Raw genomic sequence first — 57,671 nt, 5'->3', positions numbered from 1 at the left:
GCCGCCTGACGGTCTCAGGCACTCCTGAGAACCGGGATAATCGCTCCATGGTTGCAACATCCCGGGGGACGTCCCCCGTACCCCCGGACGTACGTCCGCGGCTGACCGTGCTCTCCGGCCCCTCGGGGGTCGGCAAGAGCACGGTCGTCGCGCATATGCGCAAGGTCCACCCCGAGGTATGGCTCTCGGTGTCGGCCACGACCCGCAAGCCCCGCCCCGGCGAACGCAACGGCGTCCACTACTTCTTCGTGGACAACGAGGAGTTCGACAAGCTCATCGCCAACGGCGAGCTGCTGGAGTGGGCCGAGTTCGCCGGCAACCGCTACGGCACGCCCCGGCGGGCCGTGCAGGAGCGGCTGGAGGCCGGTGAGCCGGTGCTGCTGGAGATCGACCTCCAGGGCGCCCGGCTGGTCCGCCAGTCCATGGCGGACGCCCAGCTGGTCTTCCTCGCGCCGCCGAGCTGGGACGAACTGGTGCGCCGGCTCACCGGCCGGGGCACCGAGGCACCCGAGGTGATCGAGCGACGTCTCGGCGCGGCCAAGGTCGAACTGGCCGCCGAATCCGAGTTCGACACGACGCTCGTCAACACCTCGGTCGAGGACGTGGCACGTGAGCTGCTAACCTTGATGCTGGAGGCTTCCGGCCACCGTGCCGGCGGCCAGTGAACGCACCGACACGGCAGCACCGGCAACAAAGCCCCTGACTGTCAAAGATTTCTTTGATCTTCACCCCCTTCGGAAGGCAGAGAGTGTCCTCTTCCATCACCACGCCCGAGGGCATCATCAACCCGCCGATTGATGAGCTCCTCGAAGCAACCGACTCGAAGTACAGCCTCGTGATCTACGCCGCCAAGCGCGCGCGCCAGATCAACGCGTACTACTCGCAGCTCGGTGAGGGACTCCTCGAGTACGTCGGACCGCTCGTCGACACGCACGTCCACGAGAAGCCGCTCTCGATCGCGCTCCGCGAGATCAACGCGGGCCTGCTCACCTCCGAGGCCATCGAGGGCCCCGCGCAGTAAGCAGGAGAACGCACCTTCACCACAGGCCCGGCGGTCGTGACCGCCGGGCCTGTGGTGTGTCCCGGGGCGACGGACGCGCGCGGGCGGGGGTGAGGCAGCATGGGGGATGTACGGAGCGCGTACGTATCCGAGTACGGGGAGACGCAGTGGACAAGCCGAAGGTCGTCCTGGGGGTCAGCGGCGGCATCGCCGCGTACAAGGCGTGCGAGCTGCTGCGCCGGCTGACCGAGTCGGGACACGACGTACGGGTCGTCCCGACCGAGGCCTCGCTCCACTTCGTGGGCGCCGCCACATGGTCGGCACTCTCCGGCCACCCGGTCTCCACCGAGGTCTGGAACGACGTCCACGAGGTCCCGCACGTGCGGATCGGACAGCACGCCGACCTCGTCGTCATCGCCCCGGCCACCGCCGACATGCTCGCCAAGGCGGCCCATGGCCTCGCCGACGACCTGCTCACCAACACGCTGCTCACCGCCCGCTGTCCGGTCGTCTTCGCGCCCGCCATGCACACCGAGATGTGGGAGCACCCGGCCACCCAGGAGAACGTCGCCACCCTGCGGCGCCGGGGCGCCGTCGTCATCGAGCCCGCCGTCGGGCGCCTCACCGGAGTCGACACCGGCAAGGGCCGGCTGCCGGACCCGGCGGAGATCTTCGAGGTCTGCCGCCGCGTCCTGGCCCGCGGACCCGTCGCCCCCGACCTCACCGGCCGGCACGTGGTGATCAGCGCGGGCGGCACCCGTGAGCCGCTCGACCCGGTCCGCTACCTCGGCAACCGGTCCTCCGGCAAGCAGGGCTACGCGCTCGCCCGCACCGCCGTCGCCCGCGGCGCCCGGGTCACGCTCGTCGAGGCCAACACCGGACTGCCCGATCCGTCCGGCGCCGACATCGTCCGCGTGGGCACCGCGGTGCAGCTGCGCGAGGCCGTACTGAAGGCGGCGGCGGACGCCGACGTCGTGGTGATGGCGGCGGCGGTCGCCGACTTCCGTCCGGCCGAGTACGTGACGGGGAAGATCAAGAAGAAGGACGGCCAGGAACCGGCCCCCCTCACGCTCGTACGCAACCCCGACATCCTCGCCGAGGTGGCGGCCGACCGCGCCGCGCCGGGGCAGATCGTCGTCGGATTCGCCGCCGAGACCGACAACGTCCTCGCCAACGGCCGGGAGAAGCTGCTCCGCAAGGGCTGCGACCTGCTGGTCGTCAACGAGGTGGGGGAGCGCAAGACCTTCGGCTCGGAGGAGAACGAGGCCGTCGTGCTCGCCGCCGACGGGAGCGAGACCCCGGTGCCGTACGGACCCAAGGAAGCGCTTGCCGACACGGTCTGGGACCTCGTGTCGGCGCGTCTTGGGTGAATTTCGCGTGTCGCCGCCCCAGGGGTCCGACCCCTTGCAATACGGGCACGGACGGTGCCCGGGGCGGCCCTTGGGGGACTTCCGGGCACCGGTGCCGCATGTCACAGATCCGCCAAAGGGCGAGACACGTTGTCCGACAGCCGGAGCCGACCGATAAACTGGTCCAGGTTCGTACCGGGCGCAGCTCCCGGGCCGTCCGCCAAATGATCAGCCAGCAGCCGCTGCAACCCCAGGGAGCGATGTGTCCCGCCGTCTCTTCACCTCGGAGTCCGTCACCGAGGGTCACCCCGACAAGATCGCTGACCAGATCAGCGACACCATTCTCGATGCACTCCTCCGTGAGGACCCGACGTCGCGTGTCGCCGTCGAGACCTTGATCACCACAGGTCTGGTGCATGTCGCGGGTGAGGTCACGACCAAGGCCTACGCCCCGATCGCACAGCTCGTGCGCGACAAGATCCTCGAGATCGGCTACGACTCCTCCAAGAAGGGCTTCGACGGCGCCTCCTGTGGCGTATCGGTGTCCATCGGCGCGCAGTCCCCCGACATCGCGCAGGGCGTCGACACCGCGTACGAGAAGCGCGTCGAAGGCGACGAGGACGAACTCGACAAGCAGGGCGCCGGCGACCAGGGCCTCATGTTCGGCTACGCCTGCGACGAGACGCCCGAACTGATGCCGCTGCCGATCCACCTCGCGCACCGGCTCTCCCGCCGGCTGTCCGAGGTCCGCAAGAACGGGACGATCCCGTACCTGCGCCCCGACGGCAAGACCCAGGTCACCATCGAGTACGACGGCGACAAGGCCGTCCGTCTCGACACGGTCGTCGTCTCCTCGCAGCACGCGAGCGACATCGACCTCGACTCGCTGCTCGCTCCCGACATCCGCGAGTTCGTCGTCGAGCACGTCCTGAACCAGCTGATCGAGGACGGCATCAAGCTCGACACCGAGGGCTACCGCCTGCTGGTCAACCCGACCGGCCGATTCGAGATCGGCGGCCCGATGGGCGACGCCGGCCTGACCGGCCGCAAGATCATCATCGACACCTACGGCGGCATGGCCCGTCACGGCGGCGGCGCCTTCTCGGGCAAGGACCCGTCGAAGGTCGACCGCTCCGCCGCGTACGCGATGCGCTGGGTCGCCAAGAACGTCGTCGCGGCGGGCCTCGCGGCCCGGTGCGAGGTACAGGTGGCGTACGCGATCGGCAAGGCCGAGCCGGTCGGCCTCTTCGTCGAGACCTTCGGCACCGCCGCGGTCGAGACCGAGAAGATCGAGCACGCCATCGGCGAGGTCTTCGACCTCCGCCCGGCCGCGATCATCCGCGACCTCGACCTGCTGCGCCCGATCTACGCCCAGACCGCCGCGTACGGCCACTTCGGCCGGGAACTCCCCGACTTCACCTGGGAGCGCACCGACCGCGTGGACGCGCTGCGCAAGGCCGCGGGCCTGTAGGTCCGTACGTACGCCGGAGCCCGGACGCCTTCACGGTGTCCGGGCTCCGGCGCGTTCCGTGTCCCGGGAGGAGGCACCCGGGACGAGTGGCCGACGGCCTCGGCTGTCAGTCGTGTCTGGTAGGAATTTGGCTGTGAGCAGCGACGACAAGCGGTCCGACGAGCCCGACGCCGGGGCACCGGAGCAGCTTGCGCTGATCCGGGAGACCGTGCGCCGGGCCGATGTGCCGCGCGCCAAACCGCGGACCTGGCGCGGGGCCGCGCTCGCCAAGGAGCTTCCCGTCGCGCGCGTCCTGGTCAACAAGGGGGCGCTCCACCTCGACCAGTACTTCGACTACGCCGTGCCCGAGGAACTCGACGCCGAGGCGCAGCCCGGTGTGCGGGTGCGGGTGCGATTCGGGGCCGGGGGGCGCAACGTCCGGGGAGGGCGCCGCGAGGGCGGCGGGCTCATCGACGGGTTCCTGATCGAGCGGCTGGCCGAGTCCGACTACAGCGGGGCGCTGGCCGCGCTGGCCTCCGTCGTCTCACCCGAACCGGTCCTCGGCCCGGACCTGCTCCGGCTCGCGCGGGCCGTCGCCGACCGCTACGCGGGCAGCCTCGCGGACGTCCTCCAGCTCGCGGTGCCGCCGAGGAACGCCCGGGCCGAGGCCAAGCCGTCGCCGGAGCCCCTGCCCCCGCCGCCACCACCGGCGCCCGGCACCTGGCAGCGGTACGCGCAGGGTCCCGCCTTCCTGTCCGCGCTGGCCGACGGGGGAGCGCCCAGGGCCGTGTGGACCGCGCTCCCGGGACCGCACTGGCCGCAGGAGATCGCCGCCGCCGTCGCCGCGACCCTCGCCTCGGGCCGCGGCGCCCTGGTCGTCGTCCCCGACGGGCGGACCGCGGGCCGCGTCGACGCGGCTCTGACCGGACTGCTGGGCGAGGGCCGCCACGCCACGCTGACGGCCGGTTCGGGGCCCGAAAGGCGCTACCGGGAGTGGCTCGCGGTGAGCCGCGGATCCGTTCGGGCGGTCGTCGGGACCCGGGCCGCGATGTTCGCCCCCGTCGCCGATCTCGGCCTGGTCGCGATCTGGGACGACGGGGACTCCAGCCACAGCGATGACAACGCCCCGTTCCCGCACGTCCGCGAGGTCCTGGAGCTGCGGGCCGCGCACGGCCGGTGCGCCTTTCTGCTCGGCGGCACGAGCTGCACCGTGGAGGCCGCGCAACTGGTCGAGACCGGCTGGGCGCTGCCGCTGCGCGCGGACCGGGAACAGCTGCGGACGGCGGCGCCGCTGGTCCGCACCGTCGGCGACGGCGAACTCGCACGGGACGGCGCGGCCCGGGCCGCCCGGCTGCCGAGCCTCGCCTGGCAGACCGTGCGCGACGGACTGCGCACGGGACCGGTGCTGGTCCAGGTGCCGCGCCGCGGCTACGCCCCCCGGCTGGCCTGCGAGCGCTGCCGGGAGCCTGCTCGGTGCCGGCACTGCGCCGGGCCGCTGGAGGCGCCCGACCAGGAGGATCTGAACTGCGCCTGGTGCGGGCGGGCCGAGACGTCCTGGCACTGCGTCGCCTGCGGTGCCCGCAGGCTGCGGGCACAGATCGTCGGCGCCCGCCGGACGGCGGAGGAGCTCGGCCGGGCCTTTCCCGCCGTGCCGGTGCGGACCTCCGGCCGTGACCACATCCTGGACTCGGTGCCCGATCAGCCCGCGCTGGTCGTGAGCACCCCGGGAGCCGAGCCGGTCGCCGAGGGCGGATACGCCGCGGCGCTGCTGCTGGACGGCTGGGCGATGGTCGGCCGCCCCGACCTGCGGGCCGGCGAGGAGGCCCTGCGCCGCTGGACGGCCGCTGCCGCGCTGGTCCGGGGGCAGCCGGAGGGCGGCACCGTGGTCATCGTCGCCGAGCCGACGCTGCGGCCCGTGCAGGCCCTGGTCCGGTGGGACCCGGTCGGACACGCCCGGCGCGAACTCGCCGAACGGGCCGAGCTGGGTTTCCCCCCGGTGTCCCGGATGGCGTCGGTGACGGGCACGGCGGAGGCGCTCGCCGCCTTCCTCGCCGCCGCGGAGCTGCCGGCGGACGCCCAGGTGCTCGGTCCCGTGCCGGTCCCGGGCGGTCAGCCCGGACGGCCCCGCAGGCCCTCCGACGCGCCCGTCGGCGAGGCCTGGGAGCGCGCCCTGATCAGGGTGCCGCCGGGCAGTGGCGCGGCGCTGGCGGCCGCGCTGAAGGCGGCGCAGGCGGCGCGGCTGTCCCGGGGCGGCGGCGGGGGAGCGGTGCGGATTCGGGTGGACCCGCCTGATATCGGCTGACGGTGGGATGAGGCGGGGTTCCGTCCTCAATCGCCGGACGGGCTTGTTGGGTGCGGGTGCCCCGCGGGGCGGCGCGGCCCGCCCGGTGGGTGGGGTCCGGTGCCCCTCCGGGGCGTCTCCTCAGACGACGAACGTTTCCAGTCCCACGCAGCGGACCCCGGTATCCGTTCGTCGTCCTGCGGGGACTCCCCTGCACGGCCCCGGACCGGCCGCCTTGCGTCTGCGACAGTCGCAGGGCCGGCGTGCAGACGCAAGCGATGCCGGGTGGGGGCGTGCAGGGGAGTCCCCGCAGAAAATGGCGTACGACCCGGGTCGTTTGCGTACCGGGGTGCACACGCCATTTTTGAGGAGTCTCCCCGGAGGGACCCCACCCCCACCCACCGCACAGAGGCGCACCCCGCGGCGGGGCCGCACAAACAAGCCCGTCCGGCGATTGAGGACGGAACCCCCGCCCCGGACCCGGGCTCAGCCGTTGCGTGGCCCCGGGAACGCGCCCGGGCGCAGGTCCTCGCGGAGGGGCGGGCGCTCCGCTGACGGCTGCGGCGGCATCGAGCGCGCCGCGGGGACGGAGGGCAGTGCGTGAGTGCCCTCCGCCGCGCCCTCGGCCGGCACCGGCTGGGGAGCGGCGCGTCGCGCACCGTAGCGGCGGTGCACCGCCTGCTTGGTGACTCCGAGCGCGGAGCCCACCGCATCCCAGGAGAACCCCAGCGAACGGTCGAAGTCCACTGCCGCCGTGACCAGGGTCTCGACGCTGTCCCGCAGTTCCTGGGCCAGCCTGACGGTGGGGGCCGGGGCCCTGCCGTAGACGACGAAGCCCGCGGAGGGGCCGGAGCGGCGTGGACGGTAGACATTGCCCAGCTGGGCGGTGAGTGTGCGCAGTGCGTCCACCTGCCGCCGAACCCGCTCGATGTCCCGCACCAGTAGATGCAGGCTGGCCCGCGCTTGGGCGTCGTGGGTTGCGTGGTCGGCCATGAAGAAGCCTCTCGAACCGGCGTTGAAAGGGATCGGGCCGCACCAGGGCGGCTCGCTTCGGTCAATCTCTCTTGACCAACGCCTCACCGGGGGATCTGGTCACGCTCCGGGGGCGCATATGCATATGCGAGGGGCGCGCAACGGTGCGTACGCCCCCCAGCGCCCACCCGGCTTCCGGGCCCATAGACTTGTGCGTTGCTCGTCACCGTAGATGTTCCGGCCTGAGAGGCAGTCAGCCACCCATGAAGCTCGTCTTCGCAGGCACCCCCGAGGTAGCCGTACCCGCACTGGACGCCCTGATCGCCTCCGGTCGCCATGAGGTGGCCGCCGTCGTGACCAGGCCCGACGCGCCGGCGGGGCGGGGCCGCCGCATGGTGGCCAGTCCCGTCGCCGAGCGGGCGGAAGAGGCCGGTATCGAGGTGCTCAAGCCGGCCAGGCCGCGGGACGAGGACTTCCTGGCGAGGCTGAGGGAGATCGCGCCGGACTGCTGCCCCGTCGTCGCCTACGGGGCGCTGCTGCCCAAGGCCGCACTCGACATCCCGGCCCGCGGCTGGGTCAACCTCCACTTCTCGCTGCTGCCCGCCTGGCGCGGCGCCGCACCCGTCCAGCACTCCGTCATGGCGGGCGACGAGGTGACGGGGGCCTCCACGTTCCTCATCGAGGAGGGGCTCGACTCCGGACCGGTCTACGGCGTCCTCACCGAGGAGGTGCGGCCCACGGACACCAGCGGCGATCTGCTGACCCGGCTGGCGTTCGCCGGTGCCGGGCTGCTCGCCGCGACGATGGACGGCATCGAGGACGGCACCCTGCACGCCGTGCCGCAGCCCGCCGACGGCATCACCCTCGCACCGAAGATCACCGTCGAGGACGCCCAGGTCCAGTGGTCGGCGCCCGCCCTGCGCGTCGACCGGGTGGTCCGCGGCTGCACCCCGGCCCCCGGCGCGTGGACGCTCTTCCGCGGGGAGCGCCTCAAGCTGATCCAGGCCGTGCCCGTCGTGGACCGGGCCGATCTGGCGCCCGGCGAGCTGTCCGCGGCCAAGAACAACGTGTACGTGGGCACCGGATCGCACGCGGTCGAACTGCTCTGGGTCCAGCCGCAGGGCAAGAAGCCGATGCGTGCCGCGGACTGGGCGCGCGGGGTGCGCATCGTCCCCGGCGAGCTCGTCGGCGTCTGAGGGGCTGCGCGGGGGCGGACCGGGCCGGGCGGCCGGGGACGTGGGCATCTGAGGGCTGCGCGGACGGGCGGACCGGGCCGGGGACGTAGGCTGGGACGGTTCGCCCTCTCACCATCAGCGGAGCACCTTTCACGTGAACGACCAGCCGCGTCGCCGTCCCGCCAAGCCGCACCGCCGTCCGCAGAAGGACCCGGTCCGGTTCCTCGCCTTCGAGGCCCTCAGGGCCGTCGACGAACGCGACGCGTACGCCAACCTCGTCCTGCCCCCGCTGCTGAAGAAGGCCCGGGCCAAGGGAGACTTCGACAGCCGGGACGCGGCGCTGGCGACCGAGCTGGTCTACGGGACGCTGCGCCGCCAGGGCACGTACGACGCGATCGTCGCCGCCTGCATCGACCGGCCGCTCGTCGAGGTCGACCCGCCGGTCCTGGACGTCCTGAACATGGGCGTGCACCAGCTGCTCGGTACCCGCATCCCGACGCACGCGGCGGTCTCCGCCAGTGTGGAGCTGGCCCGGGTGGTGCTCGGCGAAGGACGTGCCAAGTTCGTCAACGCCGTCCTGCGCAAGGTGTCGGCGGACGACCTCGACGGCTGGGTGGAGCGGGTCGCCCCCTCCTACGAGGACGACGCCGAGGACCACCTGGCGATCGTGCACTCGCATCCGCGCTGGGTCGTCTCGGCCCTCTGGGACGCGCTGGGCGGCGGCCGCGCGGGCATCGAGGACCTCCTCGAAGCCGACAACGAGCGGCCCGAGGTCACCCTGGTCGCCCGCCCCGGACGCTCCACGACCGATGAGCTCCTCGACGCACTCGGCGAGGAGAACGGCCTCCCGGGCCGCTGGTCCCCCTATGCCGTGCGGATGGCCGAGGGCGGCGAGCCCGGCGCCCTGACCGCCGTGCAGGACGGCCGGGCCGGCGTACAGGACGAGGGCAGTCAGCTCGTCGCCGCCGCTCTGGCCAACGCCCCGCTGGAGGGCAGCGACACACGCTGGCTCGACGGCTGCGCCGGCCCCGGCGGCAAGGCCGCACTGCTGGCAGCCCTGGCCGCCGGCCGGGGCGCCGCCCTGCTCGCCGCCGAGAAGCAGCCGCACCGGGCCCGCCTCGTCGAGCGCTCGCTGGCCGGCAACCCCGGCCCGTACCAGGTGATCACCGCCGACGGCACCCGGCCGCCGTGGCTGCCCGACACCTTCGACCGGATCCTGATGGACGTCCCGTGCTCGGGCCTCGGCGCGCTGCGCCGCCGCCCGGAGGCCCGCTGGCGCCGTCGCAAGGAGGATCTGGAGAGCTTCGCGCCGCTCCAGCGCGGTCTGCTGCGCGAGGCGCTGAAGGCCGTCAGGATCGGCGGCGTGGTCGGCTACGCGACGTGCTCGCCGCACCTCGCGGAGACCCGGGTGGTCGTCGAGGACGTACTCAAGGGGCGCGGCGGCGCACCCGTCGAGGCCGAGTGGGTGGACGCCCGCCCGCTGATGCCCGGAGTGCCCGCCCTGGGCGACGGACCCGATGTCCAGCTCTGGCCTCATCTGCACGGCACGGACGCGATGTACCTGGCCCTCCTGCGGCGCACCGGCTGATCACCGCGGAGGGGGCAGGCAGGGGGCGAAAAGGCCGGGAATGCGCGAACTGTAATGATCCCGTGAGGCTTTGGAGCGCACCGAAGCGGGGAAGTGCCCCGGAGCATGGCAGGCTTGGCCCCATGGCCCAGATCAACCCCAGTATTCTCTCCGCCGACTTCGCACGTCTCGCCGAGGAGGCGCAGGCCGTCGAAGGTGCCGACTGGCTCCATGTCGATGTCATGGACAACCACTTCGTGCCCAATCTGACGCTCGGCGTTCCGATCGTGGAATCGCTCAGCAGGGCCACCAGCACACCGCTGGACTGCCATCTGATGATCGAGGACGCGGACCGCTGGGCACCCCAGTACGTCGAGGCGGGGGCGGGTTCCGTCACCTTCCACGCGGAGGCTGCCGCGGCCCCCGTCCGGCTCGCGCGGGAGATCCGGGCCAAGGGCGCCCGCGCGTCCATGGCGCTCAAGCCGGCGACGCCCATCGAGCCGTACGAGGACCTGCTCCCCGAGCTCGACATGCTGCTGATCATGACGGTGGAGCCGGGCTTCGGGGGCCAGTCCTTCCTCGACATCATGCTGCCGAAGATCCGCCGCACCCGTGAGCTGATCTCCAGGCACGGACTCGAACTCTGGCTCCAGGTCGACGGCGGCGTCTCCGAGTCCACGATCGAGCGGTGTGCGGAGGCCGGGGCGGACGTCTTCGTCGCGGGTTCGGCCGTGTACGGGGCCAAGGACCCGGCCGATGCCGTCCGGGCCCTGCGCGCCAAGGCCGAGGGGGCCATCGCCTCGGCGGGGTGGGCGTGCGGCCACTGACGCCGATGACGGCGCAGGCACCCCCTCCGGCCCCCGATCGCACGTCGGCCGGGCCAAGTGCAGATGAACGCGGTCCGACGGGACCGATCAAGGGTCGCCGTATCTGACAGGATGAACGGCGTATCGAGAGCGTGAACAGCAGTGAGGAGAACGCGGTGTCTGCAATGTCGGCGGGCCGGTCCGCCCTGCGGATGGGGCCCGCGGAGCTGGTGCAGGCGGCGGCCATGGCCCGCCGCTTCTACCTCGAGGGCAAATCCAAGATCCAGATCGCCGAGGAGTTCGGCGTCAGCCGCTTCAAGGTGGCCCGGGTCCTGGAGACGGCCCTGGAACGTGACCTCGTACGGATCGAGATCCGGGTCCCCGCGGAGCTGGACGCAGAGCGCTCCGACGCGCTCCGCGCCCGCTACGGGCTGCGCCACGCGGTCGTGGTCGAGTCCCCGGCGGAGGAGCAGGACGACGCCGCCGACCCGGAGAACCTGGGCGAGGTCGCGGCCGACCTGCTCGGCGAACTGGTGAACGAGGGCGATGTCCTCGGGCTCGCCTGGGGGCGGTCCACCATCCACATGGCGGCGGCCCTGGACCAGCTGCCGCCGTGCACGGTCGTGCAGCTCACCGGGGTGTACGACGCGGGGACGGCCGAGCGCGGCTCGGTCGAGGCGGTGCGGCGGGCCGCCCAGGTGTCCGGCGGCGAGGCCCACCCCATCTACGCGCCGATGCTGCTGCCGGACCCGGCGACGGCTGCCGCGCTGCGCCACCAGACGGGCATCGCGCGCGCCTTCGAGTACTTCGACAAGGTGACGGTCGCGGCTGTCTCCATCGGTTCCTGGGAGCCCGGGATCTCCACGGTCCACGACATGCTCTCCGACGAGGAACGCGAGCACTACGCCTCGCTCGGCGTCGCCGCCGAGATGTCGGCGCACCTCTTCGACTCGGACGGGCGCCGGGTCGGCCGCGACCTCGGTGAGCGCTGCATCACGGTCGAGGCGGACCGGCTGCGCAGGATCCCCGAGGTGGTGGCGATCGCGGGCGGCCAGCGCAAGGCCGCGGCGATCGGGGCGGTACTGCGGTCCGGTCTCGTCACCAGCCTGGTGACCGACACCGCGGCGGCCGACTACCTGCTGACGGACTCGGCCGCGCCGCGCCGGCCCGCGCTGGAGCGGGCCGACCCCGACGGGGAGTGAGCCCGGAACACAGCGGGAGGGGCGAGCGGTGATGACACCGCCCGCCCCTCCCGCTGTGTTCCGCCGTGTCCGGGGTCAGTCCTGCCCGACGCCCAGCACCGTCGCCTCCAGATACTGCTCCGGCTCCTTGTACTGGCTGACGTCGGCCGGGTTGTAGCGCGGTGTCTGCCGGGACCAGTCGAGGTTCCCGCGCATCCAGCTCCGCATCCCGTCCAGATACGGCTCCAGCATCCAGGCGAGCTGCGGGTGGGCGGCCAGCAGCTCGGCCTCCGCGGTCAGGAAGCGCTCGGTCTCCGTGGCGATCTCCGCGCAGACGTGTTCCAGTGCCTGCCGCTTGCCGAAACCGCGGTGGTGCCGGACGAGGTGCACGAGGTTGTGGATCTCCCCGAGAACCTGTTCCTTCTCGTACGAATACACGTCGTTGGCCCAGCACACGACGTTGCACGAGGCTTCGAGCGCGGTGATGAAGCGCGGGTCGTTGTGGATCGACTCGGGGGCCTCGATACCGGCAACGATCTCTATCAGGTCCATGCAGACGTGTATCGCGCCCGTGTGGCGGCGCTTTTCTATGTACGTCGCCTCGGCCGGGACCACGCCGTCCGCCCGGTTCCCCGCCTCCCAGGTGGTGGCCGTCGTGAGATAGGTGATCAGGTGCCAGGCGAAGCGCCGCCGCCAGTGGGCGGCGGCGGCCGGCGTCGTGCGTTCCCACAGGTCCGTGAGGGCGATCACCGCGGCCGGCAGCCGCTCGTTCGCCAGGGTGCCCGTGCCGGTGCCCTCGACCACGGACTGCATCAGTGCGACGACGTCCCGTACACGCTCAGGGCTCCGGCCCAGGTGTCCGTCGTCCAGCTGGTCGTCGACGAGGAACAGCCAGACGAACCAGTCGGCGACGAGGTCGAGGTTCTTGCTGTCGGCCGTCGGGTAGACCATGCCGACGAAGGCCCCGAAGTCCGCCTGCTCGAAGCGGTCCCTGGCTGAATCCCGGTGCACCAGACCGGTGTTGCGGGTCCAGCTGTCGAGATGCTCCCGTACGTGTCCGACGTGCGGGTTCGTCCGCTGGGGGAACGGGCAGTAGATGTCCGGCAGTTCGCTCTCCACGGGCGGGTCGTGATCCTCTCCGGTCGTACGTGTGGCGGGAGTTGTGGCCGCACCGCCTTGATGCTCCGGGGTGCCTGGTGACCCGCGGGACCTGCGCGTTTGAAGCTACCTGACCCCGAGTCACCAGGTCCAGGGAAGGTGATCACGAATGATTCCGGCACCCCTCGGGTAGGGTCTGTGGGCAAGGCAGGTTCCACTTGCCCGGGACTCCCGATCCTGTTCCTTGGAGGAACATACGAAGGCGGGAGTCGTTTGCTGTGTCTTCGTGGAAACGACCTGCGCCATTTCGTATGAAAAAATGAGTGTTATGCGTTTTCTTGAGCCCGGCACCGGTCGATACACAGAGTCCCCCTCCGTCCCGTACGACCTCACGTACGACGACGTCTTCATGGTTCCGGGCAGGTCGGCGGTCGGATCCCGCCAGGGGGTCGATCTGTCCTCCCCCGACGGAACCGGCACCACCATCCCGCTCGTCGTCGCGAACATGACGGCCATCGCGGGCCGCCGGATGGCCGAAACCATCGCCCGTCGCGGCGGGCTCGTCGTCATCCCCCAGGACATTCCGATCGAGGTCGTCACCGAGGTCATCAGCTGGGTGAAAACGCGCCACCTCGTGCTCGACACCCCCATCGTGCTGGCCCCCGGCCAGACGGTCGCCGACGCGCTGTCCCTGCTGCCCAAGCGGGCCCACGGTGCCGGGGTCGTCGTCGACGGTGACGGGCGCCCCGTCGGCGTCGTCACCGATCACGACCTGACCGGCGTCGACCGCTTCACCCAGCTCTCCGAGGTCATGTCGAAGGACCTCGTGCTGCTGGACGCGGACATCGACCCGCGCGACGCGTTCAACAAGCTCGACGGTGCCAACCGCAAGCTCGCCCCCGCGGTCGACGCGGACGGCCGGCTCGTGGGCATCCTCACCCGTAAGGCCGCACTGCGTGCCACCCTCTACACGCCGGCCACCGACGCGGCGGGCAAGCTGCGGATCGCGGCCGCCGTCGGGATCAACGGCGATGTGGCGGGCAAGGCCAAGCAGCTCCTCGACGCCGGCGCCGACACCCTCGTCGTCGACACCGCGCACGGCCACCAGGAGTCCATGATCAGCGCGGTGCGCGCGGTCAGGGCGCTGGATCCGCAGGTGCCGATCGTCGCCGGCAACATCGTCGCCGCCGAGGGTGTGCGCGACCTCATCGAGGCCGGCGCCGACATCATCAAGGTCGGTGTCGGACCCGGCGCGATGTGCACCACCCGGATGATGACGGGTGTGGGCAGGCCCCAGTTCTCCGCCGTCCTGGAGTGCGCCGCCGAGGCGAAGAAGTACGGCAAGCACGTCTGGGCCGACGGCGGGGTCCGTCACCCGCGCGATGTGGCCATGGCGCTCGCCGCCGGTGCCTCCAACGTGATGATCGGCTCCTGGTTCGCCGGGACGCACGAGTCGCCCGGCGACCTCCAGCAGTCCGCGGACGGGCGCTTCTACAAGGAGTCCTTCGGCATGGCGTCCGCGCGCGCCGTGAAGAACCGTACGTCCGACGAGTCGGCGTACGACCGGGCCCGCAAGGCGCTCTTCGAGGAGGGCATCTCCACCTCGCGGATGTTCCTGGACCCGTCCCGTCCCGGTGTCGAGGACCTGGTCGACTCGATCATCGCGGGTGTCCGTTCCTCCTGCACCTACGCCGGTGCGGGCTCCCTGGCGGAGTTCGCCGAGAAGGCGGTCGTGGGTGTGCAGAGTGCCGCCGGTTACGCGGAGGGCAAGCCGCTGCACGCCAGCTGGGGCTGATCCCGCACCCTCGCACCGACGGTGCCCCTTCCGGCTGTTCGCGCCGGGAGGGGCACCGGTGTTTTCCGGGCATCCGGAGGCCGGGAGATGGCCGGAAATGATGCCTGGGGCAGGCTGAGATCCGTACCAACTCTGTTGAAAGATAAGTAATATGAATCCCACTCAGCTGCCCGCCACTCTGCGGTAAGGGATCTCATGTCCTTCTTCACTGACCTGGCCCATCAGTACATCGACGGAGAGTGGAGGCCGGGCAAGGGTTCCTGGGACATCATCGACTTCAATCCGTTCGACGGGGAGAAGCTCGCCTCGATCACGGTCGCCACGGCCGACGAGGTGGACCAGGCCTACCGGGCGGCCGAGACCGCTCAGCAGGCGTGGGCGGACACCAACCCGTACGCCAGGCGAGCGGTGCTGGAGAAGGCCCTGAGGGTCGTCGAGGAGCGCGAGGACGAGATCGGTGACGCGATCGTCGCCGAGCTCGGCGGCACCCGGCTGAAGGCGGCCTTCGAGCTGCACCTGGCCAAGGAGTTCCTGCGTGAGGCGATCCAGCTCGCGCTTCGGTCCACCGGGCAGATCCTGCCCTCGCCGACGCCGGGCAAGGAGAACCGCGTCTACCGGGTGCCGGTCGGCGTGGTCGGGGTCATCAGCCCCTTCAACTTCCCCTTCCTGCTCTCCCTGAAGTCCGTGGCCCCGGCCCTCGCGCTGGGCAACGCCGTGGTGCTCAAGCCGCACCAGAACACCCCGGTCTGCGGCGGCACGCTGGTGGCCAAGGTGTTCGAGGACGCCGGACTGCCCGCCGGGCTCCTGAACGTCGTCGTCACCGACATCGCGGAGATCGGCGACGCGCTGCTGGAGCACCCCATACCGCAGGTCATCTCCTTCACCGGCTCCGACAAGGTCGGACGGCACGTCGCGACGGTGTGCGCGGCGAACCTCAAGCGCTCGGTGCTCGAACTCGGCGGCAACAGCGCGCTGATCGTGCTCGACGACGCCGACGTGGACTACGCCGTCGACGCGGCCGTGTTCAGCCGGTACGTGCACCAGGGGCAGGTCTGCATGGCCGCCAACCGGATCCTCGTCGACCGTGCGGTGGAGCAGGAGTTCACCGAGAAGTTCGTCGCGAAGGTCGCCTCGCTGCGCGTCGGTGACCCGGCCGACCCGGCGACCCAGATCGGCCCGCTGATCAACTCGACCCAGGCCGAGGCCATCTCCACCCTCGTCGACCAGACCGTCGAGGCCGGCGCGACCGCGCTGCTGCACGGACGGGCCGAAGGAAACGTCGTCAGCCCCTCCGTCCTCACCGGGCTGGCGCCCGATTCCCCCGTGCTGTCCCAGGAGATCTTCGGCCCGGTCGCCCTCCTGGTCCCGTTCGACGGCGAGGACGAGGCGGTCCGGATCGCCAACGACACCCCGTACGGGCTGAGCGGCGCCGTCCACACCGCCAACATCGAGCGCGGGGTCCGGGTCGGGCAGCGCATCCGCACCGGCATGATCCACATCAACGACGGCACCGTCCACGACGAGCCCATCGTCCCCTTCGGCGGCGAGAAGAACTCCGGCCTCGGGCGGCTGAACGGCGACTCGATGCTGGAGGCCTTCACCACACAGAAGTGGATCTCCGTGCAGCACGGGCGCTCGCAGTTCCCGTTCTGACCCGGCACCACCTGCGGTGAGCGCGCCCCGCGGGGCGGGTCATGGTCTACTTCCGGGGGCGGCGATGCCGTCCCCGGAACCAGCCGAGCCCGCCCCGCCAGGGCCTCGACCTCGCAGAGAAGTGACCGTACGACGTGCGACTGAACGACCTCGACGAACGCATCGTCCACGCCCTCGCCGAAGATGCCCGGCGCTCCTATGCCGACATCGGTGCGATCATCGGGCTCTCCGCGCCCGCGGTGAAGCGCCGGGTGGACCGGCTGCGCGCCGAGGGCGCCATCACCGGCTTCACCGTACGAGTGGACCCGGCGGCCCTCGGCTGGCAGACCGAGGGATTCATCGAGATCTACTGCAGCAAGAACACCCCGCCGGAAGCCATCAAGCAGGGGCTCGCCCGGTATCCGGAGATCGCTTCCGCCTCCACGGTGACGGGCGACGCCGATGCGATCGTGCAGGTCTTCGCGGCTGACATGCGCCACTTCGAGCAGGTCCTCGAACGGATCGCGGGCGAGCCGTACATCGAGCGCACCAAGTCGGTGCTCGTGCTCTCACCGCTGCTCCGCCGATACCCCTCGGGCTCGCCGGCGTAGTGACGCCCGGTCACTCCTCGTACTCCGGAATCCACGGCAGCACCTTGAGGTCGCCCGTGCCGGCACGGACCTTCTCGAACGGGGCCGAGCTCAGGCACCTCGGTACCTCCAGGCCCTCGTCGGCGCCCACCCAGCTGTAACCGAGGCGATCGTGCTTGCCGAGGTCGTGGACGGTCACTCCGACGCGCTCGCCCTTGTTGTCCAGATCAGTGGCCGTGATGACGCCGGTCACGACGGCCACCTTGCCCCCGGTCACCAGGCAGTCCACCCGTACCTCGGCGTAGCCCGAGGTACCGTCCGGGAACCGGTGACTGAAGCGGAACGTCCCGAACGCCTTGTCCGGGGCCATGTTGTCCTTTGCCGCGAGATGGGCGTCGAAGGAGAACGAGATGTCGTGCCCGGGGCGGTAGAGCTTCGCGCTTCCGGTCAGAGCGGCGGCTTCCCGGAACAGGTCCTTTCCGCCGGACCCCGGGGTGTGGCCGCCGGAGGCCACCGCCGATCCGGCAGCTCCGGCGGTGAGAATCAACGCCGCTCCGATCGCGGAGAACCTTGCGCGGCGGTGTGTGCTGCGGGTCATGGCCCAGCTCCTCGGTGGCAGTATCGGCACGTCGTCCGTGCCGCCTCCACTGTCGCGTCCACGGGCCGGTGGCCACATCGCTCCGAAGTCGTTCGTCACCTCCGCCGGAAGGCGGGCCGGACATCCGCCCCGAGACCGAAATCACCCTCCTGACCTGTACGGACGAGGGGCACAACGAATCGCCGCGCCAGGGCCCGAGCGCGCAACGGATCGACGGTGCATACGCAACATTCGCGCCTTGTCCCGCCCGATCCGCGCCACGTACGGTCAGTACGTCTCCCACCCCACGCACCGTCCGAGGTCAGCCATGCCGCCGCTGCGCACCGCCCTGCTCCAGAGCTCCGGAACTCCGGGCTCGGTGGCCCGGAACATCGAAGTACTGGAGAGCGCCGCGGCCCGCGCCGCGGCGAGCGGTGCACGACTGCTCGTCTGCCCCGAGATGTTCCTGACCGGGTACGCGGTCGGGGACGACGTGCCCCGCCTGGCCGAAGCCGCCGACGGACCCGCCGCCCGGGCCGTCGCCGAGATCGCCGCACGGCACGGGATCGCCGTCCACTACGGCTACCCGGAGCGTGACGGCGACATCCTGTACAACGCCGCACAGCTCATCGGGCCCGACGGGACCGCGCTCGCCCACTACCGCAAGACCCACCTCTTCGGCGACTTCGAGGAGCGGTGGTTCACGCCAGGGGACCGGCCGGTCGTCCAGGCCGAGCTCGACGGCCTCCGTATCGGCCTCCTGATCTGCTACGACGTCGAGTTCCCGGAGAACGTACGCGCCCACGCGCTCGCCGGAACCGATCTCCTGCTGGTCCCGACCGCGCTGATGCACCCCTTCCCGTTCGTCGCGGAGTCCGTCGTGCCGGTCCGCGCCTTCGAGAACCAGCTCTACATCGCCTACGTCAACCGGACCGGCACCGAAGGCCCCTTCGAGTTCGTCGGAATGAGCGGTCTGGCCGGCCCCGACGGCACGGTCCGCGCCCGCGCCGGACGGGGCGAGGAACTCGTCATCGGCGATGTCGACCCCGGCCTCCTGACCGCCTCCCGGGCGGGCAACCCCTATCTCCGCGACCGCCGCCCCGGTCTGTACGGCTCCCTCGTCTGAGACACGCCGCCCCGCCCTCACCCACCTGTTCCCCGCAAGGAGTCCGTACCCCATGACGTCCACGGTGCCCCCGGCCGTCCCGCACACCGACGCAGCCCCGCCGATCACCATGTTCGGGCCGGACTTCCCCTACGCGTACGACGACTTCCTCGCACACCCCGCGGGACTCGGGCAGATACCGGCGACCGAGCACGGCAGCGAGGTGGCCGTCATCGGCGGCGGGCTCTCCGGCATCGTCACCGCCTTCGAGCTGATGAAGATGGGGCTCAAGCCCGTCGTCTACGAGGCGGACCGCATCGGCGGCCGGCTGCGCACCGTCGAGTTCGACGGCTGTACCACGGACGGCGAACCGCTGACCGCCGAGATGGGCGCGATGCGCTTCCCGCCGTCCTCGACGGCCCTCCAGCACTACATCGACCTGGTCGGCCTGGAGACGAAGCCGTTCCCCAACCCGCTCTCGCCGGTCACCCCCTCGACCGTCGTCGACCTGAAGGGCGAGTCGCACTACGCCCGGACCATCGACGACCTCCCGCAGGTCTACCGCGACGTGATGGACGCCTGGAACGCCTGCCTGGAGGAGGGCGCCGACTTCTCCGACATGAACCGGGCGATGCGCGAGCGCGACGTGCCGCGCATCCGGGAGATCTGGGCCCGGCTCGTCGAGAAGCTCGACAACCAGACCTTCTACGGCTTCCTCTGCGACTCCGAGGCCTTCAAGTCCTTCCGCCACCGCGAGATCTTCGGTCAGGTCGGCTTCGGCACCGGCGGCTGGGACACCGACTTCCCCAACTCCATCCTGGAGATCCTCCGCGTCGTCTACACCGAGGCGGACGACCACCACCGTTCCATCGTCGGCGGCAGCCAGCAGCTCCCGCTGCGCCTGTGGGAACGCGAACCGCAGAAGATCGTCCACTGGCCGCTGGGCACCTCGCTCGCCTCGCTGCACGGCGGCGAGCCGCGCGGCGCCGTGACCCGGCTGCACCGCACGGCCGGCAACCGGATCACGGTCACCGACGCCTCCGGCGACATCCGCACCTTCCGGGCAGCCGTCTTCACCGGCCAGTCCTGGCTGCTGCTCTCCAAGATCGCCTGCGACGACGCGCTCTTCCCGATCGACCACTGGACGGCGATGGAGCGCACCCACTACATGGAGTCGTCCAAGCTGTTCGTCCCCGTCGACCGGCCGTTCTGGCTGGACAAGGACGAGACCACCGGGCGCGACGCCATGTCGATGACGCTGACCGACCGGATGACACGGGGCACGTACCTCCTGGACGACGGCCCGGACCGGCCCGCCAGCATCTGCCTCTCGTACACCTGGTGCGACGACAGCCTGAAGTGGCTGCCGCTGTCCGCGACCGAACGCATGGACGTCATGCTGAAGTCGCTCGGCGAGATCTATCCGAACGTGGACATCCGCAAGCACATCACCGGCAACCCGGTCACGGTGTCCTGGGAGAACGAGCCGTACTTCATGGGCGCGTTCAAGGCCAACCTGCCCGGCCACTACCGCTACCAGCGGCGGCTGTTCACCCACTTCATGCAGGACCGGCTGCCCGCCGACAAGCGGGGCCTGTTCCTGGCGGGCGACGACATCTCCTGGACGGCCGGCTGGGCCGAGGGCGCCGTACAGACCGCGCTGAACGCGGTCTGGGGCGTGATGACCCAGTTCGGCGGTGCCACCGATGCCACCAACCCCGGCCCCGGCGACCTCTTCGACGAGATCGCCCCGGTCGAACTCCCGGAGGACTGAGGCCGGTTACGGCCCCCGGCTACGCGGGCCGGCAGACGCTGCGCTGCCGGCCCAGGCCCGAGATCTCGATCTCCATCACATCGCCCTCGGCCAGGTACGGGAAGCGGCCGGACAGGGCGACGCCCTGCGGCGTACCGGTGTTGATGATGTCACCGGGCTCCAGCACCAGGTACTGCGACAAGTGGTGCACCAGATGCGCCACGCCGAAGATCATGTCCGCGGTGGAGGAGTCCTGCCGGGGCTCGCCGTTGACGAAGCTGCGCAGCCGCAACTGCTGCGGATCGCCCACCTCGTCGGCCGTGACCAGGACCGGGCCCAGCGGGTTGAACGTCGCGCAGCTCTTGCCCTTGGACCACTGGCCGCCCGACTCCTCCAGCTGGAAGGCGCGCTCGGAGACGTCGTTGCTGACCGCGTAGCCCGCGATATGGGCGGCGGCGTCGGCGGGGGAGTCCAGATAGGAGGCGCGGCGGCCGATCACCACGGCCAGCTCCACCTCCCAGTCGGTCTTCTTCGAACCGCGCGGGATGAGGACGTCGTCGTACGGGCCGACCACCGTGTTCGGCGACTTGTAGAAGAGGATCGGCTGCTCCGGCGGTTCGGATCCGGACTCGGCGGCATGGGCCGCGTAGTTCTGCCCGATGCACAGGAGCGCGGACGGCCGGGCCACCGGGGCGCCGACGCGCTGCCCGGTGATGTCGGTCTCGGGGAGCTTCGGCTCGGCCGGGATCAGATGCGGGTTGTCGGCCAGCGCGGCAAGGAAGGCGCCGTCGATGTCGTCCGTGATGCCGGACAGGTCGTAGTGGCGGCCCTCGGGGCAGACGGCGACCGGGCGCTCATGGCCCGGCTCGCCGATGCGCATCAGTCGCATGGCGGTGAGATCTCCTGACGGGTACGGGGGTGGGGGAGGGTCAGTGCAGGCGGGTGAGCGCGTCGGCGGTGACCGCGTGGACCGGGGGACGCCCGGCCAGCAGCCGCAGCACCTCGTTGACGGCGCTGGTGCCCAGCCGCTGCCGGCACTCGACACTGCCCGCCGCCTGGTGCGGGGTGAGCAGCACGTTCGGCAGCGCGCGGAAGGGGTGCCCGGCGGGCAGCGGCTCGTCGTCGAAGACGTCGATCGCCGCGTCGAGCCGGCCCGTGGTCAGTTCGGCGAGGAGCGCGTCCTGGTCGACCAGCCACGACCGGGCGGTGTTCACGAGGCCCGCCCCGTCCGGCATCAGTGCCAACTGGGCCGCACCCAGCATGTGGTGGGTCTCCTCGGTGACCGGGGCGTGCACGGCCACGATCCGGCTGCGGGAGAGCAGCGTCTCCAGCGGTACGGACGTCACGCCGATGGCCCGGGCCTCGGCCTCCGAAAGGAATGGGTCGGTGACGCTCACCCGCGCCCCCATCGCCCGCACCAGCCGGATGTAGGCGCGACCGGTGCGGGAGGCGCCGATCACGCCGATGTCGCTGCCGTGGATCTCGTGGCGCGGCGGGGCCTCGCTCGCCGCCGCCCACTCCAGCCCGCCGCGCAGCGCGTGGTCGAAGCGCTGGATGCGGTGGAGCAGCGACAGCGTGAAGGCGAGCGCCACCTCGGCGACCGGGCGGGCCATCTCGTCGCCGGCCTGGGTGACCAGGATGGAGCGCCGGAACACGTCCTCGGTGACATAGGGCGCGACCGCCGAACCGGTGTGCGCCACCAGCTCCAGACGGTCCGCGTGCGCCAGCAGGCCGGCGTCCACCTTGGGGGCCCGCCATGAGGTGATCAGCGCACGGGCGCCGGGCAGCGCGGCGGCGACCGCCGCCCGGTCGGAGTGGTCGTCGAGCACGATGAGTTCGGCCGCCCGCTCCAGTTCCTGCCACACCTCGGCGGTGAAGAACTGGGCGCGCAGGCCCGGCGGTACGGCGACGACGACCCGTGCGGGGCGGTCGGCGGGTTCAGGAGAGCCAGGCATCGAGGTGCTCCGCAACGAAGGCGTCATCGGTCAGCCAAGGGTAGGCCGCGGCCACCCGGGTGATCTCGTCGGCCTGTCCGGGGGAGAGCGTCTCGGCCGGGTCCAGGCAGCGGATGTTCGCCAGCAGCCCCTGGCGGCGCAGCACTTCGTGGACCCCGGCGATGCAGCCGCGGAAGGCGCCCCGTACGTCGAAGACCGCGCTGTTGGCATCGGTCAGCTCGGAGCGGCGGGCCAGGCAGCGGACCATCGCCGCGTGGTCCCCGGAGCGGGCCCGGCGGACGTCGTCGAGCAGTGTCACCGCGGAGCCCGTCCAGACCGCCCACTGGCCGAGCAGCCCGCCGGCGAACCAGCGCGGGGTGCCGGCGGCCGTCTCGTAGGGGGTGAGCAGATCGCCGATGATGTCGTCGTCGTTGCCGGTGTACAGGGCGACCTCGTCGGCCCGGTCCGCGGCGGCCACCGCCCGTACGACATCGGCGGTGCGGTAGCGGTCGAACGGGGCGATCTTCACGGCGACGGTGTGCGGCAGGTCGGTGAACGCGGACCAGAAGGCGGGGGACAGGTACCGGCCGCCGACGGCCTCCTGGAGGTAGAAGCCGATCACCGGCAGCACTTCGCCGACCGCGCGCGCCCGCTCCAGCAGCCCCTTCTCGTCGGCGCCGGGAACGGCCGGGCTGAGCAGCACCGCGTCGTAGCCGAGCTCGGCGGCCGTCTCGGCCTCGGCGACGGCCTGGGCGGTGTACCCGCAGGCACCGGCGACCTTCACGAACGGCCGGCCGGCCTCGGCGTCGATCGTCTCGGCGGCGAGCTCCAGCACGGGACGGAAGAGGCCCACCTCACGCTCGCGGATCTCGAACTGGGTGGTGTGCACGGCGACCGCGGCGCCGCCCGCGCCCGAGGCGAGGTAGTACCGGGTCAGGGCGCGCTGCCGGCGCTCGTCGAACGTGCCGTCCTCGTGCAGCGCGAGCGGATGGGCGGGGATCGCCGCGCCGCGGGCGAGCAGCTCCAGCGCGGGCGTGGACAGGAGGGAGGGAGTGGACATGGAGTGGATCAGAACCTTCCGTCACGTACCTGGAACTTGGTGGGCTTGCCCGACAGGGGCAGCCCGCGGCGCAGCCAGTCGGCCTGCCATTCGACGAGGGTGCGCAGCGCGACGTCCGGGTAGCCGAACAGGGCGTGGCAGCGGCTCGCGTCGGAGAGCAGCGCGGTGGGCGCCTCCTGGCCGGCGAGGACCGGCTCCTTGCCGAACTCCTCGCCGAACCACTGGGCGATCCGGCGCACCGACGCGGTCTCGGGGCCGGTGAGGTTGAGGGTGAACGCCTCACCGTCGGTGGCGTGCAGCAGCGAACGCAGGGCGACCTCGTTGGCGTACCCCTGCCAGACCACGTTGGCGTGACCGGTCGTCACGTCGACCGGCTCGCCCGCCTGTACGCGGTACGCGATGTCGGCGAGGACGCCGTAGCGCAGGTCCACGGCGTAGTTGAGGCGGATGTTGGCGACCTTGGTGCCACGGGTCAGCGCCGCGTGGGCGAAGATCCGCTCCCGGCCCAGGCATGACATGGCGTACTCGCCGACCGGGCCGACCGGGTCGGTCTCGGTGCAGCCGCCGGAGGAGACGGGCACCAGCGGATAGACGTTGCCGGTGGAGAACGCGGCGATCCGCGCGCCCGCCCAGCGCCGGGCCACCCGGTCCGGCATCGCGGCGTTGACCGCCCAGGCGTGCGAAGGAGCCCCGGCGGAACCGAACTTGGCGCCGACCATGAAGACGACGTTCCCGGCCTCGGGCAGTCCGGCCAGGTCGGCGGCCGGGTCCATCAGGTCGAAGGCGACGGTACGGACCCCGGCCGCCTCCAGCTCCTCGGCGGCGGACTTGTCGGACCAGCGGGAGACCGCGTACACGGTCACGTCCGCGCGGCCCGCGGCGTCCAGCGCCCGGCGCGCCAGCCGGCACAGGCTGGGGCCCATCTTGCCGCCGGCGCCGAGCACCAGCAGATCGCCGTCGAGGCGGCCGAGATCGGCGACGAGCGCGGGGGAGGGGGTGGCGAGCCGCTCTTCGAGTGCGGCCTCATCGGTGAACATGTGTGGCTATCCCTTGATTCCGGACGCGGTGACGCCCTCGGTGAAGTAGCGCTGGCCCACCATGTACGCGGCGAAGATGGGCACGAACGCGATGACGGAGCCGGAGAGCACGACGTTGAGCGGCACGTTCTGCTGCTGGAGCGAGGCGATGCCGACGGTCAGGGTGCGCATGTCGGTGGACTGGCCGATGACCAGCGGCCACAGGAAGTCGTTCCAGTGCCACAGGAAGACGAAGACACCGAGCGTGGCGAGGATCGGCTTCAGCAGCGGCAGCACGATCCGGTAGAAGATCTGCCATTCGCCGCAGCCGTCGAGCCGGGCCGCCTCGAAGAGCTCGTCCGGCAGCCCCTGGATGAACTGCCGCATCAGGAACACCGCCTGGGCGTTGGCCAGCGTCGGGACGATGAGTCCCCAGTACGTGTCGACGCCGCCCATTTTCGCGATCATCGCGAAGGTCGGGATCATCGTGACGTGGTACGGGACCATCACCATCGACAGGAACGACCAGAACATCGTCTCCCGGCCCGGGAAGCGCTTCTTGGCGAAGGCGTACCCGGCCAGCGAGGCGAGCAGCAGCACGCCGACGACCGAGACGACCGAGTAGACCAGGGTGTTCAGCAGCCAGCGCGGCACGTCCTGGGCGCCCATGACGGTGTCGTACGCCTCGCCGGTCAGCGGCCACGGCAGCAGACTTCCGGGGAAGTCGACCGCCGCGGACGGCTTCAGGGAGAGCACGACCATCGCGTAGAACGGGAAGACCGTCACGAGCGCGGCCACCGTCAGCAGCACGCCGCGCGCGATGCGGCCGGTGCGGGTGGGGCGCATGCCGTACGGGACGGTGTCCTGCTCGGAGAGCTTGCGGAGCCTGCGTTCGGCCCGGCGCGCGGCCCGGTCCGGCGGTGCGGAGGGCCGGCCCGCCGGCGGGATCTTCGTCTCCGTGGGTGCTGCGGTCATGGTCACTGGTCCTTCCCGATCACGAGCCGCTGGATCACCGCGACCACCACGGTCAGCACGAAGAGCGCGACCCCGATGGCGGAGGCGTAACCCAGGTCGAAGTACTTGAAGCCCGCGTCGTAGAGCTGGAAGACGAGCGTGTAACTGGCGTTGGCGGGGCCGCCGCCCGTCATCGTGTAGACGGCGTCGAAGACCTGGAACGAGGCCGTCGTCTCGATCACCGCGAGGAAGAACAGGGCGGGCTTGAGCTGCGGAAGCACGATGTACCGGAACCGCTGCCAGGGCCCGGCCCCGTCGGTGAGGGCGGCCTCCTCCAGCTCGCGCGGGATGTCCTGCATCCGGGCGAGCAGGATGAGCATCCCGTACCCGAAGCGGGACCAGACGCCGACGATGGCGAGCGCCGGCAGCACCAGCACGTCGTCGGAGAGCCAGGAGCCCTCGGACATGCCGAACCAGCCCATCAGAGTGGACCAGGGGCCGCCGGTCGAGAAGATCCAGACGAAGACGGTCGCGGCCAGCACCAGTGAGGTGACGACCGGCAGGAAGAACACCGAACGGAAGAACTTGGCGCCGCGGAACGCGCGGCGGGTGATCAGCGCCAGGCACACCGAGGCGGCGAGCGTGCCCGGCACCGCGAGCACGGTGTAGAGGACGGTGACCTTCAGGGCCTGCCAGAACAGTGGATCGGCCCACAGACGGGTGAAGTTGTCGAGCCCGATGAAGCTGCCGCCGCCGGTGAGGGAGTAGTCGGTGAAGCTCATCAGCACACCGGCGACGCCCGGACCGAACCGGAAGGCGAGGAACAGCAGGAAACACGGAAGGACGAAGAGCAGGCCGATCCGGGCCTCGCGGCGCGCCTGCGGCCCGCTGCGACGGCCCCGGCGGGTGGGTTCCGCGACGACTGCCACGGGGATCTCCTTGCGGTACGGGGGAATTGCGGGGGTCGGGGGCGAGGTGCCCCCGTGGGGTCGCGGGGCCGGAGGCCGGCCCCGCGACCGTGGATCAGCGGCCGAGCATCGCCTGCGCCGCCTTCTGCGCGGCGTCCAGTGCGTCCTGCGGGCTCTTCTTGCCGAGCAGTGCCGCCTGGATCTCCGGCGCGAGAATGCCCTGGACCTCTCGGGCCTTGTCCTGCAGCGGGCCGACGTCCATGCTCGGCAGCGTGGCGCCCACGGCGGTCTGGAGCGCGTCGCCGGGGTACAGATCGCCGCCGGACTCACGGGCCGGGAAGTAGCCCGCGGCCTTCTGGAGGCCGGCCGCGTTCTTGGACTCGGCGACGAAGTTCAGCCAGTCCCCGGTGTTCTTCTTGTCGGCGCCCTTGAGCATCGAGAGCGCGCCCACGGTGCCGTAGCCGACCGAGGCGGTCTCCTTCAGCGGTGGCTGGACGACGATGTTCTCCTTGCCCCAGAACGGCTCGACATCCGCCGTGGTGTTCTGCCAGGTGCAGGCGACCTTGCCCTTGGCGGTCGGCGTCTGCTCCAGCTTGGGCGTGGTCGTGACCAGGTCCTTGTCGGTGTAGCCGCCGTCGACCAGCTTCTTCAGGTACGTCAGCGCCTTGACGCCGGCCGCGTCGTTGAAGGTGACGTTCTTGCCGTCCTCGGAGAAGACGTCGCCGCCCGCCTGCCACAGCAGCGGGTAGAACGTCATGTTCAGCGTCTGCTGGGTGTCGCCGCTGTAGCTGGTGGCGTAGTAGCCCTTCTTCTTCAGCTTCGGGGCGAGGGCCTCCAGGTCCGCCCAACTCGTGGGATAGCGCTTCTCGCCGATGGCGGCGAAGACGCGCTTGTCGCAGATGAGGGGGTTGGCGCTGGTCAGGATCGGGGTGGCGAGCGCCTTGCCCTCGACGGTGACGGACTTCAGCGCGAAGTCGGTGTAGTCGGACTTGGCGTCGGCCGGCATGTAGTCGTCGGCCGGGACGATGCTCTTGGCGTACTTCGGGAGCTGGTCAGGGATCAGATAGACCGCGTCCGGGCCCTTGCCCGAGGCGATGGCCGTGGCCAGAGCGGTGTCGCGGTTGGCCCACGGGAAGGTCTCGACCTTCACCGTGACGCCCGCGTGCTCCTTCTCGAACGCCTTGACGAGGCCGTCCCAGTACGCCTTGTTCTTGGCCTCGTCGAAGATGACCGGGTAGGTCCACATGGTGACGGTGTTGCCGTCGTCGCCGCTGCTGGAACAGCCGGCCAGCACACCGGCGGCGAGCGCGGTCGCCATGACGGGGGCGGCCAGGGCGCGGACTCTGGAACGGCGGGTGAGAAGACGGGACATGAGGGGGTCCTCCGAGGACGTGAGGGCGGTTCGGGAAGAAGTCACTGCGCCGGGACCGTCTGGACGGTGCCGGTGTGCCGGGCGCGTTCGGCGGCGAACGCCGCGAGATGGCTGCCGAGCGAGGTGGCGGGGCCGGAGCGGACGGCCCCGGCATCCCCGGTGGCGACGGCGGTGACGAACGCCTCGACGAGCGCGGCGTCCCCGCCGCCGTGCCCGTCGGCCGCGTTCGAACCGGACGCGCCGAGTTCGTGAACGGTGGACTCACCGGTCCGGAAGTCCTGCACGGTGACGCGTTCGCCGTCACCGATGAGCCAGCCGTGCGAACCGAAGATCCGGGTCTGCCGGTGCGTCTGCTCGGTGAACGCCACCATCTGGAAGGTCGCGGTCACCCCGTCCGTCAGCTGCATCGCGAGGACCTGGTGATCGACCACGTCGTTGTCGCTCCGGTACGCGCAGACCCCGTACGGGCCCTCGTGCAGCGCGGCGACGAGACCGGCCTCGTCGGTCGCCTCGGTGACATGGGTGACCGGCCAGACCGCGCCCTTCTCGCGCAGCGTCGGCATGTACAGCTTCAGCGCGCTGTACGGGCAGTCGGACTCGACGGCACAGTCCAGGCAGCGGTCCGCGGATCCGGCCGGGGCGTTCTCGGGCCGGAAGTGCTTGAGCCCGCCGAATCCGGTGACCTGCTCGATCCGGCCGCCCATGACGTACGTGATCCAGTCCAGGTCGTGACAGGACTTGGCGAGCAGCATCGGGGACGAGTCCTTCTCGCTGCGCCACGGACCGCGTACGTAGCTGTGGGCGTAGTGCCACCAGCCGACCGGCTCCAGATGGTCGATCGAGACCAGCTGCCCGAGCACACCGGAGTCCACAACCCCCTTCACCAGGTCGGTGTACGGGGTGTACCGCATGACGTGGCACACCGCGAACAGCACCCCGGCCCGTTCCACCCCCTCGACGATCCGGCGGGTCTCCTCCTCGGTCGGGGCGAGGGGCTTCTCGGCGAGGATCGCGTAACCGGCCTCGGCCAGGGCCAGCACCGGCTCCACATGGAAGCGGTCCTGGGTGGCGACGATCACGGCGTCCGCGATCCGGTTCTCGACGAGCGGCCGCCAGTCGTCGAACTCAAGGGGTGCGCCGGCGGCGGCGCGTGCGGCGGGGCGCGGATCGGCGACGGCGACGAGCTCGGCGCGCTTGGGGTGTGCCTTGATCCACTCGGCGTACGTCAGACCGCGGTTGCCGGCGCCGACGAGCGCGACCCGGACGGGCCGGCCGGTGATCGGGGTATGCGTGGACACGGGTAATCCCTGGTGCTCGATGGGCGGTTGGGCCTGGTGGTCAGAAGCGGAGCGTGGCCGCGGTGTGGGCGACGCGTTCGCTTTCGTCGGGCAGCGCGGTGCGCTCGGTGCCGTCCTCGACGCAGCCGGTGTGCAGCAGATGGCTGTCTCCGCCGAATCCCGCGGGCCGCAGTTCGAGCCGGCCGCCGGAGAACGTGGAGCCGGTGGCCCGGTACCGGTTGATGCCGTCGGTGACCAGCACATGGGCGGTGCCCTCGGGCGCGGTCGAGTCGAGGCCGCTGAGCTGCCAGTCGACGGTGCGCCCGGAGCCGGTGCGGGCCAGCAGGGCGCCGTCCTTGTTGGTGCCGGACAGCCGCGTGCCTTCGACGCGCAGGCGCTGGTTCTTGGCCGAGGTCAGCTTGAGCCCGGTGTCGCGCAGCTCGCCGCCGAGCACGGTGATGTCGGCGTGGGCGAGCGAGACGGGAGCGGTGTCCTTCGATCCGGTCAGGGTGCACTGGTCGAGGACGAGCGGCCCGGTGCCGTTGAACACCGCGCCGTCCACGCCCTTCAGCGTCGAGCGGTGAAGGGTGAGCGGGACGGTGACGCCTGCCTGGGTGATCTCCGCGCCCGCAGCGAACGCGAACGAGGAGTCCGCGATCACATTGGGACGGGCGGAGAGGTCCGAGGCCCGGGAGACGATCAGCGGACCCGTGGCCGTACAGCCCCGCATCTGCACACCGTCCGCGTTGACCCAGAGCATTCCGGAGCCGGACAGGGACTCCTTGCCGATGACCAGGACGTCCTCCAGCGTCAGATCGGTGATCTTGACGCGGGCGACGAACCAGGAGCAGGCGTGCCGCCGTACGGTGATCCGTTTGGCCCTGCCGCCCCACGCCGCGCCGGAGTTGGCGAACGTCATCAGGCCGGAGTTGCCGGTGTAGACGAGGTCGTGCTCGAACTGGCCGTGCGTCACGAACGGGCCCTCGTCGTCACCGTCGCCGTGACAGTTGGTGACGTAGCAGTAGGCGGAGGCCGTGAAGTCGTTGAGGTGACGGGCGTTGGAGGTGTGACAGTCCTCCACGTGTCCGTACAGGCAGTAGATCTGCTGGGTGAGGTAGCCCGCGCCGCCGTAGGTGACGGACTTCGGGTTGGTGAGCGAGCACTGCTCGGTGCGGTAGTACGTGCACCAGCGGCGCATCACCACCGGCCAGAACGTGCCGACCGCCTCGATGCCCGAGACGTCGCAGCGCACCGCGTACTCGTACGCGACCGGGTGCGAGCCGGTCATCTCGTCCTCGCCCCAGCCCTCGAAGACCATGTTGCGCACGTGGGCACGGTCGACGGGCTCGACCCGGGTCCACGTCAGCGTGCGCCCGGCAGCCAGGTCCCAGCCGATCTGGTAGTTGACCCGGATGTGCGCCGCGTCGACGACGTCGGTGACCTGGACCAGGCGCTGGATCTCCTTCTCGTACTTCCCCGCCAGGGCGTTGATCTCCACGGCCCACCACTGGCCGACGGCGAACTTCGACGCGTCGCCGACCTCGAAGAGGTCCGAGAGGTCGGGCATCGCCGCGCTCAGGGTGTGCTTGACGGTGGTGTCGGTGGGGGTGCCGCGGAAGGAGAGGACGGCGCCGAAGGGGTTGTCGTGGGTGTTCTTCTCGATGCCGGTGGTGTGGAGGTGGTGGCCGCCGAAGTCGAGTTCGATGTTGGAGCGGTTGTAGAGGTGGCGTTGGGTGAGGAGGAGGTCGGTGTGGGCTTCGATGCGGTGGACGGTGGGGTCGTTGACCATGGCGTCGAGGGCGTTGTCGGCGGGGGTGTCGGCGTCGAAGTGGCCGAAGGTGCGGAAGTCGAGGGTTCCGGTGTGGAGTTGGTGCCAGCGTCCGGTGTTCGTCGTGCCGTTGGGGGCGATGACGGTGCCGCCGTTGTGTGTGGCGGTGGACTTGTTGTCCCAGCGCAGGGCCATGGTGCCGCCGTCGCCGGGGGTGCGGTAGCCGGCGACGACGGCCTGGGTGCCGTGGGTGAGGGGTTTGGTGTTCAGGGCGCGCAGTGCGGCGACCGTGTCGAGGCGCAGGACGTTGCCGGTGCGGTCGGGTGCGGCCTGTGCGGGGCCGGTGGCCACGGCCGAACCGGCCACGACCAGACCGGCCAGGCCCGAAGCCCGCAGAAGATTCCGGCGGGAGGACGCAGGGGTGCTGTGGTGCGGAACGCTCATGCGGACTTCGCCTTCCGAGAAGTGCGACGAGTGAGGGAGCGTTCCTGCGGTGGACTGCCATGAGGCGGATGGCTGAAAAGGGTTCGGTCCTCGGGTGTTCACGGCGCGGTGGGCAGGCGCCGGAAGCGGACCGGAAGGGGTAAATCGTCGGTGACGGTGGAAAGTCACCTCGGTTGGCAGGGAACCTACGGCGGGTGAAGCCGATCGGTCAAGACCTGAATCCGTCGGAATGCGAGGTGTCGGTGTCCAGGGCATCGGGCTCCGGGTCCTCGACCCAGCCCAGCGAGACACTGATCCGGCGGGCCGCATCGCGGACCTGGCCGCCCAGTTCCTGGTAGCGCCAGGCCGGCAGTCCGAGCTTGAGCCCGGTGATGGAGACGGCCCCGGCACACACCGACCGGTCGTCGAAGACCGGCGCGCCGATGCAGATGATGCCCTCGGCGTCCTCCTCGTCGTCCAGGGCGTAGCCGACCCGGGCGATGTCGCGCAGATGGGACAGGAACGTCGCCGGATCCGTGATCGTGCGGGACGTGCGCCGGGGCAGCCCGAACCGTTCGATGACCGAGGCGGCCTCGCTCTGCGGCATCGCGGAGAGCAGCGCCTTGCCCAGGCCCGTGCAGTGCGGCAGCTCGCGCTGGCCCATCCGCAGATCGAGCCGGACGCGCTGGTCGAGCTCGACCTGGTCCACCACGACCGCGTGGCCGTCCTCGGGGACGGCGAGCCGGGACGCCATGCCGGTGGCCCGGGTGAGCTCGCGCAGAACGGGGTGGGCGACGCCGCGCAGGGAGACCTGGGACCTGGCGCGGTCGCCGAGCCGGGCCAGGCTCATGCCCAGCCGGTAGCGGCGGTTCATGCCCTCGCCGTCGTCCGAGACGAGTCCGTAGGCACGCAGGGTCTGGAGCATGCCGAAGGCGGCGCTCTTGGAGATGGAGCAGGCCTGGCCGACCTCGGTGACGCTCAGACCGTTCCCCTGCGAGGGAGCGGCGAGCGCTTCGAGGATGTCCGCTGCCCTGGCCACGCTCTTGACCCAGTACTTCGGCTCTTCTGGGGCAGCACTGTTCGTCATAGCAGAACAGGGTAGTGCCTCCGGGCGCGCGGAGGGCACCTCCGATTCTCGGAATCCGCTCCTTTCGGGTCGTGGCGGGCCCGGAAGGGGGTTGACCGGTTTTCCGGGCGGACGTAATATCCAGGCACTGTTCTGCTCTACAGAACAGCGTTCTGAAAAACTGCAACGCACCACGGATCATCCTCTTCCTGCGGCGACTGCCGGGCGGATGGCGCCAGGGACTCACGGGCCGGGCAGGGCCCGCGACAACCGACGACTCTCGACGCAAGGAGCAAGCACCATGAGTTCAGGCCCGGCAGGCAACGAATCCGGAGCCCGGCTCGCCGAGCGCGCCCGCCAGGTCGTACCCGGCGGCGTGAACAGCGGTCAGCGCAGCGTTCCCGGACTGACGGACCTGGTGGTCACCGGGACCCACGGCGCACGGTTCCGTACCGCCGACGGACGTGAGTACACCGACTTCCACTCGGCGTTCGGCCCGCCGCTGCTCGGCCACAACGACCCCGACGTGGCCCGCGCCACCGCCCAGGCCGGCGCGACGCTCGGCCACATGGGCGTCGGCGTCACCGAGGGAGAGGTCCTCCTCGCCGAACAGCTCGCCGAGCTGATCCCCTCGATCGAGAAGGTCCTGCTCACCAGCACCGGCAGCGAGGCGACGTTCCACGCGCTCCGCGTCTCCCGAGCCGCCACCGGCCGCCGCCTGGTCGTCAAGTTCCAGGGCTGCTACCACGGCTGGCACGACGCGGTCAGCCTCAACGTGATCTCCGAGCCCTCGAAGGTCGGCGGCCACGACCCGATCTCGACCGGCATCCTGCCCGAGGTCCTCCAAGCCACCCTCGTCCTGCCGTTCAACGACAGCGAGGCCGTCCGGCGCACCTTCGCCGAGCACGGCAGTGACATCGCCGCCGTCATCGTCGAACCCGTCCCGCACAACGTCGGCGCCCTGCTCCCGTACCAGGAGTTCCTCACCACACTCCGCGAGGAGACCACGAAGGCGGGCAGCGTCCTGATCTTCGACGAGGTCATCACCGGCTTCCGCCACAGCATCGGCGGCTGGCAGCAGATCTCCGGCGTCACCCCCGACCTCACCACCCTCGGCAAGGCCATCGCCAACGGCGCCCCCGTCGGAGCGATCGGCGGCCGGGCCGACCTGATGGACCTCTTCTCCACCCGCCCCGGCGCCCCCGCCTTCTTCGCCGGCACGTACAACGGCCACCCGTCCGTCGTCGCCGCCGCCCTCGCCACGCTCCGCAAGCTCCGCGAGGAACCGGTCCACGACCACGTCTTCAGGCTCGGTGACCGCGTCCGCACCGAACTGACCGGCCTCTACGAGCGCCTCGGCGTGCCCGCCGTCGTCACCGGCTACGGCTCCGTCTTCGTCAGCTACTTCATGCCGGGCGAGGCCCCCCGTACCTACGCGGACCTGCTGAACAACGACGCCTCGATGTTCGTCGGCTACCGCCGCAAACTCCTGGAGCACGGCCTGTTCGAGCTCCCGCTCAACCTCAAGCGCAGCCACATCAGCTACGCGCACACCGACGCAGACGTGGACCGTCTGATCGAGGGCACCGAGGCCGCGGTCAAGGCCGTCCTCGCCGAGGGCGGCGCCCGCGACCTGGAGAACACCTCGACCATGGGCGGAGCGACCCGCTGATGCTGACCGTCAACCGCACCCGCCCCGCCGGCCCCGCCGGACGGATCACCCGCGTCGAGACCCTGATGCTCGGCACCTCCTGGCGCGACTTCGGCTACGTCCGCGTCCACACCGACGAGGGCCTGACCGGCATCGGCGAGATCACCCACCCCTACCGGGTCAGCGAGGTCTGCGCCCTCACCGAGGCGCTGGCGCGGCGCCACCTGATCGGCGCCGACCCCTTCGACATCGAGGAACTCTGGCTCCGCGTCTACCAGGGCGACTTCCTGCGCGGCGGCGACATGGGCGGCATCGCCCTGTCCGGCCTCGACCAGGCGATGTACGACCTGATGGGCAGGGCGCTCGGCGTCCCCGCCTACCGCCTGACCGGCGGCGCCTGCCGCGACGACGTCCGCGTCTACGCCAACGGCTGGTACACCGGCGAACGAGAGCCCGACACCTTCGCGGCCAAGGCCAAGGAGACCGTGGCCAAGGGCTACTCCGCCCTCAAGTTCGACCCCTTCGGCCCCGGCCTGCACGAACTGGAGCGGGCCGAACTGCGCCGCTCCATCGACCTCGTCGCCGCCGTCCGCGAGGCGATCGGCCCCGACATCGACCTCTTCATCGAGGGCCACGCCCGCTTCGCCATGCCGACCGCAGCCCGTCTCGTACGGGAACTGGAACCGTTCGACATCGGCTGGTTCGAGGAGCCGATGCCCTGGACCCACATCGAGCGGTACGCCGAACTGCGGCAGCGCGCCGCCTTCCCCATCTCCGGCGGCGAGCACTTCCACAACCGCTACGAGTACAAGCAGCTCTTCGCCACGAACGCCGTCGACATCATCCAGCCCGACCTCTCCATGGCCGGCGGCTTCACCGAGGTGCGGAAGCTCGCCGCGATCGCGGACACCCACGGCATGCTCGTGGCCCCGCACAACTCCAACTCCCCGCTCTGCACCACCGCCTCCGTGCACGCGGCGCTCGGAATCCCCAACTTCAAGATCCTCGAAACCTTCGACGGGCTCCTGGAGCCGTTCGTCTTCGACGCCCTCAAGGGAACCCTCCCGATGGAGGACGGCCGCATCGGCCTGCCGACCGCCCCGGGGCTCGGTGTCGAACTCGTCGACGAGGTCTTCGAGGAACACCCGCCCAGCCACCGCTTCTGGAACATGTTCGCGGACGGCTGGGAGAAGCGGAACCGTACATGATCACCGACGTCCACTCCCATCTCTTCCGGCACAACCACGACTTCACCGACCCGTTCAGCTCCGACTCCGCCCGCGCCCACGCGGGCGAGGTCGACCTCACGGTGAAGTGGGAGGAGTACGCCGCCACCGCACCCGAGTCCACCCGGACGATCGTCGTCGGCGGCAAGGCGCGCCGCAGCGGGCTCTGGGTCGACGACGCAGCCGTGGCCGCGTACGTCGGGGAACACCCCGACCGGCTGATCGGCTACCTGGCGCTCGACCCCACCCAGCCCGGCTGGCAGGAGGAACTGCGCTACGGCCACCAGGAGCTCGGTCTGCGCGGCATCAAACTGATGCCGATGTACGCGGGCTTCGACCCGGCAGCCGAGGAGTACGACGAGCTGTACACGTACGCCGAACGGCACGGGCTGCCGCTCCTGGTGCACACCGGCACGACCTTCGTCTCCAGCGCGCCGCTGGAGTGGGCGATGCCCCGGCACCTGGACGCCGTCGCCATCCGCCACCCGGAGCTGCGGATGGTCCTCGCCCACCTCGGCCACCCCTTCGAGGGCGAGTGCATCGCGGTCATCCGCAAGCACCCGCACGTGTACGCCGACCTCAGTGCCCTGCACTACCGGCCCTTCCAGCTCTGGCACAGCCTCCGGCTCGTCCAGGACTACGGGGTCTTCCACAAGGTGCTGTTCGGCAGCGACTACCCGTTCACGACGGTCGACGACTCCGTGAAGGGACTCCGGGAGATCGCCCGGATCCCCGGCATTCCCGGACTGCCGCCGCTCGACGCGGACGCGGTGGAGGAGATCATCCACCGGCCCTCGCTCGATCTCCTGGGCCTGAACGGCTGACCCGCCGCTCCCCACGACCTGCGGGCCGGCGCCCGGATCACCCCCCTGTCCCCGGTTGCCGGCCCGCAGCCGGGCCGCCGCGCTCCCACCCTGTTGTGTCCCCGCGCGGCGGCCCACCACCCCTCCTGACGCAGTACCAGCCCTTCCGAAGGAATCCCGTGATGACCGCAGCCGTCCCGCCCCGCGGCACCGACCGCTTCGACCTGACCGGCCGCACCGCGGTCGTCACCGGGGCCGCCCGGGGCCTGGGCCGGTCCTTCGCCGTCGGCCTCGCCGAGGCGGGCGCGGACCTGGTGCTGGTCGACCTGCCCGGGGCCGAGGGTGTCGCCGAGACGGCCGCCGCGATCGAGGCGCTCGGCCGACGCTGCCGTGTGTACGGGCAGGACCTCGCGGACACCGAGGCGCTGGCCGGCTTCGCCGACACGGTGCGTGCCGAGGCGGGACCGCTGCACATCCTGGTCAACAACGCGGGCACGGCGGCCCTGGAACGCTTCAACGAGATCACCCCGGCCGGCTGGTCGCGCATCATGCGGGTCAACGTCGACGCCGTGTTCTTCCTCAGTCAGCGCATCGCCGAACATATGACGGCCGACGCCGTCGCCGGCCGCATCATCACCATCACCTCGAAGAACGCCCTGGTGGCAGAGGCCGGTCTGGCCCATTACAACGCCTCCAAGGCCGCCGCCCAACTGCTCACGGAGACACTCGCCGTCGAGCTCGCCCCGCACGGCATCACCGCCAACACCCTGGCCCCCGGCATGGTCGAGACCCCCATCGACGGCGAGTTCCCCTTCGACCGGGAGGCCTTCGAGGCCACGTACCGCGAGCGCATCCCGCTCGGCAGGTACGCGCAGCCCGACGAATGCGTGGGCGCGCTGCTGCTGCTCGCCTCGGACGCCGGCGCCTATCTCACGGGAGCGCGCCTCGTCGTCGACGGGGGAGTGCTGGCGGACCAGATGCCGCGGATGCGCTTCATGCCGCCGTACCGCAACACGATCTGACCGCGACCGGCCCGCAGCCGGTTCTCACCGAGCACGCATCGACAACGCGAGGAGCACCTCCGTCATGTCCGTCCATGCCTCGTCCGCTGCTTCGTCCCGCCGGAATCTTCTGCGGGCTTCGGGCCTGGCCGGTCTGGTCGTGGCCGGTTCGGCCGTGGCCACCGGCCCCGCACAGGCCGCACCCGACCGCACCGGCAACGTCCTGCGCCTCGACACGGTCGCCGCACTGCGCGCCCTGAACACCAAACCCCTCACCCACGGCACCCAGGCCGTCGTCGCCGGCTACCGCACCCCCGGCGACGGCGGCACCATGGCCCTGCGCTGGGACAACAAGTCCACCGCCACACACAACGGCGGCACCGTCATCGCCCCCAACGGCACGACGAACACCGGACGCTGGCACCAACTCCACACCGGAACCCTCGACTTCCGCACCTTCGGCCACTTCGACGCCGACACCCCCGCCGACAACGCCCTCGACGCCATGGTCAACGACCCCACCGTCCACCGCATCGAAGCCCACACCGACCTCCTCCTCACCCAACGCCACCTCTACAACCGCTCCAACATCGAACTCGACTTCGGCGGCCACCACCTCCACACCACCGGCATCGAGAAGAACACCCACGACAACCCCTTCGGCGCCGTCCTCTCCTTCCGCGGCACCCCCACCGACACCACCGTCAAGCACGCACTCGCTGCCGAGGTCATCGAACTCACCGACACCTTCCCGGTCCCCGACGCCAAGGCGTTCGCCGTCGGCCAGTGGTGGGCGGTGCAGGTCGACCCGGTCGCGGGCGGCGGCCGTGACGAGCGCGAACTGCAGAAGCTGGTCGAGATCACGGAGATCGTCGACGCGGGCCACATCCGCATCGGCTACCTCAACGGCTGGGAACTCGCCGAGGGCCGCACCCTCGCCTGGACCCGCGTCGACCCGGTCCGCAACACCCACATCCGCAACATGCTCTTCGAGGGGGCGGGACCCGACGAGTACACCGGCTCCCACCCCGTCAGCTTCGAGTACGCCGTGGGCTGCGACGTCTCCGGCATCCACGCCACCGGTACCTTCTGGCCGGTCATCATGCGCCGCTGGTGCACCCGCTTCCGTACCGAGGACTGCTCCCTGAAGAACCCGCCCACCGTCGAGTACGGCGGAGCGGGCTACCTCACCCAGCAGATCTACTGCCTGTACGGGCGGGTCGCCGACTGCACGACCAGCAATGTGCGCCACCTCAACGACCTCACCGCGTCCGCCTACTGCACCGTCGTGAACTGCCACGGCGACGGCGACGACGCGGGCGGCAACCCCTTCACCACCCACGGCCAGTACGAGCACGACCTGCTCTTCGACGGCAACTCCGGCCTGATGGACATCGCCAACTCCGGTGCCCAGTGGGGGATATCCGCCAAGCGGATCACCGTACGCAGACACGTCTGCTCCTGGTTCACCGCCAACACGAAGATCACCGATCTGACCCTGGAGGACATCACGGTGATCGCGCGGCCCACCTTCGACCAGGCCGGCACCCTCACCGTGAACGCCGACGGTGCCCAGGTGCGCGGCTGCACGGCGAAGACCTTCGCCGTCGCCCAGCGCTCCGCCCGCTCCGGCCGGCCGACCACCATCAGCGACTGCACCTTCGAACCGGCCGCCGGCGCGGTCCTCGTCCAGACACCGGTCACCGCGCCCGTCCACTTCGTGCGCTGCACGTTCCAGGGCGTCGACGGTGCGATCCTGCGCGGCGCGGGCCCGGTCCACTTCACCGACTGCACACTCACCGGCGCCGAGAACGCGGCCCCGCTCTCGATCGGTTCCGCGGACCTGCGCATCGACGGCGGTACCTACGACAACACCGGCATCGAGCTCAGCGGCGTGCGCGACCAGCGGATCACCGTGACCGGTGGGGCCAGGTTCACCGGCAGCAACAAGGCCGGGGCGCTCCTCGGCCGCGCGGACGGGCCGGGGAGGGCGACCTGGGACATCACCGGCCTCAGCAGCGCGGCCACCGGGCCGGACACCGCGCATGTCCGCATCGCCGACGGCACGAACCACTACGCGGCAACCGGCAGCCGCTTCACCGGCGGCACGCTCCATCTGGCACCGGAGGCCCTTGCCTCGGTCCTGCACACCACGTGCGTCGAGGACGGCACGCGACGCAGCGCGATGCCCCCCGCCGGCGACACGGTGCGCACGGACGGGAACCTCATCCTGTGAGCGCCCTCATCCGTACGGCGACCGCCGCCGACGACCCCGCCCTGGCCGCCTTGTGGCGCCGTTGCTTCGACGCCCCGCACATCGCCTCCCTGCACGCCCTCGACCCCGACCGCCACCGGCACACGTTCGTCGCGCAGAACACCGCGGGCGACGGGATAGACGCGGTCGTCGTCTACGTGCCGAGGCTGATCCGCGACGCCTCGGGTGTCCCGCAGCGCGTCGGCGGCATCGGCAGCGTCGCCACCCGCCCCGAGGCCCGGGGGCAGGGACTGGTCAGGCTGCTGCTCGCGGAGGCCGAGCGGACCATGACCGCCGAACAGTGCGCATGGTCCCTGCTCTTCACCGGCACGCCCGGTGTGTACCGGAGCTCGGGATGGCAGGAGTTCGACAGCACGTACACCGAGGGGACACTCGTCCCCCCAGCCGGCCCCGGGGCCTTCCCGGTCCGGGCGGCCGTACCGCAGGACGCGGCGGAGGTGGCCGCCCTGCACCACGCGTACAACGCGAGCAGGCCGCTCAGCTCGCTCCGGGCGCCCGAGGACTGGGCGGTGCGCGTGCCCGCCTGGTACGGACCGTTCGAGGAGTCGCTCGTCGCGGTGGACCCCGCCTCCGGGGCGCTGGCCGGCTGGATCGTGGCACAGCACGTGGGGGACCGGGTGGAGGTGCGCGAGTTCGCGGGTGCGCAGCAGTGTCTGGGCTCGCTGTTCTCCGCCGTCGCTTCGCGTGGCCGGGCGGCGGGGCAGACCCGGGCCCGCGTCCCCGGTGGTCCCGGAGTGGCGGCCGCGCTCCCCGCCCTGCTGACGGACGCCCGGCAGGTGACGGAACACGTGGGAATGGTGCGGCCGTTGCACGCGTCCCCGGCCTCCGTGCGGGCCACCGTCACGGCGCCCGGGGCCGTCCACTGGTACGGCGACTGCTTCTGAGCGTCCGCACACCGCTGAACCGCTTCCCCGGCAGCCGCAGGGCTGCCGGGGACACCGGCACCGCATCCGCGGTGTGCCACCGACGGTCAGGCGGGCACTACGTGGAAGAAGTGCGTGGGCAGCTGGACGGCGACGGATTCATGCACCTGCGCACAGACAGCCGTGCCCGGCTGGTCGAAGGTCCCCTCCGGCGGCTCCGCCACCTTGATCACCGACCGGCCGGATTCGAGCAGCCGCGCGGCCATCGCGAAGTCCCCCACCAGCGCGCAGCCGGGCGCCACATGGCGGTGCCGGCTGATCTTCACCTCCTCGCGGGTGAGGTCGCCCAGCAGGCTGCCCGCGCCCACCAGTTCGGCGTAGTAGTCGGAGGAGTTCACCATCAGGGCGCGGCCGGTACCGCCGGCCTGCTCTATCTCGTTGAAGGCGGCGAGCACCCCGTCGACGTAGGAACCCCGGTACGGCAGCCGTGCCACCTCGGGGTGCCGGAGCACGTCGAGGGTGAGCGCCCGGTTCTCCGCGGTGCCGAGCCGCACCATCAGCCGACGGTCGATGAACGAGGCGAGGGCCTCCGGTTCGTCGGCGAGACCGTCGGGGATCTGCACCCAGGCGGTGATCGGCGCGACACCGTACTCGGCCACCGAGAAGCGGAAGGACGCCTCCCGCAGCCGCCCCTCCGGGCTCGCACCGCCGTCGGGGTTTCCGGCCGGTCTGGTCTCGTGCCAGGAGCGCACGGGCTGTGTTTCGGCCCGCTGGGTGCGGAAGAGGTTACGTGCCGTCAGTCGTTGACCCTGCTTGCCCGTTTCGAACACGTCGGTGAGCGTGAAGGGGAAGTGGACCTCGGCCTTCTCGCTGTCGGCGAGGTAGGCGGCGGCGAACTGCTCGCCCGGGGTGGCCGGTGTGCTGCTCGTCATGGACTCTCCTTGTTCCTGGCTCAGCAGGCGTGCGCGATGAGCCGCTCGTAGTACGGGAGGTGGTGCTGGTAGAAGCCACGCAGCCGGGGGTCGTTCTCGACCGTGACCGCGTAAGCGCGTTCCGGGGCGCTGAAGGCCGAGCTGGCGCTCGCGTCCCGGTGCCAGCGCTCGTTCTGCCGCCATTCGGCGCGCTCGCCCGGCTCCCAGGTCAACGCCTCGGGCAGGAAGGGCAGGCCGACGCCTTCGCAGTATGCGGCGACCACGGCGGGCGGGTCGGCCAGCAGCCGCTCGGCCGAGATGACGACGGGGCGCCTGCCGGTCACCTTCCAGGCCAGCTCGAACAGCGCGTACTGGTGCTCGTAGCCGATCTCGTGACAGGCCAGTTCGGGCTTGACCGCGTAGTGGGAGGCGATCGTCCGGGCCGGTTCACGGACGATGAAGGTGTGGGTGAAGGAGGCGATCCGCTCCGGGTGGTCGAAGAGGTACTGGTAGTGGTACTCCAGCGTGTCCTTGAAGAACACCGGCCTCCGGGTGCCCAGTTCCGTCAGCTGGGACAGGAGCTCGGCGGGCGTGCGGACCGTGACCGTGCGCGCCCCCGCGTCGTCGGCCGCGTCCCCGTCGTCGACGGCGGGGACCGTGACCTGGCCGTGGTCGGTGAGCAGCACCAGCGGTTCGTGCACGACCGTGACGTCACCGCGCTCGGCCATCATGCGCAGAAACGCCGTGGAGACCGAACGGGGATGGGCCCACAGGGCGATGACGGTCACATCGACCACGCGGTGGGTCGTCGGTCCCAGCGGTGGCCGCGCACCGCGTCCAGCAGCGCGGGGTCGAGCGCGGCCCCGGAGACCGCCAGGTTGGCGCGCACGTGCTCGGGCCGGCGCATGCCCGGGATGACCGTGCTCACGGCAGGGTGGTGCAGGATGAAGCGGAGGCCGAGCTCCGGCAGCGTCATGCCCTCGGGCAGGACCTTCTTCAGCCGTTCGGCGCGCTCGACCGTGGGGCCGAGGTTCTCCGGACCGAAGTAGACGGCACGCCAGTCGTCCTCGGGAAACACGGTGTCGTGGGTGAGGGTGCCGGTGAGGCCGCCCTCGTCGAAGGGGACGCGGGCGATGATGCCGATGTCGTCCTTCAGGGCCCGGGCGAACAGTTCGTCCTCGGGTGCCTGGTCGAAGATGTTGTAGATCACCTGGATGACGTCGACCAGGCCGGTGTCCAGGGCCCGGAGGCAGTTGACCGGCTCCCAGCGGTTGACGCTGATGCCGAAGCCGTCGATCACGCCCTCCGCCTTGAGATCGGCGACCGCCTGCTGCCAGCTCTCCTGGCCGCTCCAGCGGTCCTCCCAGACATGGAACTGGAGCAGGTCGATCCGGTCGGTCCCGAAGTTCTCCAGGCTGCGGTGGACGTACTCGCGGATGTGGGCGCGGGGATAGACGTCGTCGAGCGTGTCGTCGGGGCCGGGCGGCCATTCGCGGTTCAGGGGCGGGATCTTGGTCGCCACCCGCAGCCGGTCCCCGCCGGTGCGGCCGGCGTGCCGCCGGAGCAGGGCGCCCAGCATCTGCTCACTGACGCCCCGGCCGTAGACCCAGGCGGTGTCGAAGAACGTGCAGCCGTTCTCGACCGCGAGATCCAGGCAGTCCGGGGCCACGTCGTAATCCCAGCCGGTGAATCCGCCGGGGCCTCCGCCGATGCCCCACATCCCGTAGCCGATCTCACTGACCTGCCAGCCCAGTCGTCCCATGGTGCGGTAGTGCACAGTCGTCCTCTCGTCTCACAGTGGCGCAGGTGGTGACCCGCGCGGATGGCTCAGGCGGTGAGTGTGGTGCGGTAGGCCTCCAGGGCCGCCTCCAGCGGCCGTTCCCGGAAGCCGTGCCGCGCGTCCAGGGCGGCGCACGCCTCCTTGGCGAACAGCCCGGGGTTGTCCGCCAGCAGCCTCCGGAAGTCCGGTACACCGGCCGGCCCGGCGGTGGGGAGCGCCGTCAGCAGAGCGTGCAGCACGGTCACGGCGGGCTCCCCGCCCCCGGCCGTTGCCTCCCGCAGCGCGGCCATGAACTCCGCGGGCGGCACCGCGCGCAGGGCGCCCGCACCGTTCGGACCCGCCAGGTCGAGCGCGGCGAAGTCCACGCTGCCGTCCCGGAAGACGTGGTAGACGGCTCCGTCGGACGGTTCGGCGAGTCCGGCGATCAGCCGTGCGGCGGCCTCGTCCACCGGTGTGTAGTCGGAGTGCATGGGCACGTCGGGTCGGACAGCGAGGCGGAGCGCCGCGGACAGCAGCAGATGGGTGAGCGCCCTGGGATTGGGCACGCCGTTGTCGGCGGCGGGCATCACCTCGCCGAGCCGGTGGACCGTCACCGGCGCGCCTCGTCCGCGGGCCTCGGTGAGCAGCCGCTCGGCCACCCACTTGGAGCGGCTGTACCCACTGTTCGGCGCGGTTGCGGCGGACGGATCGAAGTCCTCCCGGATACGGCCCGGAACGGCGGAGGCGTGCTGTTCGAGGATCCCGAGGGTGGAGACGTGGTGCAGCGGCTTGGTCCGCACCGAGAGAGCGAAGCGGAGTACCTCGGCCGTGCCCGTGACATTGGCGGCGCGGTGGGCGCGGTAGTCGAGAAGGAAGTTGACCATGGCCCCGATGTGCAGCACGGCGTCACAGTCGGCGGCATACGTCTCCCAGGTCTCCTGCGGCCAGCCGAACCGAGGCCTTCCCAGTTCGCCGGCACGTGCGTCGAGGCGTTCTCCGAAGGACTCGTCCCACAGCCCCTGGGCACTCAGCGCCCGTACGATCCGCGTCCGGGCGTGGGCGTCGTCGTGGGCCCTCACGACGCAGACGGCGCGGGCCTGGGTGGCCGACAGCAACCGGTGCAGCGATCGCGCCCCGACGAAGCCGGTGGCGCCGGTGACCAGGACGGTGCGCGGGGGAAGCACCACCCCGCTGCCCGCGGACCGCCCGGCGCGCGTGGCCATTTCGGCGAGGTCGCCGGGCAGGGCGGAGTCCCGCTCCATGAGCGCGGCCACGGCAAAGGCATCACTCCGGTCCGCCTCCGCGGGGAGCCCTCCGGACGCCGCGGAACCGTCGGGCCCTGCCGCCGCACCTCCCTTGGGCGCGCCCTCCAGCGCTGCCACCAGCGCGTCCGGCGTGCGGTGCTCGTACAGCTCTGCGAGTCCCACCGTCAGCCCCGTGGTGTCCCTGATCCGCAGCAGCGCGCTCAGAGCGGCCAGCGAGTCGCCGCCGCGTCGCAGGAAGTCGTCTTCCGTGCCGAACGAGGGGAGGTCGAGGACCGCGCCCATCACCTCGGCCACGCGTTCGGCGAGGGAGCCGACGGGCCGGCCGGCCGGCCGTGACTCGGACTCCAGCTTCTCCTCGACGAGCAGCCGCAGCGCCCGCAGGTCCACCTTGCCGTTGTCGGAGAGCGGCAGAGCCTCCAGCACGAGGCAGTGCTGGGGCACCTGGATGCGGGGCAGCGTGGACACGAGATGGGCGCGGAGCGCCGCGGGCGTGGTGCCCTCGTCGGAGGCCGCCGCGACGACCAGCCGGTTGCGTCCCTGCCGGCGGAGGGTGAGCGCCTTGGCCTGGATGACGCCGTGACAGCCCTCGGCGGTGGTCTCGATCTCGGCCAGTTCGATCCGGACGCCGTCCACCTTGGTCTGCCGGTCGCGGCGGCCGGTGAAGCGCAGCAGCCCGGCCGCGTCGAACCGGCCGAGGTCACCGGTCCGGTAGACGGTGGCGCCGGGTATCGCCGGGAACGGGTTGGGGACGAACACCTCGGCCGTGCGGGCCGGGTCGCCGAGGTATCCGGCACCGACGCAGGCGCCGCCGATCACGATCTCGCCGACGGTGCCCACGGGCAGCGGGCGCAGCCGGTCGTCGGTGACCACCGCGTAACAGTTGTCGATGGGGCGCCCGAGCGGGATGTGGTCGCCCTCGCTGCCGTCGATGCGGTGGAAGACCATGCCGATGGAGGTCTCGGACGGGCCGTAGCCGTTGGTGATCCCGAGCCCCGGCAGCAACGCCCGCAGGCGGTGCACGGCGTGCGGGATGATCTCCTCGCCGCCGACCACCAGGTGCCGCAGCGAGCCGACCTTGCGCACGGCGTCCGGCTCGGCCTCCAGCAGTGCGAGCAGCATGCCGAGAATGGCCGGGACGAAATCGGTGAGGGTGACCCGGTAGCGGTGGATCGTGTCGACGGTCCGCTCCAGGTCGAGGAACTCGCCCTGTTCGGGGACGACGGTGCGGCCGCCCGTCGTCAGTGGCCACAGCAACTGCCAGATCGCCGAGTCGAAGGTGTGGCGGCTGTTCTGGAGCACCACCTCGTCGCCGGTGGCGCCGAAGTACCGGGACATGAAGCGGAAGCGGTTGGTCAGCCCCTCGTGCAGATTCACGGCGCACTTCGGTGTCCCCGTCGTACCCGAGGTGAACACCCCGTAGGCCGGCTGCTCCGGGCCCGGCGTCGGACCGGGGCGCACCGTGCTCGGTGTGATCCGACCGGCCGAGACGACCTTCGCCAGCCGGTCCGTGCAGACCAGTGGCCCGGAGGTGAGCACCAGCGGCGGGTCCAGTTCCTCCAGTACGGAGCGCAGCCGCTCGTCGGGCCAGGCCGGGTCGCAGAGCGCGAAGGCGGCGCCCGCCTTCATCAGCGCCACCATGCACAGGGGCAGTTCGACGCTGTTGCCGATGACGACCGGCACCATGTCACCGGGGCCGACACCGCTCGCCGTCAGTTCGGCGGCCAGGCCGTTGGCGAGCGAGTCGAACTCCGCGTACGTCAAGGTCGTCCGGGTGGCTCCGCGGTGGATCACAGCGGTGCGGTCCGGGGTCCGGTCGGCCTGTTCCTCGACCAGTCTGTGCACGGGGCGGTACGGACCGTGGTCGACACGGCCGCCGGCGGTCTGCCAGATGTTTTCCGACATGTCTCCGAACTCTCTGGGGGCGACAGGTGAGGGCGCGAGGAGGCGGGTTCACCGCTCCTCGCGATCAGCTCCGTGGTCACGGGCGGGAGTGAGGCCCTTGACCAGCGCGGCGAGCTCAGACGGGGGTGGTGTTCCGGTGACGAGTGCGGCCAGGAGCGCACCGGCCGCCGGGGCGGTCTGGATTCCGTAACCGCCCAGACCGGCCAGCCAGTGGAAGCCGGCCGTGCGCGGGCAGGGACCGATCACGGGCGTGTCGTCCGGGGCGGAGGTACGCAGGCCGGCCCAGGCATGGCTGATGTGCCGCAGGCGGAGGGTGGCCACCCGTTCGAAGCGCGCGACGGCGGTGGCGACGTCGAGTTCAACGGGGCGGGCGTCGCCGGGCGGTGCGGGGGTGTCGTCCGCCGGGGAGAGCAGCAGCCCGCCGGACTCGGGTTTGACGTAGAAGGTGTCCGCCACGTCCGTGATCATGGGCCAGCCCGTCACGTCCTCCGCCCGGAGTGCGGTACCCCCCGAACCCTCGCGATCTCCGGTGACCGCGACGGCGACCGGGATCCGGGCGAGCGCGGCGGTGCGGCGGCGCGGCACCAGCCCCGCCGGCCGTACGCCCGCCAGACGCGCCACGTCGTCGGCCCAGGCGCCGGCGGCGTTCACCACGATGGTCCCGGTGTGCTCCCCGTGCGCGGTGGAGGCCCTCCAGGCGCCGGCCCGTCGGCGCAGGGCGTGGACCCGGGCGCCCGTCACCACGCTGCCGCCGTGAGCGCGCAGCCCCCGAAGGAAGCCCTGGTGGGCGGCGTCCACATCGATGTCGCAGGCGCCGGGCTTGTACAGCGCGCGCCCGAAGGCCCCGGGGCGGAGCACCGGGCAGAGTTCCAGTGCCCGCTCCCGGTCCACCTCGAGGACCGGCCGGGGAGCGGTGGCCCCGGCTGCCCGGGCGGCCTCGAACTGCGGTGCGCTGCCGGGCGTCTCCAGGGCGAGCACACCGCGCGGGGTGAGCAGCGGGACAGCGGTGAAGCCGTCCGGCGGGGCCTCGTAGAAGGTGCGGGCAGCGACGGTCAGCGCCCGTACGGTGGCGTTCCCGAAGTACTCGGAGAACAGCGCGGCGGAGCGCCCGGTGGCGTGGAGGCCCGGGGCCCCTTCGGCCTCCAGGAGGACGACGCGGCCGTGCGGGGCGAGGAAGTACCCGGCGGCCGCCCCCGCGATGCCACCGCCGATGACCAGGAAGTCGGCCGGGCCGGCTGACGTGGACGAGACGCTCATCCCTTCCCCCGCTCGCCGGCGTCCCGGACCGCGGCGGGGTCACCGGACCCGGCCCGCTCCGCGCGTACGGAGGTGTGCGGAGGCAGGGTGAAGAACGCCACCAGGAGCGACAGCACGGCGACTCCGCCGGCCACCAGGAAGCCATGGCCGATGCCTTCGGCCAGCGCGTCCTTCGCGGAGGTGGTGTCCGCCGCCGATGCGACCGTCGACCAGACCACGGTGCCCAGCACCGCCAGCCCGATCGCGCCACCGATCTGCCGGAACATGCTGAGGAGCCCGGAGGCCGCACCGGAGTCCTGGTCGGCCACGTCCGCCAGCGCGGCCAGCGTCAGCGGCACGCCGGTCACGGCGAGTCCCGCGTACGTGAGCACGGTGGGCACCAGCATCCCGGTGGCGTACCCCTCGGACTCCCCGATCCGGGAGAGCCAGAACATTCCGGTGGAGGCGGCCAGCAGGCCCCAGCACACCAGTGCGCGCGCGCCGAGGAACGTGACGAACCGTGAGGCGGCCTTCGCGCCGACGACGAGCAGGCAGGTCAGCGGAATGTAGACGAGCGCGGTGTCCAGCGGGCTGTAGCCCCAGACCTGCTGCAGGAAGAGCGTCAGGAAGAAGAAGATGCCGAACATCGCGGTGTTGGTCAGCGCCAGCACCGCGTACGTGCCGCACCGGGTCCGGCCCGCGAACAGTCGCAGGGGCACCAGTGGCTGGCTGCCGCGTCGCTCGATCACCACGAACGCCGGGAGCAGGACGGCTGCCACGCCGAGTGCCGCGAGTACCGACGGGTCGGTCCAGTGACCGCCGTCCGAGGCGCCGCTGATCAGGCCGTGCACCAGCAGGAGCGCGGCCAGAGTGCCGGTGAGCGCTCCGGACAGGTCGAACCTGCCGCGCTGCCGGGGCGTCTCGCGCAGCACTCTCCAGGACAGGGCGAGGACCACCACCCCGATCGGGACGTTCACGAACATCACCCAGCGCCAGGACAGATACGCGGTGATCACGCCCCCGGCCAACAGCCCCACGCCGCCGCCCGCCGTGGCCACAGCCGTGTACCAGCCCACGGCCCGGTCGCGTTCCCGCCCCTGCGGGAACGTCACCGCGATGAGCGACAGCGCGGCGGGCGAGGCGGCCGCGGCACCGATGCCCTGCACGGTGCGGCAGACGATCAACAGCCATGGCTCCTGCGCGAACCCGCCGAGCAGCGAGGCCACGGTGAACAGCGCCATCCCCGCCGTGAACATCCGTCGCCGCCCGAGGATGTCGCCGAGCCGCCCGCCGAGTATCAGGAGCCCGCCGAAGGCGACGGAGTACGAGGCGACGATCCACTCCAGATCGGAGCCGCTGAGCCGCAACGCTCCCTGGATGCTGGGCAACGCGACATTGACGATGGTGGCGTCCAGCAGGAACATCAGCTGCGCCACGGAGATGATGGCGAGCGCCACCGTCCGCGAGCGCGATCCGGCGGTTCCCGCGGCGCCCGCCTCCGGATCCGCCGTGGCGTTCGCGTCCGGGGGAGTGCGTGGCGCCCGTGGGGCCGCTGTCATCGGTGCGTGGTGTATTCGACCTCAAGGCGTTGGCGCAACGGATGGCGGAGGATCTTCCCCAGAGAGTTCTTGGGCAGCTCCCAGACGAACTGGACCCGGTCCGGCCAGAGCGTCTCGGCCATCTTCTCCTCCGCGAGATGCCCGCGGAGCTCCGCCAGCGTGGGCGGTTCCCCCTCGGCCACCACCACGGCGCAGACCAGTTCGGCGGTGGGCATGCGCGGATCCGGGTAGCCCACGAGCGCCACCTCCCGCACGCCCGGGTGCCGGATGAGCACCGACTCCACCTCGAGCGTCGAGACCTTCTGACCGTTGGCGCGGACGGCCTGGTCGACGGAGCGGCCGACGATCCGGATGCCGCCCCGGCCGTCGTCCCGGGCCAGGTCACTGGTGTCGAACCAGCCGTCCTCGTCCAGACACGCCTCGTACACCTCGCGCTGGCCGAGATAGCCCAGGCACTGCGAGGCGCCGCGCACCAGCAGCCGGCCGCCACCGGTGTCGGTGCTCCCCTCGGGGCCCGTCGCCGGCACGATCCGCAGCTCCATCGACGGCTCCGAGCGGCCGTCGCTGTGGCCGGCCCAGCCCTCCGGGTCGTCGGCCCGGGTCACCGTGACCGCTCCGTTCTCCGTCATGCCCCACAGGGCCCGCACCGGGATGTCGAAGACCTCCCGCATCCGGGATATCAACTGCGGCTGTATCGGCGCCGATCCGGAGACGATCTGCACGACGCTCGACGTGTCACGGGGCGCCTCGGCCTGCACATCCAGCATGTCCAGGAGATAGGCGGGCGAGGCGTACGCCCAGGTGACGCGATGCCGTGCGATGAGGTCCAGGAGCAGCTCCATGTCCCGGTTCACGTCCTGCACGACACAGGTGGCACCGAGCAGCACCGGCATGTAGCAGGCGTAGGTGAGCCCGGCCATGTGGGTGGCGAAGTTGGGGATGGAGACGACGTCGTCACCTGTCAGGCCGTGCGGCACGGAGACCGCGAGCACCGCCGCGTGCAGGGTGTTCTGGCTGTGGACCACCCCCTTCATCCGGCCGGTGGTTCCCGAGGTGTAGAGCAGCAGCGCCGGCTCGTCGGGGCCCAGCCGGTCGGCCTCGTCGACGCCCCGGCGTTCCTCCCAGGGCGTACGGACGAAGAACGCGTCGAAGTCGAGCGCGCCGGTCGGCTCGGCGTCGCCGATCACCACCCGGTGCGCGAGCGTCGGCGGGGCGGCCTCCTTGAGGCGGGCGCCGTAGTCGGCGTCCTGGAAGCGGTCGACGGTGACACAGACCTTGGCCGCGCTGTCCCGCAGCACATGGCCCAGTTCGCGTACGTCCAGGGCGGGGATCACCGGGGTGGCCACGGCACCCACCCGGTGGCAGGCCAGATAGAGCGGGGTCAGTTCCCAGCGGTTGGGGAGGTAGAGCGCCACCACATCCCCGCGCCCCACGCCGAGTTCACTCAGTGCGGCGGCGAACCTCTCGACGAGGACCTGGAGTTCGGCGTAGCTGATCTCCTCGGCCGGACCACGGCCTTCGTACGCGAACAGGGCCGGGTGGTCCCCGCGGTCTCGTGCCGCCGCGGACAGGTCGTCCAGGAAGGTCGATTCCCGCCACCAGCCCGCCGCCCGATACGCGGCGGTCCGGTCCGGTCCGGGCCGGACCAGCGTCTCCCACTTACCCACCGCGGCACCTCTCGTCATCGAGTATCCCCCTGAGCAACGCGATCGAGCGGCTGAGCCTAGAGGATTACGCAGGGTCGCGGAAGCCCTGTGTGCACGCATCGTTTCAGCAGGCAATCAACTCAACTCAGGCCGGTCGATTCGCCCTTGACATACCTCCGGCGTGAAGGTCAGGATCGCTCGACCTGCACTGGAGTGCGACTCGTGTGCGGTGCGGCACGTGAGTTCTTGGAGGCGGCGTGAGAATCGGTCTGCTCGGCTGGGACTACTCAGGGATCGATCCCGACGGCCATCATCTGGTGGACTACGGGCGCGAGCGGGGCCACGAGACCGCGTTCTTCACCCTGGAGGACATGGCGTACCGCCCCGGCCCTTCGGGGCCCACGCTCACGCTGGGCGGTGAGCCCGCGGACTCGTTCCAGGCCATCATCAACCGGTGCAAGCTCTATGGTGACGACTGGCAGGACCGGGTCGAGCGGCTGAGCATGCTGAGCAATGTCCCCGGGGTCCGCCTGTTCGATCCGGCGGACGTCTGGGTCACCGGATACAGCAAGTTCCTCATGGCGCAGCGGCTGGCGGCTGCCGGTCTGCCCGTACCGCCGGTGCGGTCCGTCACGTCCCTCGCGGACGTCGAGGCCGCCTGTGCCGAGTGGGGGACGGTGATCCTCAAGCCTTCCTTCGGATACCGCGGGGTCGACGTGGAGCGCGTCGACGACCCGGTCTCCGGCGAGGAGACCGCCAAGGACCTGCTCTCCCGCTTCTCCACCCTCGTGTGCCAGCCGTACCTCCCGACCGAGGGCGGCGAGTACCGGATCGTCGTCGCGGGCGACGCGACCCCGCTCAACGTCCTCAAGCTCCCCGCCGCCGGCTCCTGGCGCTGCAAGACGGTGGAGGGTGCGAGCTACGAACGGTTCGACGCGCCCGACGAGCTGATCGAGCTGTCACTGGCGGCCACGCGCGCCATGGGAATGACCCTTGCCGGGCTGGACGTTCTGCCCACCCCGGACGGCTATGTGATTCTCGAGGTCAATCCCATCCCCGGCTTCCTCGCCCTCATGGGACGGGAACAGCACCGGCAGATCCTGGGCGGGGTCTACGACTGGGTCGAGGAGAACACCGCCGCCCAGGCCTGACGCGTCGCGGCCCCGGGACGCCCCCGCGGACCGCGGCCGGAGTGGGTGGTACCGGAATCCCGGGCCTCCCCGCCCGGTCCGGACCGGGCGGGGAGGCCCGGGCTACACCGGCGACATGCGGTCCGAAGCGGATGCCGGCACCGCTCCGGGGGGCCGCACCGTCACGGACGTCAGGAACGGCGCATGGTAGAGCGTCGGATCCACTCGTGCCTTGCTGATCAGATGGCCGGTCAGCCGTGCGCCTCCCCGGTTCCGGGCATCCCGCGGGGCATAACCCAGGATCATGGTCGGATCGCTCAGCGCGTCCAGTCGCAGGACGAGATCCGCCTCGTCGCCGCCCTGTGGATCGGCACACTCCTGCGAGGGCACCGCCCGGAAACCCAGCCCGGTCTTGAAGCGGAACAGCCCAGGCTGCGTGAGATGACCCAGCAGATTCGGCTCGTTCCCCAGGGACCCCCGGGTGTACCCCCGGTCCCGCCCGGCCTGCATGGCGGCGAGGTAGAGCGCGCGCGCCAGGCTGGACCGGCGCCACCGGGCGCTGACCGCGGAGAACCTGAGCAACAGCAGGTCCACCTCGGGGCACTCCAACACCAGTACACCACCGGCAAGTTCGTCACCCTCGTAGCCGAAGACACCGAAGAACCTCCGCGGCCCGTGCAGCACCGCGTCCCGGTAGTCCAGCGCGAAGGGCACGCCGAACCGCATCTCGGCCACCCGGTCCTCGTAGAGCGCGAGGAACCCGTCGAGTGAGTCCGGCGTCACCGGGTCCTCCAGCACGATCCGGAGGCCGGCGGAGGCCGCGTCCCGCCGGGCCTGCCGTATGGACTTGCGGGACGTGCGGTGCAGGCCCGCCAGGTGGGTCTCCTCGTCGGCGCCCAGTCCGGACACCCAGCTGACCACGGACGGCTTGTGCACGAACCCCCGGGCGGCGAGTTCGTCCCAGCTCGCCGCCGGCGGATTCACCACCCGTACGACATCGACCGGGTGATCCGCGTCGCGCCAGGGTTCCGCCGCCACCTCCCCGGCCTCGACCAGTGCCAGCGCGAGACCGTATCGGTCGACGACCTCCAACGGTCCCTCCCTCTCAGACCGTCGCCGCGGCGGACTCCGGCGGAGCCCCGGCCAGCCTGCCCGCGAAGCACTCCAGCGCACCGGACCAGCTGTCCACGTACTCCGCGACCAACCGCTCGAACTCCGCGGCCTCCGTGTTCGTGGTCACCATCATCGTCATGCCGGTCTCGTCGTCGCTGACCTGCGCGGCATGCACCGTCTCCGCCTTGATGTGCGCATCGATCCAGGCGAACTGGGAGGTCTCACCGAAGACCTTCTCCCCGTCCACCCACACCTTCGCGTACATCCGGCGGAAGGCCACGGCGATGTCCAGCGCGATGGTCTCCACCACCCGGAGCTGGACGGCGGCACCGAGCGGGGAGTCGGCCAGCCGCTCCATGTTGCTCAGCAGGCCGGCCACGGGGCCGGGGAGAGCCTCCGCACTCCGCTGCGCGTCCGGGCCCAGCCGCGAGGCCAGTGGCGCGACGATGGTGTCGTCCCACCAGACGTAGTGGATTCCCGCGGGCCCTGTCGGGGCGACCGCGCTGAACTCCGGGGCCGCGTTGTCCAGGTCGTCACCGATGACCTGGTACACCGTCTGGAAGGCGCCGAGCAGATCGCGCGTCGGTGCCTCCCGGGTGGCGAACGTGCGGGCCATGGTGCCCAGCCCGGCGAGCGTGCTGAACATGAAGCTCTTCGTCATCACCCGCCACCAGACGGCGATGTCCAGCGCGCCTTGCGGGGTGACGGAATCCACGCTCCGCGCCTTGCCGAAGAAGCCGTTGTCGGCACGCCGCAGACGTGCTCTGTCTATTTCCTTGTCCACCCGTTCGTCGAGTGCGTCACGGTCGGCGGTGGAGAGCTCAACGGCAGTGGTCACAAACACTCCTGATACTGGTGAGAGTTCCTGTGGACATCCCCGAAGGGGCCTGGGTGAGGGACCTGTCCGGTCCCTGGCGCGGGGGCTGTTCCGTATTCCACCGGGCGGTCGGTCCGTCCCTCAGATGCCCAGCTTCTGCTTGACCTCGGCGAAGAACGGCACGTAGCGGTAGTCACGGGCCACCGGGTCGTAGTCGGTGTACTTGTCGGTGAATGCGATCAGTTGCTTGCGGACGGCCGCCACGGGTTCGTGCCGGATGTGCGCCTCGATGGCGTGGATCTCGGCGAGGAACTGTGCCAGCACGCCGGAGATCTCCGGGCTCAGCCGTATGACCGAGTCCTTGACCCGGATGCCCCCGTGCTTCTGCAGATAGCCGAAGAGCAACTGCGAAGCGACGGCGTCGTAGTTCGGACGCGGTATGCCCTCCACCGCGTAGCGCAGCAGCCGTTCCGCCAGGATGTACTCGTAGGCGGTGAGCGCCTCTTCGCGGGGCAGCTTCTCGTCGCCCAGCAGCGCGAGCATCGCGGAGACGTCCACCCGCAGCTCCTCGAGCCCGGCCAGCGGCTTGTACTTCTTCGCGTCGAGGAAGTCCGGGATGGGCATGTCGCCCTGACGGTGGTGGTACTCGTGCAGCCGCACCCACCACGACGACGCCTGCTCGATCGTCGCGTCCGAGGCCCCCTGGATCAAGGGGAAGCTGCCCTTGGCCATCACCGCGTCGATCATTCCCCGGGTGATCCGGTTGTGCCGCTCCACGAACTTGTCGATGAAGTAGAAGACGAGGTCGTCCGGGTCCTGGAGCCCGTCGATGTGATTCTCCGGAAAGAGCGCCACGACCACCCGGGAACGGAATCCCGCCGACCGCCCGGTGATGCGCACCGGAGCGGTCCCGCTGGCGTACCGCTGGGCCAGATGGGTGTCCGTGGGCAGTTCCTCGTAGGTCAGGTAGTCCAGGGAGAGCTTCGGGAAGTACGAAGCGTCGAACAGCGAGAAGAGATGGTTGTCCCGCCGGCTGTTGATGTGTTCCTTCGTGGCGCGCAGACGCTCGCCGGGAGTGAACGAGTGGATGTCCTCCAGGAACGCCTGAGCGGCCGGTTGCCGCGAGAGGCTCCGGGTGTTCTCGATCTGGCGGGCCAGTTCCTTCAAGGTCGCTTCGGAGCGGTACGAACCACGCTCGGGGAGCCCGTTCCGCAATGTGTCCACCTCGGCGAACACCGAGCTCATGTCGTTCATCACACGCCCTTCCTGGCTACCCGTCCGAGCTGTGACGCGAAACGAACCACCCGGCGGGACGAAATCGCGTCCACAACGACGTGCCCCGGTTGCGACAGCTCGCGGCTCCACTGCCGCACGGTCCGGGAACGACCGCGTCGGTCACCGGCACGCGGTGGCCAAGAGGGAGCCTAACCGCGCCGACAGTGCCTGACCAGATCCAGGTTCAGGCTCGTGTGTGCGCCGCCTTTTCAAGGTCAACCGGCCCATGAGGCAGGGATGTTATGTCCCCGGGTGGCCGGTTGCGCTGTTTTCGGGCCAGGCGTTCCGCACCGACGGGGCGGCCGCCTCCGTGCGCGCCACGGTCACGGCGCCCGGCGCGGTCCACCGGTACGGCAACTGCTTCCGGGTGACATGACCGCAGGAGGCCGGCGGCCGGACCCGGTCAGCGGCAGGGTGTGAGCAGGCAGCGCCCGACCAGGCCGGCCCCCGCGTCCAGCCGCTGTTCGAACTCCGCGGCCAGCGACGGTACATCGCGCAGCCTCCACAGCACCCGGGCCGCCGACCAGGAGGCCTCGCAGGCGCGCTCCAGGTTCCAGCTGGCCATCAGATGGGTGAGCGGATCGGTGACCTCCAGCCGTTCCGGACCCGGCATCAGATCCTCGCCGATCCGTTCCTCCAGCATCAGCAGCAGACTTCCCACCCGGTCGAACTCGTCCGCCAGGTCCGCCGGGGCACAGCGGAGCGTACGGCAGGTGTCGACGACGGCGAGCGCGAGATCGTGGCCGGCCTGCGCGCTCAGACCGGCGAGGGCGAACTGCACCGGTCGTACGCCGGGATGGCGCCGGTACTGGAACAGCGGGCGCCAGCAGTCCGGCATCCGGTGCCCGGCCGCCGCAGGGTCGACGGCGGCCAGATACCGTTCCGCCAGGCGTGCCGCCAGCACCCCGGACACGGCCCCGGCCTGCGTGTCGAGGACAGCGAGGCAGACACTGTGGAAAACGGCGATCCCGTCCTCGCCACGGCCCGCCGACGGCCGGAACGAGCGCATCCGCGCGATCGCCGGCCCTGCGCCGGTGCGTGCGCCCTCGGGGGCGGGCCCGTCCGCGACTTGCTCCAACTGCTCGAACTGCGCCATGGGGGCAGCGTCCCAGCCCTAGGCTCGCCGTGGCACCCGGGAGCCGTCGGTTCATCGGAATGGGGTAACGACGGCAGCACCGCCGGGGCCGGGGAGGGGAACGAGGAGTGTCGGGCGCACGCATGCAACGCCGGGTCGCACGGAGGGAGTTCGGGGAACGCAGACGTCGTGCTCGCCGGCACGTCATGGCGGTCGTCGCCTCGGCCGTGGTGGCCGCGGGCACAGCGGCGGGAGTGATCTCCGCCGTCGCCGGGGAGGAGGGGCGGACCACTGCCCGCCCCGACACCACGGCGTCGCCGACCGTGGCGCCCCTGCCCGCCGTCCCGAGCCCGACGGCGGCCTCGCCGAGCCCTTCCACCACGCGTCCCACCGCCTCCCGCACCACCCGCCCGCCGAAGAAGCCGGCGCCGGCGGCGTCCCACAGCGCGGCGGCTGCCCCGCCCGACGGACGGCTCTACCGCCACCCCGCCTCGCAGGTCCTGGACTGGGTCGCCGCCCACCGCGACGACCCGCGGCGCCCGCTGATCGAGACGCGGATCGCGGCGCAGCCCGCCGCCGTCTGGTTCGCCGCCTACAACCCGGGCGCCGTCACCGGCCAGGTCCGGTCGGTTACCGCGGCCGCGGCCCGGGCGGGCCGCACACCGGTACTCGTGCCGTACGCCATCCCCGACCGGGACTGTGGAGGGGCGTCCCAGGGCGGGGCGCCCGGCCTCGCGGCGTACGACGCCTGGATCCGGGAGTTCGCGGCGGGACTCGGTGGCGCGCCGGTCATCGTGATCCTGGAACCCGACGCCATCGCACTCGCCAACTGTCTCTCGTCCGGCGACCGCGCGGCGCGCTACGCCTCACTGGCCCGGGCCGGCCGCACGCTGCACGCGGCCAACCCGAAGGCGCGGGTCTACTTCGACGGCGGCCACTCCGGCTGGCACGCGGCCTCGAAGCAGGCCGCGGCGCTCCGGGCGGCAGGCGCGGCGAGCAGCAGCGACGGCATCTTCACCAACGTGTCCAACTTCCACCGCACCGCGGACGAGGCCGCCTACGCCCGCCGGGTGCTGGCCGCACTCGGCGGCCCGGCGCGGCTCGGGGCCGTCATCGACACCAGCCGCAACGGGAACGGACCGCCCGAGGCGGGCGCGTGGTGCGATCCGTCGGGCCGGGCGCTCGGCCGGACACCCACGACCGACACGGGGGAATCCCGCGTCGACGCCTACCTGTGGGTGAAACTGCCCGGCGAGTCCGACGGCTGCAAGGGCGCGGCGGGGTCCTTCACCCCCGATTACGCCTACCAGCTGGCCACCGGCTGACGGGATCAGGCCCCGGAGGCCGGCGGCTCCTTGTCGTACGCGGATGTACCGGAGTCCAGAAGGGGTTCCTGGGTCTTCAGATGGGCGGGGGCGAAGGCCCGCAGCACGTGGTAGCCCGTGATGACGACGATGGTGCCGAGTGCGATTCCGCTGAGCTCGAAGTTGTCGGAGATCTTCAGGCTGACCCCGCCGACGCCGATGATGATGCCTGCGGCGGCCGGCACCAGGTTCAGCGGGTTGCGCAGGTCGACCTTGGCGTTGAGCCAGATCTGGGCGCCGAGCAGCCCGATCATGCCGTAGAGGATCACGGTGATGCCGCCCAGCACCCCACCGGGGATGGCGGCGACGACCGCACCGAACTTGGGACACAGACCGAAGAGCAGGGCGAAGCAGGCGGCGGCCCAGTACGCGGCCGTGGAGTACACCCGGGTCGCGGCCATCACCCCGATGTTCTCGGAGTACGTCGTGTTCGGCGGACCGCCCACGGCGGTCGACAGCATCGAGGCGGCGCCGTCCGCCGCGATGGCGGTCCCGAGCTTTCCGTCCAGGGAACGACCCGTCATCTCACCGACCGCCTTCACATGGCCTGCGTTCTCGGCGATCAGCGCGATGACGACGGGCAGCGCGACCAGGATCGCGGACCATTCGAAACTCGGGGCGTGGAACGACGGCAGACCGACCCAGTCGGCCTTCGAGACACCGGACAGGTCCAGCCGCCAGTGGTCCACGG

48 protein-coding genes (2 of these 48 running past the window's edge) are annotated in these 57,671 nt (G+C 71.2%); 23 read left to right on the top strand and 25 right to left on the bottom strand.

Annotated elements, in window-relative coordinates:
* The 6 genes from OG446_RS04950 to OG446_RS04925 form a co-directional block, all read left to right on the top strand.
* Positions 1-9, top strand: partial view of an integration host factor gene (locus OG446_RS04950; RefSeq protein ID WP_018524251.1) — the 3' end only. The gene continues 315 nt to the left of window position 1, outside the view; the window shows 9 of its 324 coding nt (coding positions 316-324); its start codon lies off the left edge, out of view; its stop codon occupies positions 7-9.
* 38 nt (positions 10-47) lie between these two features.
* A complete protein-coding gene (gene gmk, locus OG446_RS04945) occupies positions 48-665 on the top strand; it encodes a guanylate kinase (protein WP_328892884.1) in 618 nt (205 codons plus the stop codon).
* An 83-nt stretch (positions 666-748) separates the two neighbouring features.
* Positions 749-1,021 carry a DNA-directed RNA polymerase subunit omega gene (rpoZ, locus tag OG446_RS04940; RefSeq protein ID WP_003970369.1) on the top strand — a complete coding sequence of 91 codons (273 nt, stop codon included), beginning with the start codon at positions 749-751 and terminating at the stop codon, positions 1,019-1,021.
* Positions 1,022-1,167: 146 nt separating this feature from the next.
* Positions 1,168-2,370: a bifunctional phosphopantothenoylcysteine decarboxylase/phosphopantothenate--cysteine ligase CoaBC gene (gene coaBC, locus OG446_RS04935; RefSeq protein WP_328892883.1), complete on the top strand. Its 1,203-nt coding sequence runs from the start codon at positions 1,168-1,170 to the stop codon at positions 2,368-2,370.
* 241 nt (positions 2,371-2,611) lie between these two features.
* Positions 2,612-3,820: a methionine adenosyltransferase gene (gene metK / locus OG446_RS04930; protein WP_328892882.1), complete on the top strand. Its 1,209-nt coding sequence runs from the start codon at positions 2,612-2,614 to the stop codon at positions 3,818-3,820.
* Positions 3,821-3,953: 133 nt separating this feature from the next.
* Positions 3,954-6,101, top strand: a complete 2,148-nt coding sequence (locus OG446_RS04925; RefSeq protein ID WP_328892881.1) for a primosomal protein N' — start codon at positions 3,954-3,956, stop codon at positions 6,099-6,101.
* Between the two features lie 465 nt (positions 6,102-6,566).
* Here the strand turns inward: OG446_RS04925 and OG446_RS04920 are convergent, their stop codons facing one another.
* Positions 6,567-7,073 (bottom strand): hypothetical protein, encoded by a 507-nt coding sequence (locus OG446_RS04920; protein ID WP_328892880.1) that lies wholly within the window; start codon positions 7,071-7,073, stop codon positions 6,567-6,569.
* Between the two features lie 242 nt (positions 7,074-7,315).
* Here OG446_RS04920 and fmt point away from each other — a divergent pair, with 242 nt between their 5' ends.
* The 4 genes from fmt (at position 7,316) to OG446_RS04900 (ending at position 11,802) form a co-directional block, all read left to right on the top strand.
* The gene (gene fmt, locus OG446_RS04915; RefSeq protein WP_328892879.1) at positions 7,316-8,248 is read left to right on the top strand and encodes a methionyl-tRNA formyltransferase; all 933 of its coding nucleotides are present in this window, start codon (positions 7,316-7,318) and stop codon (positions 8,246-8,248) included.
* A 133-nt stretch (positions 8,249-8,381) separates the two neighbouring features.
* A complete protein-coding gene (locus OG446_RS04910) occupies positions 8,382-9,815 on the top strand; it encodes an RsmB/NOP family class I SAM-dependent RNA methyltransferase (RefSeq protein WP_328892878.1) in 1,434 nt (477 codons plus the stop codon).
* Between the two features lie 122 nt (positions 9,816-9,937).
* Entirely contained in the window at positions 9,938-10,621 is a 684-nt protein-coding gene (gene rpe / locus OG446_RS04905; RefSeq protein ID WP_328892877.1) for a ribulose-phosphate 3-epimerase, read from the top strand.
* Between the two features lie 164 nt (positions 10,622-10,785).
* Positions 10,786-11,802, top strand: a complete 1,017-nt coding sequence (locus tag OG446_RS04900) for a sugar-binding transcriptional regulator (RefSeq protein WP_328898194.1) — start codon at positions 10,786-10,788, stop codon at positions 11,800-11,802.
* Between the two features lie 75 nt (positions 11,803-11,877).
* Here the strand turns inward: OG446_RS04900 and OG446_RS04895 are convergent, their stop codons facing one another.
* A complete protein-coding gene (locus OG446_RS04895; protein WP_328892876.1) occupies positions 11,878-12,900 on the bottom strand; it encodes a terpene synthase family protein in 1,023 nt (340 codons plus the stop codon).
* A gap of 307 nt (positions 12,901-13,207) precedes the next feature.
* Between OG446_RS04895 and OG446_RS04890 the strand changes: the two genes are divergently transcribed.
* The 3 genes from OG446_RS04890 (at position 13,208) to OG446_RS04880 (ending at position 16,917) form a co-directional block, all read left to right on the top strand.
* On the top strand, positions 13,208-14,674 hold the full coding sequence (locus OG446_RS04890; protein WP_219570752.1) for a GuaB1 family IMP dehydrogenase-related protein: 1,467 nt from the start codon (positions 13,208-13,210) through the stop codon (positions 14,672-14,674).
* A 195-nt stretch (positions 14,675-14,869) separates the two neighbouring features.
* Positions 14,870-16,327: an aldehyde dehydrogenase family protein gene (locus tag OG446_RS04885; RefSeq protein WP_328892875.1), complete on the top strand. Its 1,458-nt coding sequence runs from the start codon at positions 14,870-14,872 to the stop codon at positions 16,325-16,327.
* A 134-nt stretch (positions 16,328-16,461) separates the two neighbouring features.
* Positions 16,462-16,917: an Lrp/AsnC family transcriptional regulator gene (locus tag OG446_RS04880; RefSeq protein ID WP_148016332.1), complete on the top strand. Its 456-nt coding sequence runs from the start codon at positions 16,462-16,464 to the stop codon at positions 16,915-16,917.
* A gap of 10 nt (positions 16,918-16,927) precedes the next feature.
* Here OG446_RS04880 and OG446_RS04875 read toward each other — a convergent pair whose 3' ends face one another.
* A complete protein-coding gene (locus tag OG446_RS04875; protein ID WP_328892874.1) occupies positions 16,928-17,494 on the bottom strand; it encodes a Repetin in 567 nt (188 codons plus the stop codon).
* A 307-nt stretch (positions 17,495-17,801) separates the two neighbouring features.
* On the opposite strand from OG446_RS04875, the gene OG446_RS04870 reads away from it, so the two are divergent.
* Both OG446_RS04870 and OG446_RS04865 read left to right on the top strand, forming a co-directional pair.
* Positions 17,802-18,599, top strand: coding sequence for a carbon-nitrogen hydrolase family protein (locus tag OG446_RS04870; protein WP_328898193.1), 798 nt, complete (start codon positions 17,802-17,804; stop codon positions 18,597-18,599).
* Between the two features lie 52 nt (positions 18,600-18,651).
* Entirely contained in the window at positions 18,652-20,352 is a 1,701-nt protein-coding gene (locus OG446_RS04865; RefSeq protein ID WP_328892873.1) for a flavin monoamine oxidase family protein, read from the top strand.
* 19 nt (positions 20,353-20,371) lie between these two features.
* Here OG446_RS04865 and OG446_RS04860 read toward each other — a convergent pair whose 3' ends face one another.
* From OG446_RS04860 to OG446_RS04815, 10 genes are all read right to left on the bottom strand, one after another.
* Positions 20,372-21,220 (bottom strand): fumarylacetoacetate hydrolase family protein, encoded by an 849-nt coding sequence (locus OG446_RS04860; RefSeq protein WP_328892872.1) that lies wholly within the window; start codon positions 21,218-21,220, stop codon positions 20,372-20,374.
* A 40-nt stretch (positions 21,221-21,260) separates the two neighbouring features.
* Entirely contained in the window at positions 21,261-22,286 is a 1,026-nt protein-coding gene (locus OG446_RS04855; protein WP_328892871.1) for a hydroxyacid dehydrogenase, read from the bottom strand.
* Positions 22,270-23,325, bottom strand: a complete 1,056-nt coding sequence (locus OG446_RS04850; protein ID WP_328892870.1) for a dihydrodipicolinate synthase family protein — start codon at positions 23,323-23,325, stop codon at positions 22,270-22,272. The genes OG446_RS04855 and OG446_RS04850 overlap by 17 nt, the downstream gene beginning before the upstream one ends.
* A gap of 8 nt (positions 23,326-23,333) precedes the next feature.
* Positions 23,334-24,362, bottom strand: a complete 1,029-nt coding sequence (locus OG446_RS04845) for an NAD-dependent epimerase/dehydratase family protein (protein ID WP_328892869.1) — start codon at positions 24,360-24,362, stop codon at positions 23,334-23,336.
* 6 nt (positions 24,363-24,368) lie between these two features.
* Positions 24,369-25,316 carry a carbohydrate ABC transporter permease gene (locus OG446_RS04840; RefSeq protein WP_328892868.1) on the bottom strand — a complete coding sequence of 316 codons (948 nt, stop codon included), beginning with the start codon at positions 25,314-25,316 and terminating at the stop codon, positions 24,369-24,371.
* Positions 25,317-25,318: 2 nt separating this feature from the next.
* Positions 25,319-26,224, bottom strand: a complete 906-nt coding sequence (locus OG446_RS04835; RefSeq protein ID WP_328892867.1) for a carbohydrate ABC transporter permease — start codon at positions 26,222-26,224, stop codon at positions 25,319-25,321.
* 94 nt (positions 26,225-26,318) lie between these two features.
* A complete protein-coding gene (locus OG446_RS04830; protein ID WP_328892866.1) occupies positions 26,319-27,575 on the bottom strand; it encodes an ABC transporter substrate-binding protein in 1,257 nt (418 codons plus the stop codon).
* A 41-nt stretch (positions 27,576-27,616) separates the two neighbouring features.
* Positions 27,617-28,873, bottom strand: a complete 1,257-nt coding sequence (locus tag OG446_RS04825) for a Gfo/Idh/MocA family protein (protein ID WP_328892865.1) — start codon at positions 28,871-28,873, stop codon at positions 27,617-27,619.
* A gap of 40 nt (positions 28,874-28,913) precedes the next feature.
* A complete protein-coding gene (locus tag OG446_RS04820) occupies positions 28,914-31,064 on the bottom strand; it encodes a peptidase C14 (RefSeq protein ID WP_328892864.1) in 2,151 nt (716 codons plus the stop codon).
* A gap of 208 nt (positions 31,065-31,272) precedes the next feature.
* Entirely contained in the window at positions 31,273-32,130 is an 858-nt protein-coding gene (locus tag OG446_RS04815; RefSeq protein ID WP_328892863.1) for an IclR family transcriptional regulator, read from the bottom strand.
* Between the two features lie 280 nt (positions 32,131-32,410).
* Here OG446_RS04815 and OG446_RS04810 point away from each other — a divergent pair, with 280 nt between their 5' ends.
* The 6 genes from OG446_RS04810 to OG446_RS04785 all read left to right on the top strand — a co-directional run bounded on the left by OG446_RS04810 (position 32,411) and on the right by OG446_RS04785 (position 39,949).
* Positions 32,411-33,781 carry an aspartate aminotransferase family protein gene (locus OG446_RS04810; RefSeq protein ID WP_328892862.1) on the top strand — a complete coding sequence of 457 codons (1,371 nt, stop codon included), beginning with the start codon at positions 32,411-32,413 and terminating at the stop codon, positions 33,779-33,781.
* Positions 33,781-34,968 (top strand): mandelate racemase/muconate lactonizing enzyme family protein, encoded by a 1,188-nt coding sequence (locus tag OG446_RS04805; protein WP_328892861.1) that lies wholly within the window; start codon positions 33,781-33,783, stop codon positions 34,966-34,968. Before OG446_RS04810 ends, OG446_RS04805 begins: the two co-directional genes overlap by 1 nt.
* The gene (locus OG446_RS04800; RefSeq protein WP_328892860.1) at positions 34,965-35,810 is read left to right on the top strand and encodes an amidohydrolase family protein; all 846 of its coding nucleotides are present in this window, start codon (positions 34,965-34,967) and stop codon (positions 35,808-35,810) included. Before OG446_RS04805 ends, OG446_RS04800 begins: the two co-directional genes overlap by 4 nt.
* Before the next feature lie 161 nt (positions 35,811-35,971).
* Positions 35,972-36,811 (top strand): SDR family NAD(P)-dependent oxidoreductase, encoded by an 840-nt coding sequence (locus tag OG446_RS04795; protein ID WP_328892859.1) that lies wholly within the window; start codon positions 35,972-35,974, stop codon positions 36,809-36,811.
* 64 nt (positions 36,812-36,875) lie between these two features.
* Positions 36,876-39,026, top strand: a complete 2,151-nt coding sequence (locus OG446_RS04790) for a peptidase C14 (RefSeq protein ID WP_328892858.1) — start codon at positions 36,876-36,878, stop codon at positions 39,024-39,026.
* Positions 39,023-39,949 (top strand): GNAT family N-acetyltransferase, encoded by a 927-nt coding sequence (locus tag OG446_RS04785; protein ID WP_328892857.1) that lies wholly within the window; start codon positions 39,023-39,025, stop codon positions 39,947-39,949. Before OG446_RS04790 ends, OG446_RS04785 begins: the two co-directional genes overlap by 4 nt.
* An 86-nt stretch (positions 39,950-40,035) precedes the next feature.
* Here the strand turns inward: OG446_RS04785 and OG446_RS04780 are convergent, their stop codons facing one another.
* The 7 genes from OG446_RS04780 to OG446_RS04750 form a co-directional block, all read right to left on the bottom strand.
* The gene (locus OG446_RS04780) at positions 40,036-40,860 is read right to left on the bottom strand and encodes a family 3 encapsulin nanocompartment shell protein (protein ID WP_328892856.1); all 825 of its coding nucleotides are present in this window, start codon (positions 40,858-40,860) and stop codon (positions 40,036-40,038) included.
* A 20-nt stretch (positions 40,861-40,880) separates the two neighbouring features.
* A complete protein-coding gene (locus OG446_RS04775; protein WP_328892855.1) occupies positions 40,881-41,636 on the bottom strand; it encodes a sulfotransferase family protein in 756 nt (251 codons plus the stop codon).
* Complete coding sequence (locus OG446_RS04770; RefSeq protein WP_328892854.1) at positions 41,624-42,601, bottom strand: aldo/keto reductase; 978 nt, start codon at positions 42,599-42,601, stop codon at positions 41,624-41,626. Before OG446_RS04770 ends, OG446_RS04775 begins: the two co-directional genes overlap by 13 nt.
* Positions 42,602-42,666: 65 nt before the next feature.
* Positions 42,667-45,765, bottom strand: coding sequence for an amino acid adenylation domain-containing protein (locus tag OG446_RS04765; RefSeq protein ID WP_328892853.1), 3,099 nt, complete (start codon positions 45,763-45,765; stop codon positions 42,667-42,669).
* Between the two features lie 48 nt (positions 45,766-45,813).
* Entirely contained in the window at positions 45,814-47,022 is a 1,209-nt protein-coding gene (locus OG446_RS04760; protein ID WP_328892852.1) for an NAD(P)/FAD-dependent oxidoreductase, read from the bottom strand.
* Positions 47,019-48,560, bottom strand: coding sequence for an MFS transporter (locus tag OG446_RS04755; RefSeq protein ID WP_328892851.1), 1,542 nt, complete (start codon positions 48,558-48,560; stop codon positions 47,019-47,021). The genes OG446_RS04760 and OG446_RS04755 overlap by 4 nt, the downstream gene beginning before the upstream one ends.
* Entirely contained in the window at positions 48,557-50,245 is a 1,689-nt protein-coding gene (locus OG446_RS04750) for an AMP-binding protein (RefSeq protein WP_328892850.1), read from the bottom strand. Before OG446_RS04750 ends, OG446_RS04755 begins: the two co-directional genes overlap by 4 nt.
* 218 nt (positions 50,246-50,463) lie before the next feature.
* On the opposite strand from OG446_RS04750, the gene OG446_RS04745 reads away from it, so the two are divergent.
* A complete protein-coding gene (locus tag OG446_RS04745) occupies positions 50,464-51,357 on the top strand; it encodes an ATP-grasp domain-containing protein (protein ID WP_328892849.1) in 894 nt (297 codons plus the stop codon).
* Positions 51,358-51,459: 102 nt separating this feature from the next.
* Here the strand turns inward: OG446_RS04745 and OG446_RS04740 are convergent, their stop codons facing one another.
* The 4 genes from OG446_RS04740 to OG446_RS04725 form a co-directional block, all read right to left on the bottom strand.
* The gene (locus tag OG446_RS04740; RefSeq protein ID WP_328892848.1) at positions 51,460-52,428 is read right to left on the bottom strand and encodes a GNAT family N-acetyltransferase; all 969 of its coding nucleotides are present in this window, start codon (positions 52,426-52,428) and stop codon (positions 51,460-51,462) included.
* A gap of 13 nt (positions 52,429-52,441) precedes the next feature.
* Positions 52,442-53,287 (bottom strand): DUF6202 family protein, encoded by an 846-nt coding sequence (locus OG446_RS04735; protein ID WP_328892847.1) that lies wholly within the window; start codon positions 53,285-53,287, stop codon positions 52,442-52,444.
* A 120-nt stretch (positions 53,288-53,407) separates the two neighbouring features.
* A complete protein-coding gene (locus OG446_RS04730; protein ID WP_328892846.1) occupies positions 53,408-54,520 on the bottom strand; it encodes a DUF6421 family protein in 1,113 nt (370 codons plus the stop codon).
* A gap of 424 nt (positions 54,521-54,944) precedes the next feature.
* Positions 54,945-55,637 (bottom strand): DUF5995 family protein, encoded by a 693-nt coding sequence (locus tag OG446_RS04725; RefSeq protein ID WP_443050036.1) that lies wholly within the window; start codon positions 55,635-55,637, stop codon positions 54,945-54,947.
* Positions 55,638-55,744: 107 nt separating this feature from the next.
* Between OG446_RS04725 and OG446_RS04720 the strand changes: the two genes are divergently transcribed.
* Positions 55,745-56,941 carry a glycoside hydrolase family 6 protein gene (locus tag OG446_RS04720; protein ID WP_443050035.1) on the top strand — a complete coding sequence of 399 codons (1,197 nt, stop codon included), beginning with the start codon at positions 55,745-55,747 and terminating at the stop codon, positions 56,939-56,941.
* Positions 56,942-56,946: 5 nt separating this feature from the next.
* Here the strand turns inward: OG446_RS04720 and OG446_RS04715 are convergent, their stop codons facing one another.
* A protein-coding gene (locus OG446_RS04715; RefSeq protein WP_328892845.1) for a uracil-xanthine permease family protein crosses the window boundary here: on the bottom strand, positions 56,947-57,671 show its 3' portion. Its footprint extends 670 nt past the window's final position; only the last 725 of its 1,395 coding nucleotides appear in the window; its start codon lies off the right edge, out of view; it ends in the stop codon at positions 56,947-56,949.

The organism is Streptomyces sp. NBC_00236, from assembly GCF_036195045.1.
Taxonomy (GTDB): Bacteria; Actinomycetota; Actinomycetes; order Streptomycetales; family Streptomycetaceae; genus Streptomyces.
This window is presented reverse-complemented; position numbering and strand designations above follow the sequence as displayed.

Coding starts and splice junctions, on each gene's coding strand:
- OG446_RS04760 (WP_328892852.1), bottom strand. CDS start 47,022: ATGAGCGTCTCGTCCACGTCAGCCGGCCCGGCCGACTTCCTGGTCATC.
- OG446_RS04860 (WP_328892872.1), bottom strand. CDS start 21,220: ATGCGACTGATGCGCATCGGCGAGCCGGGCCATGAGCGCCCGGTCGCC.
- OG446_RS04885 (WP_328892875.1), top strand. CDS start 14,870: ATGTCCTTCTTCACTGACCTGGCCCATCAGTACATCGACGGAGAGTGG.
- OG446_RS04830 (WP_328892866.1), bottom strand. CDS start 27,575: ATGTCCCGTCTTCTCACCCGCCGTTCCAGAGTCCGCGCCCTGGCCGCC.
- OG446_RS04890 (WP_219570752.1), top strand. CDS start 13,208: ATGCGTTTTCTTGAGCCCGGCACCGGTCGATACACAGAGTCCCCCTCC.
- OG446_RS04780 (WP_328892856.1), bottom strand. CDS start 40,860: ATGACGAGCAGCACACCGGCCACCCCGGGCGAGCAGTTCGCCGCCGCC.
- OG446_RS04800 (WP_328892860.1), top strand. CDS start 34,965: ATGATCACCGACGTCCACTCCCATCTCTTCCGGCACAACCACGACTTC.
- OG446_RS04900 (WP_328898194.1), top strand. CDS start 10,786: ATGTCGGCGGGCCGGTCCGCCCTGCGGATGGGGCCCGCGGAGCTGGTG.
- OG446_RS04840 (WP_328892868.1), bottom strand. CDS start 25,316: ATGACCGCAGCACCCACGGAGACGAAGATCCCGCCGGCGGGCCGGCCC.
- OG446_RS04870 (WP_328898193.1), top strand. CDS start 17,802: ATGCCGCCGCTGCGCACCGCCCTGCTCCAGAGCTCCGGAACTCCGGGC.
- OG446_RS04850 (WP_328892870.1), bottom strand. CDS start 23,325: ATGTCCACTCCCTCCCTCCTGTCCACGCCCGCGCTGGAGCTGCTCGCC.
- OG446_RS04820 (WP_328892864.1), bottom strand. CDS start 31,064: ATGAGCGTTCCGCACCACAGCACCCCTGCGTCCTCCCGCCGGAATCTT.
- OG446_RS04750 (WP_328892850.1), bottom strand. CDS start 50,245: ATGACGAGAGGTGCCGCGGTGGGTAAGTGGGAGACGCTGGTCCGGCCC.
- OG446_RS04875 (WP_328892874.1), bottom strand. CDS start 17,494: ATGACCCGCAGCACACACCGCCGCGCAAGGTTCTCCGCGATCGGAGCG.
- OG446_RS04815 (WP_328892863.1), bottom strand. CDS start 32,130: ATGACGAACAGTGCTGCCCCAGAAGAGCCGAAGTACTGGGTCAAGAGC.
- rpe (WP_328892877.1), top strand. CDS start 9,938: ATGGCCCAGATCAACCCCAGTATTCTCTCCGCCGACTTCGCACGTCTC.
- OG446_RS04770 (WP_328892854.1), bottom strand. CDS start 42,601: ATGGGACGACTGGGCTGGCAGGTCAGTGAGATCGGCTACGGGATGTGG.
- OG446_RS04755 (WP_328892851.1), bottom strand. CDS start 48,560: ATGACAGCGGCCCCACGGGCGCCACGCACTCCCCCGGACGCGAACGCC.
- OG446_RS04725 (WP_443050036.1), bottom strand. CDS start 55,637: ATGGCGCAGTTCGAGCAGTTGGAGCAAGTCGCGGACGGGCCCGCCCCC.
- OG446_RS04810 (WP_328892862.1), top strand. CDS start 32,411: ATGAGTTCAGGCCCGGCAGGCAACGAATCCGGAGCCCGGCTCGCCGAG.
- OG446_RS04865 (WP_328892873.1), top strand. CDS start 18,652: ATGACGTCCACGGTGCCCCCGGCCGTCCCGCACACCGACGCAGCCCCG.
- OG446_RS04730 (WP_328892846.1), bottom strand. CDS start 54,520: ATGAACGACATGAGCTCGGTGTTCGCCGAGGTGGACACATTGCGGAAC.
- OG446_RS04855 (WP_328892871.1), bottom strand. CDS start 22,286: ATGCCTGGCTCTCCTGAACCCGCCGACCGCCCCGCACGGGTCGTCGTC.
- OG446_RS04805 (WP_328892861.1), top strand. CDS start 33,781: ATGCTGACCGTCAACCGCACCCGCCCCGCCGGCCCCGCCGGACGGATC.
- OG446_RS04795 (WP_328892859.1), top strand. CDS start 35,972: ATGACCGCAGCCGTCCCGCCCCGCGGCACCGACCGCTTCGACCTGACC.
- OG446_RS04765 (WP_328892853.1), bottom strand. CDS start 45,765: ATGTCGGAAAACATCTGGCAGACCGCCGGCGGCCGTGTCGACCACGGT.
- OG446_RS04920 (WP_328892880.1), bottom strand. CDS start 7,073: ATGGCCGACCACGCAACCCACGACGCCCAAGCGCGGGCCAGCCTGCAT.
- OG446_RS04790 (WP_328892858.1), top strand. CDS start 36,876: ATGTCCGTCCATGCCTCGTCCGCTGCTTCGTCCCGCCGGAATCTTCTG.
- fmt (WP_328892879.1), top strand. CDS start 7,316: ATGAAGCTCGTCTTCGCAGGCACCCCCGAGGTAGCCGTACCCGCACTG.
- gmk (WP_328892884.1), top strand. CDS start 48: ATGGTTGCAACATCCCGGGGGACGTCCCCCGTACCCCCGGACGTACGT.
- OG446_RS04845 (WP_328892869.1), bottom strand. CDS start 24,362: ATGTTCACCGATGAGGCCGCACTCGAAGAGCGGCTCGCCACCCCCTCC.